Below are 57,671 nucleotides of genomic sequence, written 5' to 3' on the forward strand. Positions count from 1 at the left end.
CACAAAAAACTTTAGTACCGTTAGGGTAAATAGCTATACTCGTATCATTTACAAAAGGGACTTTAGAAGATATATAGTCTTTGGTTACTAAATCATTATTTTTGGAATCAATATTAACTACTTTTTCGTTGATAGACAAACTTAAAATGTTACTTTTATTCATTAAAGTTTTATTAATATCTATTGCAGATACTATATTATCTAGCTTAGTGTTTAGAGCAATATTTTGAGCCTTTAAAGAAGACAACTCTTTTAAAACGGCAGTTAAATCACAATTCGTAGAAGTAGAAGAAGAGGAGTCATCCCCTTCCACATAATCTTTACTGTATCCATCTTCAACATATTTTTTCATGTTTAAACCTTTATTTTAATTTTTAACATTATAGCTTAATAGAATTTCAATGTTTTATCAAAATCATCTAAAAATACAGCATTAAAATTGCTTATGGAAATGAACCAAGAAATACTTTTAATACCGCTGACATCTTTATTAGTTTTGAAATAAAGAACTCTGTTAGATAAATCAAAAGTCATAATGTGTTCTTTAGAATCAGCAGAAACGGAACCATCTTTTTTTACAGAAACAGTAAAGTTATCAGAACTCAAATGAAAAGGAACATTATCTTTTTTAACTGTAGAATATTCATGCATGTTTATGGAAACTAAAAAAGAATAATTATATTCAGGGACATTAGGAATTGGAAGAGCGAAGACAATAACTTCATTAAAACTTTGATGTTCACCCACTATTTCGATTGAGCGACCAGAGACCTTTTTAGAACCATCAGTATTAACGATTTAAAGTAAAATTTTTTAGGCTGAAAAGTGCTTGAAACTACTGTATAGTAATGGTTAAAAAGGTTTTATTTACAATGAGCTGTAAAAAAATGCAAAAATCTGTCCACACTGTACATCAAAAAAGACTAAAAAAAATGGTGAATTAGGTGGAATTCAGAGATATAAATGCTCAAGTTGTAATAGTTATTTTTCATCAAAAAGACGACCAGATAAATTACAAGAAATTATTTTTAAAAAGTATATTTATAAGAGACAAACACTAAGTGATTTAGCAGAGGAATATAAGAAAAGTTCTCGATGGATTCAGAAGCAAATATTTGAATATGAACCAAATATAAAATATCATAAACCTAGAGCGATAGTTCTTATCTGTGATGCTACTTTTTATGGCAAACGCAAAGATAAACTTGGAACGCTAGTTTTTAAAGATGACATTACCAAAGAGATACTTTTATCCAAACATATTCAAAGTGAACTATCAGCTGACTATAAACTATTACTCAATCAACTTTTAGAGCTTGGCTATACAGTTCTATCAGTCACAATAGATGGCAAAAGAGGCTTACAAAAGGTTTTTAAAGACTTTCCACTACAAATGTGTCACTTCCATCAGGCAAAGACTGTGAGAAGATATATAACTAAAAGACCAAGACTACAAGCTGGAAAAGATTTGAAGAAAATCATGTATCGACTCACTCAAACTAATGAAAAAAAATTTACTAAAAAGCTTGATGAATGGTATGAAACATATAAAAATTTTATAGAAGAAAAAAGTATCAATAATGATACTGGTAAATCATATTACACTCATCAAAAAGTTAGAGCTGCATATAGAAGTTTAAGAGCTAATCTTTCATATCTTTTTACAAGAAATAAATATAAAAATTTCAAGATTCCAAACACAACAAATACTCTCGATGGTGGAACTTTTTCTCCATTGAAAATACTCATTAAAATCCACAGAGGATTAAGCAAAAGCTTGAAGTTAAAAATGGTTGATGATTATTTATTAAACTATAAGAAAAAATAATTATTCAGCCTAAAAAAATTTACTTTAAATCGAAATCTCATAGATTAAGGGAAGAACAGCCAGTAAAGTTTTATCAGCGACGCCGACTAAATCAGATTTTATATGCTCATATTCGGGCATACTTATTTTAATAGTTACAAGAAGTTCAGCTAATATCTTCTTTTTAGTTTTAGCTAAATGCTCATTGAATTTTAATATTTCAGTTTTTAAGGTTGGAGATATGAAATCGTTATCGACCATCGAGTCGGATAGACCTTTAATATGGACTTCTGTTTTTATTACTAGTTTGATGTAATTATTGTAAGACTTATAAAGTGCCTTTGTTTTTGAGTGACTAGAATTGAAAGAATCATCTTTTAAAATTGATATATAGTCAGCTATGTAGTAGCTATCTAGTTTGTCAGTTTTTGATTGATAATTTTTATATTTAATATAATGATGTAATTGTTTGGGATTGATTAAAATGTGCCTTACGCTATGTAAGTCTAAATACTTTTGGAGTGGATACATGTAGTTGCTTGTAGCTTCTAAACCTATACGAATGTCTTGTAAATTATTAATAGAATTAAGCAAAGAGAAAAAATTATAAAAACCTTCTAAATCATTAGAATAGGATTCGTACTTGCAACTTGAAAAATTGCCATTATAGATACAAATATCAAATTTACTTTTTGCAATATCAACGCCGACAAGCGTTATGTTATCTTTATTTAACATAATTAAATCCTTTAGTTTTATTAACTATTCTCTTATTCAGGTACAAGACCTATTATTCTTATACAGCATTACAAAACTTGACCTATACTAAATTTCAGTCATATAGACTAGATATAATTTCAGGTACTAAGAATATTTTAAGACAAATAACGAAAGAAAAAGTTAAAATTTAAAGAAATTATATAAATTTTAATTATTTGGATACCTTGTAGCTCCCTTATTTGCTTATTTGCATTATAAGAGATATAATTGCGAAATATTTAAGATAAAGGTTTTAGATGGATTTTAACAAAATAAGAAAGTTTTGTAGAGTTTTTCGTATTTTTTTAGGCTCTGCTTTGATTGTTACTGGTGTAATTACAGGGAGCGCTTGGTTTTTTCTTGGTGCTATTCCTCTTCTTGCTGGCATACTTAATTTTTGTCCACTTTGCATTATCTCTAAAAAGTGCGATTTACCAAATCAAGGAAGTAACTAATGTCACAAATCTCTTATAAAGATGCAGGTGTTGATATAGATGCTGGAAATAGTTTTGTAGAAAACATCAAACCTCTAGTAAAATCTACAAAAATTCCAGGTGTTTTGGGTGGCATCGGAAGTTTTGCTGGTGCATTTGAGCTTCCAAAAGGTTTTAAAGAACCTGTAATGCTAGCTGCTACTGATGGAGTTGGGACAAAACTAAAACTAGCAATAGATAGCGGTATTCATAATACTGTAGGAATTGATTTAGTTGCGATGTGTGTTAATGATTTACTATGTAATTTTGGTACTCCTTCTTTTTTCCTTGACTATTATGCGACTGGTAAACTAGATGTTAATGTAGCGACTAATGTTGTTGCAGGAATCGCAGAAGGTTGTATAAGAAGCGAATGTGCTTTGATTGGTGGAGAAACAGCAGAGATGCCAGGAATGTACTCTGAGGATGATTACGATTTAGCAGGTTTTGCTGTTGGAGTAGCTGAAAAAAGTGAAATGGATAGAGTTTCTTTAGTTCGTGCAGGACACAAACTCATTGCTCTTCCAAGTTCTGGACTTCATTCAAACGGTTTTTCTCTTGCTAGAAAAGTTCTTTTTGATAAAATGAAACTAGACTTCAACGAAGACTTTAATGGTAAACCTCTTATCGAGACTCTTCTTGAGCCAACAAACATCTATGTAAAAATGTTCAAAGAGTTAAAAAATGAGATAGTTGGAATGGCTCATATTACTGGTGGTGGAATCGTTGAAAATCTTCCTCGTGTTTTACCAGAAGGCTTAATGGCAGAAGTTAAAAAAGATTCCATAAAAGTTCTTCCAATTTTTGATTTAATTGGACAACATGTAGATGCTGATGAAATGTTTAGAGCATTTAATATGGGTGTTGGTATGATACTTGTGGTTGAAGATAAAAATGTTGATACTATTTTAAGTAAAACTGATGGTTATCTAATCGGTGAAGTTAAAAAGGGTAAACGCGAAGCTATAATGATTTAATACAAAGCCTCGAACAAAAGTTCGAGGTTATAGAATACCTAATACTACTTAAAAGGCTTTCTTAAGTCTTTTACTATAGCACCTGGCACAGAACCAATGGTCATAAACTCTCCCATAGTTAAAAGTGGATAACTCAAAGCTAGATAGTATTTAGCTTCTAAGGAACTAGCTTTCCCATTCTCAATAGAAATACAATAAGGAAGAACAGTAGCATTTGCTCTACCTATCTTTTTAACGAATTTTTTTGTTCTTTTTCCTAAATCGTAACCCAAAAGTGTAGTACGATCAGAAAGTTTAAGTTCAAATATAAGAAGTTTCCCTTTTTTATAGGTTTTTGCTTTTGCTAGTAACTCTTCATTTGCTCCAAGTCCTAATTCATCTGCATCTTTATAATATGGCATACCCATCATAAAATGAAACTCGCTCAAATTATCAAATTTCAGTTTGTCTTTTGAACCTTTAAGTCCTGCGAATTCTTTATTTATAGCTTCTTTTTGAGCATTAAAAACAGCATGATTATATTGTGCTTGCATAAATGCTTTTCCAAAATAAACAGGATTTGTAAAACTAATAGTTTTTTCTTTTTTATCTACAAAAAGACGAAGTACTGCCACATGAGCACGACCTGGTTTTGCCGCTTCAGCCTTTAATGCTTCATTTGTAAAAACTATTGTCGTACCTTTTTTTACAGGTTTATAAGTTGCTAGAACTTCAAAACCAGCATTTTTAAGTTTACTCTGGGCTTCTTTAACATCTATGAAAGAGCCTTGAAGATAAGCACTAATTTCTTTACCTTCTAGTCCGGTTTTTGGTGCCTCTGGTCCAGATGCACTACATCCAGTTAAAATAAAAAGCGATACTACTACTAAACTTGCAAGTAGTTTTTTCATATCTCTTTAGCTCCCAAGCTTTTCATAATTTGGATAATTTCAGCATCTAAATCATCAACTGATTTACCCATTACTTTATCTTTTATATTTAAAGCAGCAACCCATGTTCTTAGCATTGGCATACCAATTATTAACTTGTTTGAATCTTTTTCTATATACATATACATAGAACAAGGAGCAAAAGCACCAGCATCTGGGCGACCTTTATTAAACATGTTATAAGAATATGTGAAATGACATAAAGAATAAACAAAATATGCATCATATTTATCAAACTCTAAATCAGCATCATCATATGCTTCTTTAAAGTTCTTAAATCCAGCAATAATATACTCTTTTTCTTCAAATGCTTCTTCAAAACCTTCTTGAAATTCATCAAGATAATCTTCCAAATCAGCTGGTCTATCAAAAGTTATCTCAAATTTCATCATTTTCTTTGCAGGTAATGCACTGTATTGACTTATCTCTACTTTTCCACCAATCTCTTTTTGCACTAACTCATCAAGTGCAGGGAACATCGCTTCAAACTCACTTCTAATAGCCTTATCTTTAACCCCTACAATATCAAGCATCAAACTTGGAACAATATGTCCAACATAAGTTTTATTTTCATTTTTGTTTTTATATACATGCAGGTTAAATGGTGAAAATCCACCTAATTCTGGAGCTTTTAAAAGTAACGAACGAAGCGCTTCATCATTGGCGATAGAGAAAAAACCAAGATTATCTAAACGCTCTACCCACTTGGAATCAAATTGAGGGTTTGGCTTACCATTTGCTAAAACTTTTTTACCATACTTTACTTTGTAAGCGTCGTTTATTCTAGCATGAGGGTCAGATAAGATAAAACCAATACTTTCAATCTTCTCATTTACTAGAGTATTATATTGTTTTTCTGCATTTTTCTCTACTACATTAAATCTTACTGCCTCTGCACCAAATGCAATAGTTGCAGCGATACTAAGCGCAAGTGTTGTTTTTAAAAGTTTTATTAACATTTTTTTTCCTTGAGTGGGAGTTAGCGATACTTATCACAAAGCTATCACTTTATTATTATGATAATTGTATCATAATTCATATAAAATTTTAAAATGTGTAGTTAAGACCAAGACTAAGAGCTGTTTGTGAGTGTTTAGTCTCTACATCAAATGTACCACCACCATCAGCACCAGCAAATTTTTCTGAAACTTCAGGAGCATAAGTATAGGCTAAATCAATTGAAGTTGTTTTATTTACATTATATGTACCACCAAGAGTTATGTGAGACTCTACAATAGCAGGAAAACCAAGTAGATTAAGTGCATTTTTAGAGTATCCGCCAGGTTTAGTAACATCTTGCTCTGATATTGGACTTGCTGAATAGTTATAACCAATACGAGCTGCCCAATTCGTTGTTGCATACTCATAACCAATAGAAATTACACTTTGATCATCCCAAGCAAAATCTTCATAACCAGATGCACTTGACCATTTAATTTGTTTGTAATCTAAAGCTACTGTATGTTCTTTCGTATTGTAACTAACACCAATACCAAGTTCAGCAGGTGTAGATAATTTATCATTAAGAGTTAAACCAAAGTCAGAACCTGCACTTGTGAGTTGACCTTTATATTCCATTTCAATTTCAGACTTATAAATAGCACCAATAGTAACACTTGAAATTTCATAAGATAGGCCTAAGTTATACCCAAACTGTAAATCTTGTGACACACCTGAATGTCTATTTGATGGACTATTATAATCAATATCTAATGAACCATATTGAAGTAATGGCGTTAAGCCTACACTAAAATTATTCGTTGTGTATGCTAATGGTACACCAAATTGCATTAGCTGTAAATTTGTAACCATATTATACGTTCCTGCAGCTGTATCATCTCGATAATCAACACCCATGCCAGCAGTTCCCCACATACCTATACCCCAATAAAAGTTATCATTAGCTTTGTTAGCAATAGACACAGAAGGAATTACATTCATATCTGCAGTACTTTTATCAGTATTTCCACGCATACTTCTTTCAACATTTGGCATAAAGATAGTGCCACCAAAAGAAATCTCAGTACCTTTTACTGAAGTAATTAAAGCAGCATTTGTTAAACCAGACTCAGCACCGTGAGTAACACCAATAGCCGTACCACCCATACCACGAGCTTTAGCGCCAGTACCTATTAAGTTTGAACCATTTGTAGCAAATACTGATGTTGCACCTAAAGTTAATGTAGCTACCACTGCTAATTTAATTGTTCTTTTCATTTTCTCTCCTATCGAGTAAATATAAATTATTAAGATAAATTATTATCTTGATTGGAGTCATTATATGAGAGGTTATTTTAATTATTTATTAAACTTTATTATTAAATAACATATTTATATTGTAACTTTTTTAGAAATTGATACTAAACTGAGTTAATAGTTAGTAAATTGTACTTTTTAAACTCTAAATATAGCAAATAAGCTAAAATAAGTAGTAAATTGAATAAAAATATTTAATTTAGTGATAAATTTTAAAAAATATATTTTGTGATAATAATTTCACATTGTGTATAATTGTAACAATATTATCACAATTAAATCATACATTTTTCAAATATATACGAAAGAAGTTTCTAAAAGAAGTAAACAGAGCATATTTCATAGAAAGATTAAAAAGTGTGAATATGGATAAAGTGAATAATATCTGGGAAATAAATAAAGATTTTATATAAGATGATAGTAAAGTAAAAAAAAGAGTTAAGAAATGATCAACTAGGCAGCGACCTACATTTCCACAGATGCAATCTGCAGTATTATCAGCGATGAGAGGCTTAGCTTCTGGGTTCGGAATGGGACCAGGCGTTTCCCTCTCTCTATAGCCACCTAGACAATCACATATAAAGATACCTAAGTATATTTATATGTGACTGTACGAGTCATTATTATGAGTGAGTACTCATTAAATATTAATTGTCGTGTGTTCTATGCCATTTCTAAGCATAGAATATAAAGTCAACGAACTAAATAACTATTTGTATTACGCTTTTGGAGCTTAATACACTAAACAAGGTAGTGAACGAATTGCACTCTAATTAAAGAGTATGTAAAAAAAAGACAAACGATCTATTAGTACTGGTCAGCTAAACAGATTACTCTGCGTACACATCCAGCCTATCAAGCAGTTAGTCTTACTGCGATCTTCAGGGAGAGTTCATCTTAGAGTTGGCTTCCCGCTTAGATGCTTTCAGCGGTTATCTCATCCGTACGTAGCTACCCAGCGATGCTCTTGGCAGAACAACTGGTGCACCAGTGGTACGTCCAACCCGGTCCTCTCGTACTAGGGTCAGCTCTCTTCAACTCTCCTACGCCCACGGAAGATAGGGACCGAACTGTCTCACGACGTTCTGAACCCAGCTCGCGTACCGCTTTAAATGGCGAACAGCCATACCCTTGGGACCTGCTCCAGCCCCAGGATGCGATGAGCCGACATCGAGGTGCCAAACCTCCCCGTCGATGTGAGCTCTTGGGGGAGATCAGCCTGTTATCCCCGGCGTACCTTTTATCCTTTGAGCGATGGCCCTTCCACACAGAACCACCGGATCACTATGACCGTCTTTCGACTCTGCTCGACTTGTATGTCTTACAGTCAGGCTAGCTTATGCCATTATACTCTACGAGGGATTTCCAACCCCTCTGAGCTAACCTTTGTAAGCCTCCGTTACTCTTTAGGAGGCGACCGCCCCAGTCAAACTACCCACCAGACATTGTCCTCGCACGAGATAATCGTACCGAGTTAGCTATCAGAATATTCAAGGGTGGTATCTCAAGATTGCCTCATCTAAAACTGGCGTCCTAGAATCAATGGCTCCCACCTATCCTGCACATGAATATCCCAATAGCAGTGTCAAGCTATAGTAAAGGTGCACGGGGTCTTTCCGTCTTTCCGCGGGTAGGAGGAATTTTCACCTCCACTACAATTTCACTGGATCCATTGTTGAGACAGCTCCCATCTCGTTACGCCATTCATGCAGGTCGGTATTTAACCGACAAGGAATTTCGCTACCTTAGGACCGTTATAGTTACGGCCGCCGTTTACTTGTGCTTCAATTCATGCCTTCGCAAAGCTAAGCAATCCTTTTAACATTCAAGCACCGGGCAGGCGTCACACCCTATACATCCTCTTACGAGTTAGCAGAGTGCTGTGTTTTTGGTAAACAGTCGGGAGGGACACTTTGCTGCGACCATGAGAAGCTTTTGGGAGTAAATCCCATAACCTCTCTGGCACACCTTATACCGAAGATACGGTGCTAGTTTGCAGAGTTCCTTAACAATGGTTCTTCCACGCGCCTTAGAATACTCATCTCACCCACCTGTGTTGGTTTACGGTACGGGCAACATTACATCTCGTTTAGAGGCTTTTCTCGGCACGACAGTATCAACGATTCAGTTCGCTCTCCGAAGAGATTGAACTGCCTGTAAGATCTCGGTTTCATGAAGAGCGGATTTGCCTACTCTTCAACCTACTTCCTTCGAGCCACACTTCCATCGGTGACCTCGTTTAACTCTATGCGTCCCCCCATCACTCAAATGATGTAATGTCGGTATAGGAATATTAACCTATTTGCCATCGTCTACCCCTTTCGGACTCGACTTAGGTCCCGACTAACCCTACGATGACGAGCATCGCGTAGGAAACCTTGGGTTTACGGCGAAGGGAATTCTCATCCCTTTTCTCGCTACTCATGCCTGCATGCTCACTTCCATCCGCTCCAGCACTCCTTACCGGTGTACCTTCAGCGCTGAATGGAACGCTCTCCTACCACTTGGTAGTTATACCAAATCTAAAGCTTCGGTGTTTATCTTAGCCCCGTTATATTTTCGGCGCAGAATCGCTAGACCAGTGAGCTGTTACGCTTTCTTTAAAGGGTGGCTGCTTCTAAGCCAACCTCCTGGTTGTCACAGCAACTCTACATCCTTTTCCACTTAGATAAAACTTTGGGACCTTAGCTGTTAGTCTGGGTTGTTCCCCTCTCGACATAGGATTTTATCACCCTACGCCTGACTCCCGAGGTTACACATACAGTATTCGGAGTTTGATAGGGTTTGGTACCGCGGTAAGCAGCCCTAGCCCTGTCAGTGCTCTACCCCTGTATGCTAATGCTCGAGGCTATACCTAAATATATTTCGGAGAGAACCAGCTATCACTAAGTTTGATTGGCCTTTCACCCCTATCCACAAGTCATCCCAAGAATTTTCAACTTCTACGGGTTCGGTCCTCCACTGGCTCTTACACCAGCTTCAACCTGCTCATGGATAGATCACTTAGTTTCGGGTCTGCAGCATCTAACTATGTCGCCCTATTAAGACTCGCTTTCGCTACGGCTCCCCGTTAGGTTAACCTTGCTAGATACCACAACTCGCAGGCTCATTATGCAAAAGGCAGTCCGTCACACTTGTATTACAAAAGTAATTCAATAGTGCTCCGAATGATTGTAAGCCATAGGTTTCAGGTTCTATTTCACTCCGCTCACCGCGGTCCTTTTCACCTTTCCCTCACGGTACTTGTTCGCTATCGGTCTAGTAGTAGTATTTAGGGTTGGAGGGTGGTCCCCCCATATTCAGTCAAGATAACACGTGTCCCGACCTACTCGTTCCTTAGTCTAGTACCATATAAATGTTTTCGCTTACGGGAGTATCACCCTCTATGCTCACTCTTTCCAAAGTGTTCTGCTAACATCTATATTATCACTAAGTGCCCTATTCCCATTTCGCTCGCCGCTACTTTGGGAATCTCGTTTGATTTCTATTCCTTCAGGTACTGAGATGTTTCACTTCCCTGAGTTCGCCTCTATATAAATATAGATAACATGAATCGCTCCATGCTGGGTCGCCCCATTCAGAAATCCCCGGATCAAAGCTCTTTGGCAGCTCCCCGAGGCTTTTCGCAGCCTAATACGTCTTTCATCGCCTCTACTAGCCAAGGCATCCACCTATGGCCCTTAATATCTTTTTTATTATTCTAATTTGCGTTCACTACCTTGGTTAATGTACTAATACCATTACTGATATTTTAACTAATCAAGTTAGTAATTTGTTTATTGTAGTTATTTAGTTTATAATTAATAATTTACTTATCTTATAATTTAATATACGATATGTTTCTTATTATTATATGTTGACTTTAACAATTATAATTTAATGAACAAGACTAATATAAATAGAAGTCTAATAAAAAAGCTAAATCTCTTTAGTTCTTTTATTAGGTTTCTTATTTTTGTGTCTTACTTGTTTTTCGAAGTAGTTGTATTTGAAAAGGTGGCGAAGAATACTTTAGTATCTGAGTCAACTTTTCAAATGCAAATGCTCGAAAAATGGTGGGCCTACCAGGACTTGAACCTGGGACCTCACCCTTATCAGGGGTGCACTCTAACCAGCTGAGCTATAGGCCCTAAAGTGTATATTTCATTTCAAATGAATTCTGATCACTGAAAACTAAGCAAGTAATAAACATTAATAACAACTGTGAGATTTTCTTTTTGTATGAAGTAATCAAACGAATGATTCTTCTTTACTCTAGAAAGGAGGTGATCCAACCGCAGGTTCTCCTACGGTTACCTTGTTACGACTTCACCCCAGTCGCTAATTCCACCGTAAGTGGTAGCCTCCCGAAGGTTAGCTTCCCAATTTCGGGTGAAATCAACTCCCATGGTGTGACGGGCGGTGAGTACAAGACCCGGGAACGTATTCACCGTAGCATTGCTGATCTACGATTACTAGTGATTCCAGCTTCATGGAGTCGAGTTGCAGACTCCAATCCGAACTGAGAGACGCTTTAAGAGATTAGCTCCACCTCGCGGTATCGCAACTCTCTGTACGCCCCATTGTAGCACGTGTGTAGCCCTAGCCGTAAGGGCCATGATGACTTGACGTCGTCCTCACCTTCCTCCTTCTTGCGAAGGCAGTCTCCTTAGAGTGCCCAGCTTAACCTGCTGGCAACTAAGGACGAGGGTTGCGCTCGTTGCGGGACTTAACCCAACATCTCACGACACGAGCTGACGACAGCCGTGCAGCACCTGTTTTCATGCTCCCCGAAGGGCACCTCTGTATCTCTACTGAGTTCAATCAATGTCAAGGCTAGGTAAGGTTCTTCGCGTATCTTCGAATTAAACCACATGCTCCACCACTTGTGCGGGTCCCCGTCTATTCCTTTGAGTTTTAATCTTGCGACCGTACTCCCCAGGCGGAACACTTAATCTGTTAAGTGCATCACCGAGATGACAAGCATCCCGACGACTAGTGTTCATCGTTTAGGGCGTGGACTACCGGGGTATCTAATCCCGTTTGCTCCCCACGCTTTCACGCCTTAGCGTCAGTAATGTTCCAGGAGATCGCCTTCGCTTTCGGTATTCCTAGTGATATCTACGGATTTTACCCCTACACCACTAATTCCATCTCCCCCTCCCATACTCTAGGTTAGTAGTTTCAAATGCAGTTCTACAGTTAAGCTGTAGGATTTCACATCTGACTTACCAACCCGCCTACGCGTCCTTTACGCCCAGTGATTCCGAGTAACGCTTGCACCCTCCGTATTACCGCGGCTGCTGGCACGGAGTTAGCCGGTGCTTATTCATATGCTACCGTCATTTTCTTGACATATAAAAGGAGTTTACACACCGAAATGCGTCATCCTCCACGCGGCGTTGCTGCATCAGGGTTTCCCCCATTGTGCAATATTCCTCACTGCTGCCTCCCGTAGGAGTCTGGTCCGTGTCTCAGTACCAGTGTGGCGGATCATCCTCTCAAACCCGCTACCCGTCATTGCCTTGGTAGTCTCTTACACTACCAACTAACTGATGGGATATAGTCTCATCTCGAAGCGAAAAAACGTTTACCAACTCTACTTATGTAGAGAAGGATTATTTGGTATTAATCATCGTTTCCAATGGCTATCCCAATCTTCGAGGCAGATTAACTATATATTACTCACCCGTGCGCCACTCGTCAGCAGAAAAGCAAGCTCTTCTCTGTTACCGTTCGACTTGCATGTGTTAAGCACGCCGCCAGCGTTCACTCTGAGCCAGGATCAAACTCTCCATAATTATTGGTCTCCTTGAAAAGGAACAAGTCCCTTCTCAATTCCTCTCACTGAAGCTAGAAACTAACAAGTAGTTTCAGATTTAGTTTAAGTAGATTCCAAATCATGTAAAGTATGTATTGCTACATATTACTGATCTTTTGCCCAAGAATTAAAATTCATTGGCTTATTGTTTTATAGTCTAAACTAACTACTGCTTAAAGTATTAGTTACGACTTTTTGTTGTATGTTCTATGCCATTTCGAGCATAGAATAATAGTATCTATTACTATTTGGGAACCAAACATAACCTAAGTTATATCTGGTAACTAATAGAATAGACGGTTGTTGTTATATTAGTTATTTCTAAGTAATACTTCCAACTTAATAGTTATTATTAAGTCTATTACTTGCTTAGTTTTCAATGATCTCAAACATCTTTTGGTTAACTCCTATCGAAGTCTCCCGTGAGCCTAAACATTAGGTCTCTGTGTTTGTGGATGGGAATTATAGACAAAGCAACCTTCAATGTCAATAGTATTTAGAAGAAATATGAAGATTTACATTAGAGTGTTTATTTTCAGTATTAATTATTAAACTTGTTCCTAAGTTCTTATATATAGTATAGAGAAATTTTGTTTGTTGCTATGCATTAACTCTTTATATATAAAATTCTCTTAACAAAATAATTTCTTAGGAGGAAAATATGGGACTATATGACCGTGATTACGCTAGAAGCGATTCATCTACTTATGAAAATGTCGCAAAAAGCGACACACAAATTATCTCTTTTGTAAAAGAAACATATAAGCTCTTCGCAGCTTCTATGATGGCCGGAGCAGTTGGTGCTTATGTTGGTGTTCCTATGGCAGGAGCAATTGCAGCATGGTTTTTACCACTGTTTTTATTAGAGATCGGACTATTAATCGGTCTTCACTTTGTAAAACATAAGCCAGGGATTAACCTTGTAGTTATGTTTGCTTTTGTATTTATGACAGGTTTAATGCTAGCTCCTTTGCTTGCTCGTACTCTTGGCATGAGTGGCGGTGGTGCAATTATTGGTAATGCCTTTGCTATGACATCAGTAGTTTTCGGAGCAATGAGTTTTTATGCTATTAAAACTACCAAAGACTTTACATCTTATGGTAAACCTTTAATGATCGCTCTTTTTGTTGTTATTGGCTTTTCTGTCATAAACATATTCTTGGGTAATCCAATGTTAAGCGTTATCATATCTGGAGCTGTTGTATTTTTATTTAGCATCTTGGTAGTTTATGATACTCAAAATATTATGAGAGGTGCTTATGAAACTCCAATAGACGGAGCAATTGCACTTTATTTAGACTTTTTAAATATCTTTACTGCATTATTGCACTTATTTGGAATATTTGGTGGCGATGACTAAAAATCAACTTTCACCCGAACTTTTTCGGGTGTGTGATGCAAACTTGAATCGCTTAAAAGAAGGTATTCGCGTTGTAGAAGATATAATGCGTTATCGTGACAATAACAAAACTCTCTCAAAAAAACTCAAAGAACTTAGACATAAAGCAAGAATTCAAGAGACTACAGAACTTTTGACTAACAGAGATAGCATTAATGATGTTCTTCGTCCATCTACAAAAAGTGAGCAAACCAGAACAGACATAAAGAGTATAATTCTTGCAAACTTTAAAAGAGCTCAGGAATCTTCCCGTGTTTTAGAAGAACTTTTTAAACTTAATAATATCGCTTATAGTGAAAATTTTAAATATATAAGATACGAACTTTATACTCTTGAAAAAGAAATAATACTTAACGAGAGTGAATAAAAACAACTTCAAATTCTAAATAATTTAGAGGATATTCATTTAAAAGTTTTTTCGTTTGTTTATAATCTAGTACTTTTCTTGCACCACTTACTCCACTATTTTTTATATACTTAAACATCTCTCTTGTTGAGTGAAACTCTAATTTATACTTAACAACTTCAAAACTTGCGTCAAAGTATTTTTTTTGAAGTTTATTTATTGTACCTACACTTCTTAAAAGTGGTTTTATAGATGCTGTTTCACTTAAAGTTTTAAAAGTATTTTGCGTAAAAACAGCTAAAGCTACTGGTGCATTCAACTCTTTTATATTTTTAAACACCATCTCAAGGTCATCTGCCCACTGCAAAGCAGATGCTGAAAAAATATAATCATAACTATATGTTGATAAGTTTTCAAAAAGTGTTTTATCGTTAAAGTCACCATAGATGCATTCACAATTTTTTGCTTTTGGATGTAGTTCAAGCATGCCAGCCGCGAAATCTACACCTGTAAAATGTTTATACTTCCATGTAAGGCTGTCATGTAAACTACCACTACCACAACCTAAATCTAAAATATTTCTAGGTTTTCCTTTAACATTTTTGAGTAGTTTTTTTATGACTTTTTTTTGGATTATATTATAGCTACCGTACTCCGTAGCATGTTTTGAAAATTCTGAGCTTACCTTCATCTTTTGTTACTAACTAAAGAAACTATAAAAATAACTAAAATAGACAACACGATAGTAGCCCCAGAAGGAAGTGAGAAGTAAAAAGAAAGAGTCATACCAGAGATAACACTAAGTAGAGCAAAAACTAAAGAGATAAGAATTGTCTTTACAAAACCCTGTCTAAACTGAAGTGCTGAAACAGTAGGTATAACCATCAATGCCCCAATAAGTAAACTCCCAACAACCCTAATAGAAAGAGCAATAATAACAGCAACAATACTCACAAGTAAAAAGTTTAATAATTTGACTTTTATTCCGCTTGTTTGCGCTACTTCTTCATCATAAGCAATAAAATAAAACTCTTTTGAAAAGGCAAGTAGAACTCCTAAACACAGTACTCCAAATATTGCTATTGTCCAAACATCTTGTGTACTTACAGATAGAATGGAGCCAAAAAGATAAGAAAATAGTGAGTTGTTAAAAGCACCGCCTAAAGAAACTATGATTACTGCTATTGCCAAAGAACCAGATAGCATTATGGCTAAAACAGCATCTGAGTACAAAGAAAACTGACCTCTTAAATACTCGATAAGCCATGCCGATAAAATAGATACAATCACAGCCATCCAAATAGGGTTCAAGCCTGCAACCAAGCCAACAGCAACACCAACAAGAGCTGCGTGAGCAAGAGTTTCACTTATCATAGAGTAGCGTCTAAGTACAATAAAAGTTCCACTAACAGAAGCAAGAACGGCAATAATCATACCTGCCAAAAAAGCTCTTTGCATAAAATCGTAGGAAAGCATTTCACTCATCTTAATGCCCATGCTTATGGTTGTGAAGTAAATGAGCATCTATACCGTAAAGCTCACTCATCTCTTCACAACTCAAAGCTTCTTTTGGGTTATTGCAGATTGTTGCTTTTTGATTAATCGTAAAGAGCCTAGCTATATCATCTGCTATCACGCCTATATCGTGGGTAATAAATAATATTGTTATTTTTTCATTTGTATTTAATTCTTGTAAAAGGGCATAAAACCTTTTTTGTGAAGGAACATCCACCCCTGTATTTGGCTCATCTAAAATCAAAATTTCTGGTCTGGATGCTAATGCTCTAGCTATCATAACTCTTTGTCTTTGCCCGCCAGAGAGTGTTCCAATCATCTTATCTTTTAACTCGCTAACATCCATTTTTTGCATTGCATCTAGGACGATTAATTCATCTTCTTTATTAAAACTTTTAAAAAAACCTTTTTGCGAGATTCTTCCCATCTTAACAACATCTTGCACAGTAGCAGGAAACGAGGCATCTACATGAGTCGCTCTTTGAGGAACATAACCTATCTTCCCCCACTCTTTAAACTTTTTGATTTTTTTTCCAAAGATTCTAACCTCGCCACTAGTGGGAGCATCTAAGCCTAAAAGAATTCTAATTAGTGTTGTTTTTCCGCCACCATTTGGTCCAATGATTGCAATATACTCTGCGCTATAAATCTCCAAAGAGATGTTTGAAAGTATCTCTTGACCTTTTATTTTAAAAGTAAGATTTTTTACATCAAAGATAGGAAGTGAAAACTTCATTCACATTCCAAAGCTTTTGAGATTTTTTCTAAATTTTCTAGCATTATGGTTTCATAAGAGAGTTTTTTATCAGCTTCATCACGCGTGATATTTCCTAAAGGTTGAAGAACATCAACGCTAACTTGTGCCTCGTTCGCTATGCTTTTTATAGCCTTATCACTTACAAAACTCTCAAAAAATACGGTTGATATGTTATGCTCTTTTATGTGCTCTATAAGTCTAACCATACTCTTAGCACTTGGCTGAGCATCTGGAGAAAGACCACTTAGTGCTTCAATACCAAAACCATAGTTTTTACTTAAATACGAAAATGCATTATGATTTACTATGATTGTGTCTTTTTTACAATTTTCAAGTGTTGTTTTATACTTAGCATCTAGACTTTTTAACATTTTTATATAATTATCTCGATTTGTCTCAAACAGCTCTTTATCTTTTGGAGATAATTTTATAAACTCTTTACAAATAAGCTTCGTTGCAATAATCATGTTTTGTATATCTAACCAATAATGTGGGTCAGATGCTTCATCTTCATGGTGAGCATGATGAGAGTGTTCATCAATATCTAGACTATTAAGCTTCACATATTTACTCATATCAACAACTCTCGACTTAAACTCAAAAGAGTGTGTCCAAGGTTCAAGTCCCGCTCCACTGTAAATAACTAAATCGCTCTGTAAAATCTTAGCCATTAATTTTGGCGTTGGTTCAAAACTATGAGCATCTACACCAAAAGGCAAAATCGTAATAATGTCAAAAGTCTCTTGTGAAATATGATTAGCAATATCATAGATACTAAAATTAGAAATAGCAATACTTTGTTTTTGACTTTGTTGTTCTAGCTCTTTATCTTTTTTTGAAACATACATCTGTAAAAGAAAAGTAGCAATAACTAAAATAAAAATAACATTTCTAAAATCTTTCATAATTGTCCAATATTTTTCTGAAATTATATCCAATTTTGTAATAATTAAATTATTTGGGTATAATTCGCAACTTTCAAACTGCATGGAAAATAAATCGCACTAGTGCGATGGGCTTCCTGCCAAAGGAAACCAAGCGTTAGCGTAATTAAAGGAATTTATAAATGACAACTAGTTTTTTACTTATTGTTCAGATAGTTTTAGTCGTAATACTAGTAATAGCTGTACTTTTACAAAAAAGCTCAAGCATAGGTCTTGGCGCATATAGTGGCTCTAATGAGTCTGTTTTTGGAGCTAAGGGACCGACTGCTTTTTTAGCAAAAGCTACATTTCTTATAGGTTTTTTGTTTGTTTCAAACACCATTGCTCTAGGGTACCTTTACTCAAGTAGTGCTCAGGCATCTGTTGTAGACAACATAGTTGAGACAACAAAAGTTGTAGCACCAAATGCGACTACTCCTATTGAAGCACCACTTGCTGCTCCTGTTGCCAAAGAAGCAACTCCAACGACAAATACAACAAAATAGTTGCGATTTCGCAACTATTTCTATCCTTTAAACTATTCTCGCTACAATATCATACTAATTTTTCAAACAACAAGGAAGATAAATGCTAAATGAAATACATGACGAATGTGAAACTAAAATGACATCAAGCATAGAGCATATGCAAAGAGATTTTAAAACACTTAGAACAGGAAAAGTTACAACTTCTGTTTTAGATAATGTAAAAATTGATTATTATGGAACTCCAACTTCTTTAGATCAAGTTGGTTCAGTAATCGCTGTAGATGCAACAACTATTGTAATTAATCCTTGGGAAAAGAATTTGTTATCACTTATAGAGTCGGCAATCTCTTCAGGTAATGTCGGAGCAAGTCCGAATAACGATGGAGATCAAATAAAACTATACTTTCCTGCTATGACAGTAGAGCAAAGAAAAGAGTCGGTTAAGCAAATGAAGGGAATGGGTGAGAATGCAAAAGTTTCTATTAGAAACGATAGAAAACACGCGAACGACCAAATAAAAAAACTTGAAAAAGATAAAGAAGTCACACAAGATGAATCAAAATCTGCTCAAGATTCTATACAAAAAACAACTGATAAATTTACTACAAAAATAGAAACTATTTTAAAAAATAAAGAAACAGAAATACTAAAAGTTTAATTCAGTTAAAGGTAAGCAAGATGGATGTTAAAAAAATATATATGGATGCAGATGCTCTTTTAGAAGGGCATTTTAAGCTTAGCAGTGGAAATCACTCACAGTTTTATCTACAATCTGCAAAAGTGTTAGAAGACCCAAAAACTGCAAAAACTTTAGCAGATGCACTATCTAAAGACATCAAAGAAAGTGGACTTAAGATAGATACAGTCTGCGCTCCTGCACTTGGTGGACTCATCGCAGGTTTTGCCCTAGCTCAGGCTCTTGGTGTTCGTTTTATATTTGCTGAGAGAGTTGATGGTGTTATGAATATTCGTCGTGGCTTTGAAGTAAGTAAGGGCGAAAAAGTTTTAATGTGTGAGGACATCATTACAACAGGTGGTTCTGCCATGGAAGCGGCTAAAGTTGTAAAAGAACTTGGTGGCGAAATAGTTGGTGTTGCAGCACTCGCTAATCGTGGTTTTTGTAAACGACAAAACAATAGCATCCAAACAAAACCTAACTGCAAACTTCCTCAAGACATACCATTTTTTGCTCTTGCTGATTTTACATTCGAAATGTACTCTCCAGATGCTTGTCCATTGTGCAAAGATGGAAGTAAAGCTATAAAACCAGGTTCTAGAGGCAATTAGCTAGTAGTCCGAAAAAGGAACAAGTCCCTTTTTCTTCTTACTTTATATTATATTTTAACTGACAAGTAAGCATTCTCTCAACTAAAACCCGTGCCACTTCTTTTTTTCCATCAACTATAATATCTACACCTAAATCTTTTAGTGTATTCTTATGCTCTAAAGAAGTAACTTTTACTATAAGGTTTATATCTTTAGTATGGTTTAAAACTGCTTCACAAACTGCTCTTTTTTTATCAATATTATCAAGTGTAACTATCACAGCAGCCGAACTTTCAGTATGAAGTGCCTCAAGCATTGAAAGTTTTGACATATCACCAAGGTAAGCTTCTAGTCCTCTATCTAATGCTTCTTGAACATGTTTTGGAGAGTTGTCTACAATAATATATGGAGCTTCTAACATGTCTAAATCCTTAGCAACAAACTTACCAACAACACTATATCCACACACTATAACATGGTTTTCTCGCGTGGAAAACTCTTTAACATCTAGTGACATATACTCTTCATGCGTAAAATAATCAACAATCGCATTGATGCGAGTTAGAAAAAATGGTGTTACCATCATAGAAAATATAACTACAAGAATAAATAGTGCGCCTAATTCTGGCTCCAATAAGTTACCAGAAAAAGCAACTGCAAATATTACAAAAGAAAACTCTCCAACTTGAGATAATGCCAATGCTGTTTTTAATGAAGTTGAATGCTCAGAAGTTATGCGAAGTAAAACATAAATGATAATAGTTTTTAAAACTAAAACTAAAGCAAAGATACCTACAATTAAGATGATATTGTTCATAAAGAAGACTACATCAATTTTCATACCAACAATAATGAAAAAAGTTCCTAAAAGTATATCTTTAAAAGGTGCGATATCAACCTCTACCTTATGATGATATTTTGTGTCAGCGATTATCATTCCAGCTACAAAAGCACCTAAAGAATAAGTAAAACCCATAGATGAAGCCAAAAGCGAAGCGCCTACAACTATAAACAAAACAGAACCCATAAACAGTTCATCAACCTCACTTGAAGCAGAAAACTTTAAGAGCCAAGTCATAACTCTTTTTCCAACTACAAAAAGCAAACCAATAACCACAACCGCACTCAACGCTGTATCTCTTAATATTATACCAATTGAGTGATCGCCACCTGTTGTTAAAAACCCAAATAAAATCAAGATGGGAATAACTGCTATGTCTTGAAAAATAAGTATTCCTGTTGCTCTTTGTCCGTAAGGAGAGTGAATCTCTTTTGAATTTTTAAGATAACTTAAAACTACTGCTGTTGAAGATAGAGCAAAAGCGAGAGCAAGGACTAGAGCAGAAATCTCTTTCATACCAAAGACATAATGGCTAATAGCATAAACAACAAGAGCAGTAAAACCTACCTGCATAAAGCCATTTAAAAATATTTCCTTTTTCATGCTTCCCATCTTCTCTAAGGATATCTCAAGACCAATAGTAAACATCAAAAAGACAATACCAAATTCGCCAACATACTCTAAGCTATGAGAGTCATTCAAATATCTCAAGTCAAAAGCATAAACTAAAATAGTACCTGTTATTATATATCCAATAATTGATGAAACGCCCATTCGTTTTAAAAATAGGTTTAAAACTGTTGAGACACCAAGTGCCATCACAATATAAAGAAGAGTCGAGTCCATCAAATACCTTATATTTTTTAAAAACATTATATACTAATTAAGTGTAACTATACATATTTTAAGAGATTCTATACTATACTTCGCGATTATTAAAATCTTGTTGGAGTGTTTTTTATGACTAAATTTATTTTTGTTACTGGTGGGGTATTAAGTTCTCTTGGTAAGGGAATTACGGCTGCTAGTGTTGGTACTTTACTTAAACACTCAGGTAAAAAAATCGGTATGCTAAAAATAGACCCCTATATAAATGTTGACCCTGGAACTATGAGTCCGCTAGAACATGGTGAAGTTTTTGTTACAAAAGATGGAGCAGAAACTGACCTTGACATAGGAAATTATGAGAGATTTCTTGATAGCTCTTATCTAAAATCATCTAACTTTACAACAGGACAAGTATATTCTAGCGTTATCGAGCGTGAGCGTGCTGGTGGTTATCTTGGTCAAACTATTCAAGTTGTTCCTCATATTGTTGGCGAGATTGTAAATCGCATAAAAAAAGCGGGGAAAGGTCATGAAATTCTTATTGTAGAACTTGGGGGGACTGTTGGAGACATAGAGGGCTTACCTTTTATGGAAGCAATCCGTCAAATGAAACATGATGATGAAGTTGCTGGAACTTTTTTTATCCATGTAACTCTTATACCTTACATAAAAGCAGCTGGAGAAATGAAGTCTAAGCCAACTCAACACTCTGTTCAAGAACTTCGTCGTATCGGAATTACTCCTCAAATGATTATCGCAAGAAGTGAACGACCTCTTCCAAAAACATTTAAAAAGAAACTTGCAATGAGTTGTGATGTTCCACAAGATAGCGTTATTGAAGCTTTAGATGCTGCTACAATCTACGATATTCCTGTTACATTTTTAAGACAACATATCTTAAAGCCTATTGCCAAAGAGTTATCCCTTGGCGAGTTAGACCCAGATATGGGAAAATGGGATACTTTAGTTAAAAAAATAGTTCAACCACAAAACAAAACTGTTGTGGGTTTTGTTGGAAAATATCTTGAACTTAAAGAAGCATATAAATCTTTGACAGAATCTTTAATCCACGCAGGTGCTCACCTAGATACTAGAGTTGAGATTAATTGGGTCGATAGTGAAGAGATAGAAGAAAGAGGAGCCCAAGAACTTTTAGGCGATTGTGATTCTGTTTTAGTTGCTGGTGGTTTTGGAAACCGCGGTATTGAAGGTAAAATCAAAGCGATACAATACGCAAGAGAAAACAAAGTTCCTTATCTTGGCATCTGCCTTGGAATGCAACTAACACTTGTCGAGTATGCTAGAAATGTTTTAGGTCTTGAAGGTGCTAATTCTATTGAGTTTGATAAAGACACTCCGCATCCAATGATTTATCTAATCGATAACTTCTTAGATCAAAGTGGAGGCACTCAACTTCGTACTCATAAATCTCCAATGGGTGGAACTCTTCGTCTTGGAGAGTACCCTTGTGATACAAAAGCTGGTTCAATCTTAAGAAATGCCTACAACGGAGAAAAAACTATCTTAGAGAGACATCGTCATAGATATGAAGCAAACCCTGCCTATCGTAAAGAGTTAGAAAAAGCAGGTATGCTTGTAACAGGAGAGTCTAATGGGCTAATAGAAACTGTTGAGATTAAAGATCATCCATGGTTTTTAGGTGTTCAGTTTCATCCAGAATTTACCTCTAGACTTCAAACTCCAAACCCTATTATACTAGACTTTGCAAAAGCTAGTTTAAACGCTCAATAATTAAGGAACCTCGAATTTATTCGAGGTTAACAAAACTTGAAAACACTAAATAAACAAGAACTTTTTGATACCCTTTCCTCTCGTTTTAAAGATGAAGAAAAAAAACTTTCACAAATTCCGAACCCTGCTCTACTTCAAGATGCTAGTAAATCAGCTACAAGAATTTCCAATGCTATTGCCAACAAAGAAAAAATCACTTTGGTTGGAGATTATGATGTTGATGGAGTAAGTTCAAGCGCAATAATGGTAGATTTTTTTAGACAAATTCCTTATCCTCTTGAAGTTATCATACCAAATCGATTTAAAGATGGATATGGAGTATCTCCTAGCGTTTTACAAAGAGTAGATGCTGAGTTAGTTATAACAGTTGACAATGGCATCTCCGCCATTGAGGCTGCAAAAATTTGTAAAGAAAAAAATATTGACCTCATCATAACAGACCATCATACTCCTTCAAAACTTTTACCAGATGCTTATGCTATTGTCGATCCTAAATTACAAACATGTGAGTATCCTTTTAAAGATATTTGTGGAGCGCAAGTCGCGTGGTTGCTTTTAGCACTTGTTAAAAAAGAGTTGCATCTAGACATTGATATGAAACAATTTTTAGATATTTTGGCAATTGCAATTATTGCAGATATTATGCCTCTTATTGATATAAATCGCACTCTTGTTAAAGTTGGTTTAAAAGTTTTAATGACCTCACCTCGCCCTTCTTCTATTATCATAAGAGATTTTTTAAACAAGTCATATATTTCTAGTGAAGATATTGCCTTTATGATTGCTCCTCGAATAAACTCTGCTGGAAGACTCGAAGATGCTTCAATAGCTTTAGAGTTTTTTACAGCAACAGATACAAACAAAGCCTACAAACAGTTTGAACTTTTAGGTAAACTAAATGACTTAAGAAAAGAAACAGAAGTCCAAACAACAAAAGAAGCAATTATCAAAGTAGATACAACTTCTAATATTATTGTTGTTGCACATGAAGGTTGGCATGAAGGTGTTGTTGGCATAGTTGCAGCAAGACTTGTTGATAAGTTTGCAAAACCTGCCATAGTCTTAAGTATAAAAGATGGAGTAGCAAAAGGAAGTGCTAGAAGCATTGGCGAAGTAAGCATCTATGAACTAATAAAAAAAAATGAACACTTGTTAACTAAGTTTGGCGGACATAAAATGGCAGCTGGATTAGGGCTTAATGAGCAAAACATAGATGCCTTTAGAGATGCGATAAACAAAAGTGCATCTAAACTAAGTCCTAATGATTTTTTACCTAAAGAAGATGCTCTTGGTATTTTATCTACCGATGAGATAGACTTAGAACTCTTAGACCTACTACAAAAGTTTGAACCTTACGGAGAAGCAAATCCTCGTCCTTCATTTTTACTCCAAGATGCTGAGGTGGTTAGTATAAAACTTATGGGAAGTGATAAATCACATTCAAGAATACAAATAAGACAATATCCACATCAGAGAAAAACTCTTGAACTCATTGCTTTTAGAAGAGTTTACGAGATGCCAGCAGATAGAAAAATAACTTGCAAATATTCAGTTACTAAAAATGAATTTAACAACAGAGTTTCTGTACAACTTCTTATAGATAAGATTTATTAAATAATGAACAAAAAAAAAGACCATGTTTATGTTTGGCCAATATATACTAGAATTATACATTGGCTTATTGCTCTATCTTTTACTTTTTCTTTTATTTTTTCACTCCAAGAAAACCTTTTAAATCTTCATGTTGGAATAGGAATTATTTTTGGCTTAATGCTATTATATAGAATATTATGGGGCTTTATCGGCCCTAGATATGCAAAATTTTTCACCTTTAAACTCTCTTTAGTAGAATTAAAATATTACTTTGTTCAAAAAGTTCAAAATCGTTTCAGAGAGATTCCCCCAGGACATAATCCTGCTTCAAGTTGGTTTACTATTATTGTAGTCTCACTTGGTACTCTTATCTCTATAACAGGACTTTTACTTTACGGTATCCAAGAAGGAAATGGTGTCCTTGGTTTTTTAAATAATCATTATTATAAATATATGTTTATACTCTTAGATATTCACACTTACTCTTCATACATCTTACTAGCATGGGCAATTATTCATGTATTGGGTGTTTTAACGGAACAGTTTTACCACAAAACTAATATGGTTTTTGCAATGATAACGGGATATAAAAAAGCAAAAGGGGAAGATTCTAAGACAGGAACAATAAAAAGAGGACTTACCTATGTGTTTCTTTTTGTATGTACTATGGTCTTTTTTGTATCCATTTACGACAGAAATAATATCTTTGTAGCAAATAAACACGAACCTTTACTTTATGAAAGAGACAATCCTATATACTTTAAGGAGTGTGGTGCTTGTCATAATCCATACCCACCATTTATGCTTCCTTCTTCTTCATGGCAAAAAATACAGCGTGGTCTTAAAAATCATTTTGGTAGAAAAATCACAGAACTCGAAAAAAAAGATGATAACAAAATCTCTTTGCAAAATCAAAAACTTATATTTGAGTATCTTAAAGCAAATAGTGCAAATAATAGCACAAGAGAGATTTCTATTAAAGTCATCAATTCTTCAAATGCTCAAAGTGGACGAATATCCTTTTCAAAAACAAGATACTGGAGAGATACACATAAAAATATTAAACATAGCGTCTTTAAATCTGATAAAATCAAGACAAAGTCAAACTGTTTTGCCTGTCATAAAGACTTTAATAAAGGGATGATTGAGGATATTGATATCATAAAGTAAAAAATATTTTACTAAGTATGTGATTAAGTATTAGTTGAAGTTATTTATAAGATAAATTTTATTATAATTTTAAATATGTGATTTTTTTGTGATAAAGTAAAACTTTATTAAATAAGAATTATTTTTAAAATATGAATAGGAGGTATCACTTATGAAAGTAGAGGTCTCAAGAAGAAAATTTCTTCAAGGCACTGTTAGTATGAGTATACTAGGTGCATCTGCCTTAAGTACAAATTTATTATCAAACAATCATTCGCCAAGCGTAGCACGAGGAACAATTTCATTTCAAAATACTAAAACAGGAACAGGAGAAAGTTATGATATAGCTACTCTTTGTGAAATGTGTGTAAATAAATGTGCTGCATTAGCAAGAGTTGAAAATGGCATCGTTACAAAACTAAATCCCAATCCAATGTTTCCAAAATCTAAAAATATGTTATGCGCTAGAGGAAATGCTGGCATCCAAGCACTTTATGACCCAGACCGATTAAAATTTCCAATGATACGCATCGGGGAAAAAGGTGAGGGTAAATTTAAAAGAGTTACATGGGATGAAGCTTACGAAGCTATCCTAAATGGAACAGATAAATTCACAGGTCTTTCACAAATACTAGAAGAAGAAGAAGATAACCGTTCATCTTTACTTTTTTGTGCAGGTGAAGGAATGGCAGAACACACTTTTAAACAATTTTATCAAGCCTTTGGTTCTGCTAACTGGCTAAATCATGCTTCTATATGTTTACAAACCGTTGCATCTGGTTATGGTGTAACTATTGGGGCTTATCCACAAGCTGACTTAGACAATGCAAAATATATTATTATGGCTGGAGCAAATAGAGCAGAAGCTATCATTACTCCTGATACTATGGATGCTTTTAAAAGAACTAAAGGTCGTGGAGCAAAGCTTATTTGCATCGACCCTAGATTTACAAATACTGCGGCAAAAGCAGACAAATGGTTAGCTATAAAACCTGGAACTGATTTAGCTTTTGTTTTAGCTTTAACTTATGTAACTATTACTGAAAAACTATTTAACAAACAATATGTAAAAGATAATTTTAAAGGTTGGGATGAATACAAAAATAGTGTTTTATCAAACAAATATACTCCTGAGTGGGCCGAGCCTCTTACGGGCATAAAAGCTAAAGATATTTACACCATCGCGAGAGAGTTTGCGGCAGCAGCTCCTCAAGCTATCTACTACCCAGGAAGAAGAAGTACCTTTGCTAAAAATGACTTTCAACTTCGCCGTGCAATGGCAATTTTTCAATCAATGCATGCAGGGATAGACACAAAAGGTGGTCTTATTTTTGGAACTGGCTTACCACTAAAACCACACGAAGGCTTACAACCTCTTTATGAAAAAGCAAAGGCAAGAGCAATTGTAAAAATTACAGATAAAGAAGGACATGTTGGATACAGTGACTGTGCTGTTGTTTCTGGAGGTGGTTCTTGGATTGGTTGGAGAAACAGATACTTAGAGAATGTTATGCCATATAAGGTTAGGGGTATGTTTTGCTATAAACATAACCCTATGATGAATATGCCAAATACCGCAAAAACAGCCGAGATGCTAAAGAGAATGGAGCTTGTTGTCACAATAGACACAATGCCAAGCGATACAGTGATGTATGCTGATGTTGTACTTCCTGAGTGTACTTATTTGGAAAGAACTGACCCTATTAAAACATTTGGCGGGATTGAGCCATCTTTTGCTCAAAGAAACAAAGTAATAGACCCTATGTTTGAAACAAAACCAGTTATCGATATCATGCGTGGCTTAACAACTAAAATATCTAAACCTCTTTTTGAAATCAGTAAAAAATACGATGAAGAGATTCAAGATGCCATAGAAGATGAAGGCGAAGAAGATACATATGCTGAGTTTGACTTAACACTTCCGTTTAAACATTCACAAGAAGAGTTAAATCATCATACTTTAGCTATGTATATTGGAGCCGCAGAGAAACTTCACAAAGATGGTGTTTTTTATCCTAAACAAGATAGATACTATAAACAACTCTCAGCAAATGAATTTCAATATTATCCTGAAGCAAAAAAATATTACCAAACAAATGGTGGTAAACCAAAAACTCCATCTGGAAAAGTTGAGTGTGTTATAGCTTCTTTTACAGCCAAAGGTATAGATGCTATGCCAATTTGGAGAGATGAATATGAATTTAGCGTTCCAGATGGAAAGTTTAAACTTCTAACAGGTCGTCATGCACAGTTTACTCAAAGCGGAACAGGAAATAACTCAATGTTAAGAGATTTAATGCCTGAAAACTTTATATGGATAAACAAACGCATTGCAAAAGAGCGAGGCATAAACTTTGCAGACATGATTGAAGTTAGTTCAAAAGTTGGAAAAACTCATCTCAAAGCATACCCAACTGAAAAAATTGCTCCAAATCAAGTCTTTTTTGTTCATGGCTTTGGTCATGAAAGTGAAGCTTTAACTTGGGCATATAAAAATGGTGGTAATGATAACATGGTTATCGAAGATATTACCGAACCTGTTTATGGCGCAGCGGCGATGCATGAAACTAATGTTGAAATAAGAAAGGTGTAACTTATGGCTAGATATGGAATGGCACTTGATTACAAAAACTGTATCAACTGCAAAGCATGCGAAGTAGCATGTAAAGAAGAAAATGGCATCTTAATGGGTGCGGATAAACACAGAATCTGGGTTGGTGTTGGAGAGATTAAAGGAGAGTATCCTTTACTAGATATTACTTCTAATGCTTTTCATCCAAGTCAATGTCAGCACTGTGAGGATGCCCCTTGTCAAGATGTATGTCCAACACAAGCGACATATACTGATAAAAATGGTGTAGTTAGAGTGGATGCTGAGAAATGTATTTTATGTACATACTGTATGAATGCTTGCCCTTATGACGCAAGGTATGTAGAAGACAGAGGCATGACGGTTGATAAATGTAACTTTTGTACTGAAACTAGGTTAGCAAGAGGTGAAACAACTACCGCTTGTCAAAATACCTGTCCAACAAAAGTAAGAGTGTTTGGAGACTTAGATGATCCAAATAGTGAAATAAGTGAAGTATTAAGAACAAGAGAGCATTATTCCCTCAAGCCTCATCTTGGTACAAATCCAAAACTGTTTTATCTAACATAAGGAGTATATGATGAAAATAAGCAATATTATTCCAATACGAGAAGATTTTTCAATTAAATCACTCTTTAGTTTTGAAAAAACTCCTACAAATATATTTTTAGCTATTTTTACAATAGCTTTATTGGCAGCTTTTGCCGTTGGTGTAACAATTTTTCTAACACAAGGGCATCACTCATATAATGTAACAAGAGAACACCCATGGGGACTTTTACTAGCTGTTTATGTCTTTTTTGTTGTTAGTTCAACGGGGCTTTGTATAGTTGGTTCACTCGGTGATGTTTTTGGCTTTAAAGATTATAAAATGATTTCAAAAAGAGCAATATTTGGCTCTATCGTTACTATTCTTTCAGGATTTGCTGTTATTATTTTTGAAATTGGTCATCCTATAACAATGGTTATATATAATGTAATAAGCCCAGGTTTAACTTCTGCTATCTGGTGGATGGGAACACTTTATGGGACATATCTTACTTTTATGATTGTTGAATTTTATTTCCTACTAAAAAATGACATGAAAAATGCAAAGATCTTTGGACTAATTGGTCTAATGGTTGGTTTAGCGGCTCACTCCAACTTAGGTGGAGTATTTGGTTTTTTAAATGCTAGAGCTATTTCAAATGGTGTTTTTTACCCTATATACTTTATTTTAACAGCATTTATTACAGGTATATTTTTAGCTTTTATCATGTATGGTTTCAAATACAAACTAGACTTTCCCCAAAAAGCTAAAAAGCTTTTAGAAGGTTTAGCAAAAATTCAAGGCTTACTTATTTCAATACTAATATTTTTAGTAATTTGGAAGATGCTAACAGACATTTATGGCGGAATGCCAACAAGAAGTGAAGTAGCAATTCATATACTAGGAAGCATAACTTTTCACCTCGAGGTACTGCTTGCTATGGTTATACCTTTACTGGTTGTTTTAAAAGATTTTGGTAAAAGTCCTGTACTTATGTTTTGGGCTTCAATGATAGGTATGGTTGGTATATTTTTTATGAGATATAACCTAGTTCACGACACTCAACTAAAGCCACTTATGATGCTTAAAAAAACAGAGTACCAACTCGCACCAACTTGGATAGAATACTTTCCTTCAGCTTCTGAGATGCTAATATCTGCTGGCGGACTTGGACTTTGTATTGCGATGTATTACTTTGGCACAAAGTTATTTAATCTCGATGAAGAGGTTCACTAATGGAGAAATTTATGAAAAATTATAAAACTGCCTTTGTGGCTGTTTTTTTACTTACACTAAGTGGATGTAGCGAACAAAAAGAAGAGCAAACAAAAACTATGCAAGCTCCTAAAGTCCAAGAAATAAAAGTTATAGAAGTAGCGCAAGTAAAACAAGAAATCGTCCAAAAACAATACACAATAGAAGAAATATATAACACTAAGTGTATAGAGTGTCACGCAACTGATGGTTCAGGTAATACAGAAAAACTTACCCCTACTATGATAGGTCAAAGTCTAGAAGAGATAACAGATTCATTAACGGACATAGAGGATGATAAAGGTCACATTGTTATGGAGCATAACAGAGAGAAAATAGTTGACGCTGGGATGGAATACGGTGCCAAAGATATGGCTACATATATGTACAATAGGTTCAATAAATAAAAAATTATTACTTTTTTGTTACATTTTCATTAATTGCATAAACTAATTTGATAATATATATAATTTTTATCAAATATAAGATAAAATGTGATAAATAAAAGGAGATTTAGAAATGAATAAAATCGTTAAAATTATACTTGCTACTATGGTTATGATTAGCATGAGTTCAGTTACACTAAGTGCTGATGTAGCTAAAGGGCAAAAACTATACCTTAAAAAATTAAAAAGTGCTTGTAGTATGAATGGTGCCAAAATGGCGACTCAACACTCTCAGGCTGAATGGAAAGCTATTGGTAATGATGCAGGTCTTGCTGCAGAACTTAAAAAAATATGTCCAAGTGTAAAAGATAAAGCTTTAAAAGGTAAATACCTTCCTCATTATTACGACTTCTTTTTTGAGTATGCTAACGATAGTGGAAATGTTCCATCTTGCTAATTAACTCTTGAGCCACATTAGTGGCTCAATTTTCCCTCTAATATAATCTGATATGCCTGTAACTAGTGACTGCCAACAAGCTCGCTCTGAGATAACATCTTTTGTAAGACTACATAATGATTCCTTTGCCTTTAGTACTAAATATCATGGTGCAAAAATTATTGACTCTCAAAATTGTGATATTAAACTTAGTTTTAAACATGCAAATCTAAACTGTAACACAACTGCAATCTGCTTCTCACCGAATTCAAAATTTATCGCCTTTACAACTAAGAGCCACCTATACATTGCAAACATGTATGATAAAAAGATACTTCAAAACATCGAGCTGGATAAAAATAGTATTAATATTTTAACTTTTGACCTCTCTTCACAATACATCATAGCTGGGAATACAGATGGTAGAGTTCTTCTTTTTAAGCATAATGCCTCTTCTCAACTTTCAAGACTATGTTCTTTTCCATATCAAAGACCAAAATCTAAAATAAAAAAGAACTTTATTAGTGCTTTTGCTTTTTACAAAAATTTATTAGCTGTTAGTGGTTATGGCGGGGCTATCTTTATCATCAACATTAGTTCTTTTGCAAATAAAATTGTACTAATTCATTCAACAGCAGCTAAAAGATCATTATGCTTTTTAAATGAAAATAATATTGTAAGTGCTGACAATGATGGGAATTTACAATTTATTTCCATAGCAGATAATAAAGTTATAAAAAACATTACTCTGCCTGTAAGAAAAATATCCCAAATTACTTTGATTCCTAAGAGTAAATACTTAATTATTAACGCAAATACAAACTTTATGATAATTGTGGACTACAAAGAGCATAAAATTATTCATAATAAGTATATAGAATTTAAAGATAACATATATAAGGTTTTTGCCATAGATGCATCTGCACTTATAGTTTGTTTAAAAAATAAAGAAATAAAATATGTTGAACTTCCAAGTGCCAAAAGATTAAGTTCTTTAATCCTTCATAATGATTTACCTGAGGCTCATAAGCTTGTCGATAGAGAACCTATGCTACTAAATACAAAAGAGCATAAAAACTTAGAAAAAATTTATGACATTGCATACAAAAATGCAGCTGAGGCACTTGTAAATCAACAGATTACAGTTGCAAAAGAGTTTATGCGTATTTATAAAGATGTTGATTCAAAAAGAGAGTCCATTGTACTTCTATTTAAATCTTTTGAACATTATAATAGATTTAAAACTTTATATGTTGAAAAAAATCATGCTCTTGGTTTTGCGATGAGTGTCAAATATCCAGCATTAAAACTAACAAAACAATATAAAAATATGGAACTAAGATGGAAAAAGACTTTTACTAATGCTCAAAGACACATACTATTAGGTAAGTCTGAGTATGCAAAAGCACTATTTCAAGACTATATTACAGTTGCATCTAAGCGTCCTATTATTGAACTTATTTTAAAGCACAACACCCTGTTTATAGAGTTTTTAAAAGCTCTAGAGAATCAGGACTTCAAAAAAGTACATAACATATGTATTAAAAATCCTCTATTCACTCAGATGCCAATATATAAAACATTGGCAAATGACATAGAAAAGTCAATAATTAGAATCGAAGCTTATATAAAAAATAATAATATTTCTTTAGCAAGGACTAGTCTATCAAAAATAGAAATGACTGCTGGATTTAAAGATAAAGTTGAACAACTCTACTCTATGTGTGATGATATGGTTCAACTTCAAGAGATGTATATAAATGGTGATTTTTATTCATGCTATGAGTTAGTGGACTTATATGCTCATTTACACTTTAGTGACCTTGGAGAACTTCTTCAAAAACACTACACTAAACTGATTGATAAGTGTGAAGTACACGCATTAAAGGGAAATATTCAAGGGATTAAAGCTGTTCTTGGAGAGCTAATAACTCTAGATGCTAGAAAAGAAAAAGTTGGTGATTTACTAAGAATAAGTTTTAAAATGCAAATTAAATACTTTTTATTTAACCATAAAACTAAAGCTGCAAAAAGTGTTATTTATACCTATATAGATATTTTCACAAAAGATGTTGAGATTATTAGTTTAATGAAAAAATATGAAAATCAAACACATGAAAAACTTGCCATTACACTTTCAAGTGAAGAAACACCATCTAGAGATGCTTGGCTAAACTCATCAATTATATTTGATTCATAGCCATAAGCGAGATTAAGTCTTTAGTTGTTTCTTCGTATGGCACTTGAGTATCTGAGAACTGTGACATAAATTTTTCCATATCCTCTTTTTTATTCATCGCTTCATCAAGCTCTGAGTCAGTTCCTTTTACATAAGCACCGATGCGAATAAGCATCTCATTCTCTTTTAATAGTGTGTATAATCTTCTATATTTCATAACTGCTTGTAGATGCTCTGTGCTTATAATATCATTCATTACTCTAGATGCTGATTGTAGTATATGAATAGGTGGATATATTCCAAAGTCAGTAAGTTCACGCGAGAGCACTATGTGTCCATCTAAAATAGAGCGAGATTGATCAGCAATAGGATCACTCATATCATCTCCCTCTATCAAAACTGTAAAAAAGGCCGTAATAGAGCCTTTTCCTTCCTCTTTTCCAGCTCTTTCCATAAGTTGAGGCAGAAGAGTTAAAGATGAAGGTGGATAACCTTTTGAAGTTGGTGGTTCACCAAGAGCTAGACCAATTTCTCTTTGAGCCATCGCAAATCTTGTAACAGAATCCATTATAAAAAGAACATCTAAGCCCTTATCTTTAAAATACTCAGCAACACTCATAGCAGCAAAAGCACCGTATTTTCTCATCAATGGAGAGTCGTCAGAAGTTGCAACAATAATTACAGTATTTTCTAAATTACCGCCTAAGTTTTTCGCTATAAACTCAGGAACTTCTCTACCTCTTTCTCCAATTAGTGCAACTACTTTTATGGGTGTTTGGGCACCTCTAACGATCATACCCATTAAAGTTGATTTACCAACTCCACTTCCTGCGAATATACCTAGCTTTTGTCCTTTCCCGCAAGTTAAAAGTCCATCAATGCTTTTAACACCTACGCTAAACACTTCATCTATCATACCTCTTTTCATTGCAGCAATAGGTGCTTTAATGATAGGGGAAAGAGACGAAGAATTTATATGTCCTTTTCCATCAATTGGTCTCATAAAAGGATCAACTACTCTTCCAAGTAAGGCGTCTCCAACAGAGATATTCATACCTGTTTGATCTAAGAACACTCTATCCCCAGAGCAAAACCCTTCCACAAAACTAAAAGGTGTTATATAAAAAGTAGAACCATCTATCTCTGTTACCATTCCCACAGTTTCTTGTGATGAAGTATTTGAAATAATTTTAACCAAATCACTAATGCTTACTTTTAAGCCTTTAGCCGTAATAATTGTTGCATTTATTTTTACCACCTCACCAAAAGATACAGAATATTTCTTTGATGAAATTTTATCTTTTAGTGATTTAAATGGCATTAATATCTTGTGCCTGTTGGGGAATTAATAAGAGAGAAAAACTCACTTCTTGTTCTTTGATCTTTTTTAAATAGACCTCTAAGGGCTGAAGAAGTTGTAATTGAATTGATTTTTTCAACTCCTCTCATCTCCATACACATATGTCTTGCAGCAATTACAACAGCGACACCCTTTGGTGCAATGGTATCCATAATCGCATCTGCAATTTGTTCTGTAAGTTGCTCTTGAATCTGCATACGACGAGCAAATACATCTACAACTCGTGGTATTTTTGATAGTCCAACTACTTTTCCATCAGGAATATAAGCTACATGAACTCGCCCAATTATTGGTAAAAGATGATGTTCACAAGTTGAATAGAACTCTATATCTTTAATTAAAACCATCTCATCATTTGAACTTGTAAATAGTGCTTTTTGTAGTATCTCTTTTGGATTTTCTTTATACCCACCATAAATAAACTCATAAGCTTTTCTAACTCTATGCGGAGTTTTTTCTAAACCCTCACGAGTTGGGTCTTCGCCTATATGAGTTATCATTGTATTTACAGCGTTTTCGAATTTTTCATTTAACTCTTCACTCAAAATATATGCCCTTTATTATATATATAAGAATTATACAACAATTCCATTACTATGTTTGAGGGGATTTTTTAACTTTGTAAGAAATTATGTAAAAGCTACTGCTTTTACATAACCATGATATGAGGAACGATTAATGGATATTTTTTCATTTTTCTAAAGATATGCTTTCTTACGATTTGACGAAGATCATTTTCTAATGCTCTAGAATTTTCAATTTGTCCATCTTTAACATGAAGTAAGAAGTTTTCTAATATATCTTCCATTTCCTTTGCAAAAGCTCTATCTTGTTTGTCTGCAACTATACCAAAAGTTGTAACCTTTGGTTTTGCTTGCATCTTACCGTGTTTTGCATCAACTTGTGCAACAAGCATAACGATTCCATCAGAAGCAAGTTTTTGACGGTCAAGAACAATATCATCATCTATTTGATGATTGTTTTGATTATCAATATATGTTTTACCTGTCTTAACAGTTTTAACTTTTCTCATATATTTTGAAGTAATTTCTATCTGATCACCATCTGTCATAATCATAATATTTCTCTCTGGAACACCACACATCATTCCTGTCTCTTTATGTGCTATTACATGATTATACTCACCATGAACAGGTAAAAAGAATTTAGGATTTACTAAACGAAGCATAAGCTTTTGTTCTGCTATAGAAGCATGACCAGAAACATGTATGTCTTTTTCTCTGGATATAGTAGCACCTGCGCGTTGAAGATGATTTAACATTCCTGAAATTGAACCTTCATTACCTGGTATTGCACGAGAAGATAGAACAATTAAATCAGTTGGTTTTATCTTAACATGCCTATGTTCACCAATTGACATTCTAAATAATGCTGAACTTGGCTCACCTTGAGAACCTGTTGTAACTATAAGAACTTCTTTATCATTAAGGTGTGAAACTTGATCAGCATCTACAAATGCATTTTTAGGAAGTTTTACATAATCATACTGCATCGCTATCTCAATATTACGCTCCATTGAACGCCCTATTACACAAATTTTACGACCATATTGTATACCATATTGTATAGCTTGAAATACACGGTGAATGTTTGAGCTAAAAGTAGAAAGTAAAACACGACCTTCAGCTTTAGCAAAAACTCTGTCTAAGGCTGGTCCAACACTTAACTCAGATGGAGTAGGTAAAGGATTGTAAGAGTTTGTAGAGTCACTCAACAAACATAAAACACCTTTTTCTCCATAATGAGCAAGTCTATGTAAATCTGCTGTATAACCATCTACTGGAGTATGGTCAATTTTAAAATCTCCTGTATGAATAATTGTTCCAGCATCTGTAGTAATTGCTAAAGAAGATGAATCTAAAATAGAGTGTGTCATGTGCATCCACTCTACTTTAAAGTCTTCACCTATCTCATAAATTTCTCTTTTTACAACTGGATTGAAATATTTTCTACATTCTTTTATATGATGTTCATCAAACTTATTTCCAATCATTGCAAGCGGAAGTGGAGTTGCATATATAGGAAACTGCATCTCTTTATAAAGATATGGCATCGCACCAATATGATCTTCATGGGCATGAGTAATTATTACAGCCTTGATTTTGTCTTTAATTTGACGAAGATAAGTAAAGTCTGGCACTAAAATGTCAACACCATGCATATCTTCATCTGGAAAACTCATTCCAATATCAACTAAAATAGCTTCTTTTTCTGTTTCGAAAACTGTTATATTTCCACCAATTTCACCAAGTCCACCTAATGGAGTAACTCGAATTTTTGCTTTAGAGTTTAAATCCAGTTTATAGTGTGGGTTCAACCTTTGTTTATGTGCTTCTTGATTCTTCACCACAAATGCTTTTAAGTTTTCATCAGTTGGTGCAGGTTGTCTGCGGTGACGATTTTTATTTTTATTTCTATTTGGATTGTTGTTGGGCTTATTCCCATTACTATTTGGCTTACGATTGTTATTACTGTTGTTGTTATTTGGTCTTCTGTTGTTATTGTTTGTATTTGGTTTACGGTCCGTTTGAGGTTTTGTTTGTGTAACCTCTTGTTGTTCTTCTGCCATCCAAACTCCTTTGTAATTATATTATTTTTTTATAGAGTTGGTGATAGTCATGTGTAGAGATTTGATGAGGGCGTATCGTTAGTGTTAGCTCAAGTTCATTTAGAGCTTTTTGAATATTTTCTTTTTTATAAACGGCAGATAAATTTTTCATAAGAGTTTTGCGAGGCTGCTTAAATGCAACTCTAAGCATGCCCTCAAAATTCTCATCACTTCTATCTTTCGTCTTTTGTATAAGAAAAACAGCAGAGTTTATTTTTGGCGGAGGTTCAAAAGCAGTTGGAGGCACTTGCACAACTATATGTGCACTTGCTACACTTTGAGCTATAACGCTCAAAGACCCAAATACTTTTTGTCCCTCTCGAGCGCAAAATTTTTCTGCCACTTCAAGCTGTACCATTACAAGTATATTTTTACACATTGGATCTGCGAGTGCTTTTAATATGATGTTTGTCGCAATGTAATAGGGCAAATTTGCCACCAAATCATACGGCTCATCAATTAAGCTACTCTGCCAAGCATTCAATACATCTCCACAGTTTATGTGAAGTTGCTTGGTATCAATCTCTTTTTTAAATGTACTTTGTAATAATTTACACAAATCGGTATCGACCTCAAAAGCTTCTACACTTTTGACATCTACTAAATATTTAGTTAAATCACCTAAGCCAGGTCCAATTTCTACGATTTTGTTGTCGTTTTTGGGCATCGCTTCGACGATCTTTCTTAGAACCATTTCATCTTTTAAAAAATTTTGTCCAAATTTCTTTTTAGCTACAATGCTATTCTTATTCATAAACATGATTCTATAATAATTTTGCTTATAGTTAGTTAATGTGAGACATTATGTTCATATCAAAATTAAATGTTTCATGTGAAACATAAAATACTTATGGTCTGTAACTTAAGAAGCAAAGTGTATAATTTCAATATATAATATAAGGTATGCTTTCATATGAACTATTTCGCTAAAAGAATTATTCCTTGTCTAGATGTAAAAGATGGGCGAGTTGTTAAAGGTGTTAACTTCGTTGGTTTAAAAGATGCTGGCGATCCTGTTGAAGTTGCTAGAAGATACAACCAAGAAGGCGCTGATGAAATTACATTTTTAGATATTATGGCTTCTAGTGATAATAAAGATACTATAGTAGACATGGTTGCAGAGGTTGCAAAAGAAGTTTTTATACCTTTAACCGTTGGTGGAGGAATTAGAAAACTTGAAGACATATATAAGCTTCTAAATGTTGGTTGCGATAAAGTTAGCGTCAATTCAGCCGCTATAAAGCGTCCAGAACTTATAGATGAAAGTGCTAAACGCTTTGGCTCACAATGCATTGTAACTGCAATAGATGTTAAAAGAGTAGGTGACAAGTACCATGTCTTTTTAAATGGCGGCAGAGTAGATACAGGACTAGATGCGGTAGAATGGGCTAAAGAAGTAGTGCTAAGAGGAAGTGGAGAAATACTTCTAACTTCAATGGATGCAGATGGTACAAAGGCAGGGTTTGAGTTAAATATAACAAAGCAAATTTCACAAGCTGTTAATGTTCCTGTTATCGCTAGTGGTGGAGCAGGTACTATGAAACATATAAAAGATGTCTTTGAGATAGGTGCAGATGCAGCTTTAGCCGCTAGTATATTTCACTATAAAGAGATAGATATTATGGATTTAAAGCATTATCTTCATGACAATAATATACCAGTGAGACTATAGATGATAATTTGCGCGGGTAATAACGAAACTTTTGATTTTGCAACTCCAATGGGAGTCGGCTTGATAGAAACCGCTATGAATTTAACAAGACTTTGTTTATTTGATAAACCAGAGTTTTTACTTTTTGTTGGTTCAGCTGGTAGTTATGGTAATCATAAGATCTTTGATATTGTAGAATCAAAAACTGCTTCAAATATTGAACTAGCATTTTTGAGTGCAGATGCTTATACTCCACTTGACAATTTTGTATCAACTAACATAGAAGAAAAAAAAGATGTTATTGTCAACTCATCTAATTATATTTCAACAAACAAAGAACTAACAAAAAAGTTTTTAAACTTTGGAGTAGAAATAGAAAATATGGAATTTTTCAGTGTTTTGAAAGTTGCAGAGGAGTTTGATATTCCTGCTGGTGGAGTTTTTTGTATTACAAACTATACCGATGAGAATGCGCATAAAGATTTTTTAGAAAATCATGAAAATGCAAAAGAACTTTTAAGTACACATGTAAAAAAAAGAATAAAGGAACTAACATCTTCGTAACTAACACAAAACCTTCTCTTCTTGATTTTACAAAAAAAGAGCTACTAACTTTAATCAAACCTAGTTTTAGAGTAAATCAAATATTTGGTTGGTTATATCATCAGTATGCACAAGATTTTAATGATATGAAAAATATACCAAAAGCTTTAAAAGAAGAGTTAGCAAAAAAGTATATTGTAAATCCTCTCACAATTATAAATAAAGAAGAGTCTAGCGATGGAACTAAAAAGTATCTTTTACAGATGCAAGATGGAAAAACCATGGAAGCTGTTTGGCTTAAGATGAAAGATACTCAACTTGATGAAAATGGTGAAGTCGTAGCAGAAGCTAAATATACTATCTGTGTTTCAACACAAGTTGGTTGTAAAGTTGGCTGTTCGTTTTGTTTAACTGCAAAAGGTGGTTTTACTAGAGATTTAACCGTTGGAGAGATTGTAGCTCAAGTTGTAACTCTAAAAAGACACAATAACCACAAACATAACAGAAAAATAAATATAGTTTATATGGGGATGGGTGAACCACTAGACAACTTAAATAACCTTGCAAAAGCGATAGAAATTTTTAAAGAAGATGATGGTCTCTGTATAGGTGGAAAAAGACAAACTGTTTCAACAAGCGGACTTAGCAATAAGATAGACCAACTTGGGAAGATGGATTTAGGTGTTCACATAGCCATATCTCTTCATGCTGTTGACGATAAGCTTAGAAGCGAACTAATTCCTATGAATAAAGCACATAACATAAGTTCTATCATACAAGCAGTTAAACGCTTTCCAATAGACACAAGAAAACGGGTAATGTTTGAATACCTAGTTATTAAAGGCAAGAACGACGACATAGGCTCTGCTAAGAAGCTCATAAAGCTTTTAAGTGGTATAAAGGCCAAAGTAAACCTTATCTACTTCAATCCTTACCCAGGGACTACTTATGACAGACCACAGAAGGAAGATATGGTGGCTTTTGCGGACTACTTAATCAAGCATGGGCTTTTATGTACCATTAGAGACTCTAAGGGAATAGATATAAGTGCGGCTTGTGGTCAACTAAAAGAACAAGGTGAATTGAGCATTGCTCAAGAGAGAGTCCACCTGGGTGGAAAAACTCAAAAGGATATATCATGAGTTATTTAGACATTGTTCAAGTAGTGTTTTTAGTTGTTGTTTTCGCTGTTGGAGTGGTTAGTTTTGTAAAAGCCGCTACAAGTGACGATAAAAAAGAAGACTAATAAACTTACTGTAATCTTCTTATGATAAAATAGCAATATAAAATTAATCGGAGGCATAAAATTATGGCTGAAAAGAAAAAAACAAATACTGATAGAATTAAAAGAATATATGATCTTTGTCAACTTCACTTTGGTGATGTTCGTTTTGTTGGAATTAAGTATCATAAAAAAATTGGTTGGATTGCAAAAGCACAATTCGATGATGATTTTGAAAATTTAACGGCAGATGGAGAGTCAAGTGTTCAAGCGCTTCGTAATCTTAAAAATCGTGTTAAAAAAATTATAAAAAGATACAACGCAGTATAAATTGAATCCTCTGAACAATTGCATATTCTCAACTAAACAAAAGATGAGCTGTTGCAAGGCGAAGTTGCGTAGGAGCTACTAGTAGCTTCAAGTGACTTCAACAAAGTAAGAGATTATCTTTTGTTTAGCCCTACGGGAGGATTTTTAAAAAGCAATCTTGCACATAATTTTTCATCATCTTAACTTAAGCTAAAACTCAAAAAAACTTATACACATTCTTACCTTTTAAAAACTATTTAAGAAAATGTAATTGTTCGGAGGGTTCAATAAAAAAGAGTAAACGACCAACACACCAGGGAGGTCGTTTATGAATGTAATAATACCCTACTTTTCTTATAAACCCTAACTATCTACTAAAACTTTAAAAAAATCTATGAAAAATTTCTTAATATGTGTTATTCACACATTGTTCTAAGTTGTGAATATCTTTTTGTTTTAGACAATATAAATTTACTTTTGCTTTTGCTTTTTACATAATTATTTTATATAAAATTTTACTTAAATTTAAAATCTTATACCTTGCTTAAATCCACAAAATAGGGCTTCAGAGACTTTTTGACTTTATTAACAGAATTTTTGTTTGAATGTCTTTTAATAATCGATAAATGTTATTCACATTCGTTTGTACTATTAAGACAAAGTTCATCAAAATCTACTTTACTTTGCACATGGTACATACTATCATACAGCTCGAACTCCAATTCATTTGCATGAAGAAGTAGTCTTGAGGCTCCACTAAGTTCTATTCTTTTTTTAGCATCTAGCTCTTTATCTAAAAATCTAATTATATTTTCTTCTTTTTGTCCATAAATTGGATCACCTACAATTGAATGTTTCACATGAAACAAATGAACTCTTATTTGGTGCTGTCTTCCTGTATATGGAATACACTCAACCAAAGTCATGTCTTTATCAGCAAAATATTTTAAAGGGTGGACATCAGTCTTAGATGCTTTTCCATCTTTATGAACTTTTACTACCATTCTAACTATTGCACTTTCATCTTCTCTTCTAAGCAGTGGTTCTTCAATTGATAAATATTCTTTTACTTCTCCATGAACAAGAGCAAGATATTTTTTTTTCATTTCTCTCTCTTCAAAAATCATCTTGATATCTCTCTCGCTCTGTTTATTTCTAGCACATAAAACAAGTCCGCTTGTTTCTTGATCTATACGATGGGCAATATTAGAATCTCTTCCAAATTGATATTTTAATTCATCTATTAAAGAGTAGGGTGTTCTTCTATTTTGCGGATGGATTAAAACTCCACTTGGCTTATCAAATACAACAAACTCTTCTTCGACCTTTGTTGGTTTTAGTCCTCTTGTAATTGGCTCAAAATATATAAATTCAAACTCTCCTTCTATTTCTCCAGCTGTTCTTGTCATTGGAATATCGTTAACAAATAGGCGACCTTTTGCTATTAATCGCTGTGCTTCTTTTTGTGTATAGTCTAATTCTTTTATCAAATACAAAAATGCTTTCTTTTTTTCTTGTGCAAACATTTTCTTGCGTACAAATGGCAAAATTTAAATCCTTTTTAATCAAATATTTACTAAAGATTATGTAGAATGAATCACTTTAATTATGCAAATAATAGCATAAAACAACAAGATAAATATTATAAGGTTTGTAATAATGATTGACAGATACTCAAGAGAAGAGATGAGTAAAAATTGGACGCAACATGCAAGATATGCCGCATGGCTAGAAGTTGAAAAAGCAGCTGTAAAAGCTTGGGCAAAACTTGGAAAGATTCCTCAGGATGACGCAGATAAAATCGTAAAGAATGCAACATTTTCTGTAGAGCGTATAGAAGAGATTGAAGCAGTTACCAAACATGACCTTATCGCATTTAACACAAGCGTTTCAGAATCACTTGGTGATGAGTCAAGATGGTTCCACTATGGTATGACATCTTCAGATGCAGTTGATACTGGTGTAGCATTACAAATGAGAGATTCTTTAACTATAATAATTGACGATGTTAAGATGCTAATGGAATCAATCGAAAAACGCGCACAAGAACATAAGATGACTTTAATGGTTGGTCGAAGTCATGGTATCCATGGTGAGCCAATTACATTTGGTCTTACTTTAGCAGTTTGGTACGATGAAGTAGCTCGTCACCTTAAAAACCTTGAAGAGACTATGGAAGTTATATCTGTAGGTCAAATATCAGGAGCTATGGGCAACTTTGCTCATGCACCACTTGAACTTGAAGAGTTGGCGATGGCAGAACTAGGTCTTAAGCCTGAACCATGCTCAAATCAAGTTGTTCACCGTGACAGATATGCTAGACTTGCGACAACTTTAGCACTGCTTGCTTCTTCAGTAGAGAAGTTTGCAGTTCAAGTAAGACACCTTCAAAGAACGGAAGTATATGAAGCTGAAGAGTTTTTTGCGAAAGGGCAAAAAGGTTCTTCAGCGATGCCACATAAGCGTAACCCAATCCTTACTGAAAATATTACAGGACTTGCTCGTATGATTAGAGCATATGCTATGCCTGCAATGGAAAATGTTGCTTTATGGCATGAAAGAGATATCTCACACTCTTCAACTGAGCGTTTCTGGTTACCAGATGCATTTATTACGATGAACTTTATGCTTCACCGTATGAACAATGTTATTGCCAACCTAACAATATTCCCAAAAAATATGATGAAAAACTTGAACCTTACTGGTGGACTTGTATTTTCTCAGCGTGTACTTTTAGAGCTTCCTCTTCAAGGTGTGTCTCGTGAGGATGCATATAGAATTGTTCAGCGTAATGCTATGAAAGTTTGGGAAGAGATTCAGCAAGGCAAAGCTACTACAGATGAAAATGGTGAGTCTTTATATCTAAACCATTTATTAGCAGATGAAGAATTAAGAAACTCATTAAGTGAAAAACAAATTCGTGATTGTTTTAACTACGAGTACTACACTAAAAATGTAGATGCGATTTTTAACAGAGTATTCAAATAATCAGGGGAACAAATGATTACAATTATAAAAAGAAATGGTAGAACAGAACCACTTGATATTAGTAAGATTCAAAAATATACTTCTGCTGCAATTAAAGGCTTGTCTAATGTAAGCCAAAGTGAGCTTGAAGTAGATGCACAAATTTTATTTAGAGATGGAATAACATCTAAAGAGATTCAAGAAACTCTTATCAAAACTGCTGTTGATAAGATAGATATAGATTCTCCTAACTGGACTTTTGTGGCATCTAGACTTTTTATGTTTAACTTATACCATCAAGTAAATGGATTTTCAGGATACTGCTCACTTGAAAAGTATTTTAAAAGAGGCGAAAAGGAAGGTAGACTTCTTCAAGGTCTTGGCGATTCGTATGACCTCCAAAGATTGGACAAACACATCAAGCCTGATAGAGATATGCTTTTTAACTATCTTGGCGTTAAAACACTTTATGATAGATATATCATCAAAGATCAAGCTTCTTGCCCAATAGAGCTTCCGCAACACATGTTTATGGCTATATCTATGTTCTTAGCACAACGCGAAGATGATAAACACGAATGGGCTATCAAATTTTACAATATGATAAGTCAGTTTGAAGTTATGCTTGCAACTCCAACACTTTCAAACGCACGAACAACTAGACATCAACTTTCATCTTGCTATATAGGTTCTACTCCTGATAATATTGAAGGTATTTTTGATTCTTACCAAGAGATGGCTATGCTTTCTAAGTTTGGTGGAGGTATTGGTTGGGACTGGACTGGTATTCGTTCTATGGGTTCATTTATTGATGGACACAAAAATGCTGCTGGTGGAACTGTTCCCTTTTTAAAGATTACAAATGACATCGCTATCGCTGTTGACCAACTAGGAACTAGAAAGGGTGCAATCGCCGTCTATATGGAACCATGGCACATAGATATAAATGACTTTTTAGACCTAAAGAAAAACTCTGGTGAAGAGCGTCGTCGTGCGCATGACCTTTTTCCTGCAATGTGGTTAAATGATTTATTTATGCAACGCGTACAAGAAGATGCTATTTGGACTCTTTTTGATCCTTATGATGTTAGAGAACTAGCAACACTTTACGGAGATGAATTTAACAAACGCTATATAGAGTTAGAAGAAGATGAAAGCATTATAAAAGAGAAAATCAAAGCTAAAAACTTATGGAAAAAGATACTAACATCTTACTTTGAAACAGGATCTCCATTTTTATGTTTTAAAGATAATGCTAACAGAGCAAACCCAAATGGACACACTGGTGTTATACGAAGCTCAAACCTTTGTACCGAAATTTTTCAAAACACTAAACCAAACCATTATAAAATAAAGTTAATTTTCGAAGATGGAGAAAGCATCTCTTATGAAGAAGATGAGATTGTAAAAGTAGATAGTGGTATAGAAAAACCTGCGAGAAAAGTTACTGCACTTGACTCACTTGGTGGCCAAGCTATTTATGTTGTAGAAAAAGAAAAAATCAATGGAGATACTGCTGTATGTAACTTGGCATCTGTAAATCTTTCTCGTATAAATACCAAAGAAGACATAAACAGAATAGTTCCAATAGCAATTAGATGTTTGGATAATGTTATAGATTTAAATTTTTACCCAGTTGAAAAAGTAAAAAGAACTAACATGAAAAGTCGTTCGATTGGTCTTGGTGTTATGGGTGAAGCTCAGATGCTAGCAGAACAAGGTATAACATGGGGAAGTCAAGAACATTTCGACAAGGTAGATGAAGTTATGGAAGCTGTTAGTTTTAACGCTATCTCAGCTTCATGTGATTTAGCTAAAGAAAAAGGTAGTTATCCTGAGTTTGATGGTTCACATTGGAGTAAAGGCATTATGCCAATGGACCATGCTAATGCCCAAGTTTTAAACCTTGTTGATAGGGGTGGACTTTTTGCATCTAGCTATGAGTGGGATGAGTTACGCTCAAAGGTTAAAAATCAAGGTATGAGAAATGGTTATCTAATGGCTATTGCACCTACAAGTTCCATCTCAATTTTAACAGGAACTACTCAAGCTATTGAGCCTGTATTTAAAAGAAAGTGGTTTGAAGAAAACTTAAGCGGACTTATTCCAGTTGTTGCTCCTAAACTCTCTCCTGAAACTTGGGCTTACTACACTCCTTCTTATGATCTAAATCAGACTCTTTTAATAAAAGCAGCGGCAATTAGACAAAAGTGGATTGATCAAGGTCAAAGCTTAAATATCTTTATATCTCTTGATAAAGCAAGCGGTAAATACCTCAATGAAATCTATATGCTTGCTTGGAAGCTAGGACTTAAATCAACTTACTATCTTCGTTCTCAATCACCAGAAGTTGCGAATGATGTGGAAGATAGAAGTATGGAATGTGTAGGATGCCAATAGAGTGAAACCTTTACTAAAAACTGAACTGCCAAATTTCTTAAAAAGATTTGGAAATTTTATAGATGGAGAAATTCGCTCTATTGATATAATTTCTCCAACGATTATAAAAGTTACTATGGCAGCACAAGATAGTGCTAGAGGTTTTGACTGGTTGAGTATAAATTTAGAGTTTTCTAACATAATAGATGCTAAACTTATAGAGAACTCGAAGCTATCACTTCTTGATACGAGTGAAGGTTTAGCACTCTTTTTTCAAGATGATTGTTTCGCTTTTAGTATAAGTAATTATACTAACTTAGAAAATGTAAAAAATTCTCTGTTTTACATAATATCTTCTAACATTAAATATGAAGAAGATTTATTCTAACAAACTAACACAAGGAAAGAAAATGCAAAAATATGAAGTTAAAGGAAATATTCATGGGTTTGATAATACTCTAAATATTGAAATTCACAAAGTCGATGAACTTTTTGCCACAATCCAAGATTGCGACAATAAAGAAATATCTTTTACCATTTTGAACCCATATACTCAGGGAGTACTCTTTTGATTTACCATCAGATGTAAAAGTTCTTTTAGAAATAAATGAAAAATCTAATGTTAGTGTTTACAATATTGTTGTTATTCAAAATCCTTTAGAAAATTCTACAATTAACTTTATTGCTCCTATAATAGTAAATAATGATAACAATAAAATTGCCCAAGCTATTTTAAATGAAAAAAATCATCCTAATTTTGGGATTACTGAAAGTATAAAATCATTTAAAAAAAATGAATAAAACTTAGTGTTAAATCTAGCTATCATTAACTATTCGTTTGCAGTACATTAACAATCTGTAAATAATTTAGTAATAAACTGTCATAAACATCCAGAAGGACAAAAAGTGAAAAAGTTATTACTAATCTGTTTAGTTGCTATAAGTCTACTTCAAGCAAAAAATAGCGTTGAGTTTAAATTTGCAAAAAAAGATTTTCAAAGAAAAAACCCCACAAATCAGAACTATATACTTTCATATAATAATATTTTAAAAGATGCTAGAACAAGCGTTGTAAGTATATCAACCCAAAGAACAATAAAAAGTGGAGGAGCATACGGAAATCCCTTTTTAAGAAGAGAAAACACAATGCCTCAAGCTACAATGGGAAGTGGAGTTATCCTAACAAAAGATGGTTATATAGTTACCAATTACCATGTAGTAAATGGAGCAGATAAAATAAAAGTAAGTATAGCCGCAAATAAAAAAGAATATGAAGCAAAACTTATAGGTACAGATGCAAAAAGTGATATAGCAATTATAAAGATAGATGCTAAAGGCTTAAATGCTGTGACTATTTATAATTCAGATAAAGTAAAAGTTGGCGATATTGTGTTTGCTATAGGTAATCCTTTTGGTGTTGGAGAGACTATAACACAGGGGATTGTTTCTGCAACTCAAAGGAGTGAAGTTGGTATAGTTGAGTATGAAGATTTTATACAAACGGATGCATCTATAAACCCTGGAAATTCTGGTGGAGCTCTTATAAACTCTGCTGGTCACCTCATAGGAATCAACTCTGCAATTATTTCTAAAACTGGGAATAATGTGGGCATAGGTTTAGCAATAAGCTCAAACATGGTAACATCAATAGCGACTCAGCTAATAAATAAAGGAAAGTACACTCGTGCTTATTTGGGTGTTGGCATTTCTAATGTTAGTGAAGATATGAGTAGTTTTTATAACAACAAATTTGGAGCTCTTATTATAAGTATAGAAACCGATACTCCGGCTGCAAAAGCTGGTTTAAAAAGAGGTGACTTAATAATCTCTGTTGATGGGAAAAAAATTCAAAGTGGAAATGAACTTAAAAATATTATAGGTTCTTATCCACCATCACAAGTTGTAAATATAAAGTTTTTACGTAACAAAGAGATCGACATAGTAAATGTAAAACTAGGTTCTCTTGATAAAAAAGTATCGAGCGATAGTTTAGATTATAAAGGATTAAGTGTTATAACATTGGACTCACAGCTTCAAAAACTACTAAAAATAAATGCTAACATAAACGGAGGTGTTTTAGTTAAAGAGGTAAAAGAAGGAAGTCAAGCTCAAAGAACAGGTGTTATAAAAGATGATATTATTATTCAAATAGAAAGTTATGAAATCAATACTATTGATGATTTTAAGTCTGCTACTTCAAGTCAAAAGAGAAAAAGAATTTATATATTTAGAAGAGGAAGTATATTTGCGATAGTATTGTAAATATACCACCCTTGAAGGAAATATAGATAAATACTCTTGCTACAAAACCAATTTCGTATAATTTTTGGTTATAATGTATTTAAATTTTTAAATATAAAGGACAAAGATGAGTAAGGACACAGTTACCATAACGAATAATAGAGATAATAAGAGTTATGAATTTCCAATATTAGACGCTAGTGTAGGACCATCAGTAGTTAATATTTCTACATTTTATAAAGAAACAGGAATGTTTACTTATGATGAAGGTTACACGTCTACAGCATCCTGTCAATCTAAGATAACATATATTGATGGCGGAGCTGGTAAGCTTATGTATCGAGGTTATGATATTGCATATTTAGCAAAAGAAAAAACATTTTTAGACACAGCTTACCTTCTTTTACACGATGATTTACCTTCCGAAGATGAATTAAAAGCTTTTGAAGAAGAAATTACAAAACGCTCTTTCGTTAATGAAGGAGTTAAAAAATTATTTGATTCTTTTCCAGACAAAGCGCACCCTATGGCTATTTTGTCTGCTGGTGTTTCTGCTCTTTCTACATTTTATTTTGACCATTTAGAAATAGACGATAAAGATGAATACAAAGAGATGTCAAATAGAATCGTTGCTAAAATTCCTACTTTAGCTGCTTTTTCATATAGATACTCAAATGGTTTACCAATAATTTATCCAGATATGAATAAAGGTTTTACTGAAAACTTCTTAAATATGCTTAGAGCTTATCCTCATAGTTATGTTGATTTAAAGCCTATCGAAATCAAAGCATTAGATACTATCTTTACTTTACATGCTGACCATGAGCAAAATGCCTCTACAACTGCTGTAAGAAACCTAGCATCTACTATGGCACATCCATACGCAGCTATTTCTGCTGGTATTGGTGCATTATGGGGAAGAAGTCATGGTGGAGCAAATGAGAGTGTTATTCGTCAACTAGAAATGATTGGTACTGTTGATAGGGTGGATGAGTTTATAGCAAAAGCTAAAGACAAAAACGATCCTTTTAGACTAATGGGCTTTGGTCACCGTGTTTATAAAAGCTTTGACCCTCGTGCAACAGTTCTTAAAGAGATTAGAAATGAGCTTATGTCTGAACTTGGAATTAGTAGTGAACTTGTTGCAGTGGCAGAAAAAATAGAAAAAATCGCTTTATGTGATGAATATTTTGTTAAACGCGGTCTTTATCCAAATATTGACTTCTATTCAGGTCTAATCCTTCAAGCACTTAAAATTCCAAAAGAGATGTTTGCGGTTATCTTCGTAATCGGTAGAACTCCAGGTTGGATTGCTCAGTGGAGTGAACTAAGTAAACAAAAAACTGTTAAAATTGCTCGTCCTCGTCAGTTATATACAGGACCAACAGAAAAAACACCAGAGTATTAAAACTCTGGGTTCACACCTATTTACTCCCAGTCTAGTAGTCTTTGTTGCCCTTCAAGACTGCGTATATGTGTAACATCTTGACTCACTTCTATAACACCTTTATACTCACCTTCATCGTTACGGATAGCAAAGTAACGAATGTGAATAAACTTACCTTTAAAGGTAATCCAGAACTCTGCTTCATCTCGGTTTCCAGCTTTGAACTCTCGTAAAATCATCAACACTTGGTCAACTGATTTTGGAGGATGACAAAACTTAACTTCACGACCAATAATTCCTGCACTTCTTGGGAAGACTCTATCTTCTCCACGATTATAAAATACAACAAAGTCATTTTCATCAACATAAGTAATATCAACAGGCATAAACTTTAAAAGCCAGTTAATTTGTTCTGGAAGCATATGACCTTGTTCTAAATCTATTCGCCCATCAAGCGAAAATGGAAGTTTTCTTTTTTTTGTATCTTGAGATGGATGAATATATTCATCTGCTGAATGAGGAGGGTAGAGTGCTGGTGCTTCATCAAACATCCAACCAATCTCTTCATCTCCGTCTCGCATCTCCTTCCAGTCATCTTCTTGTATAAGTTGCATAGCGTTTGGTAAAAGTCTTTGTTCTTCAACTTGCATAATATGCTCTAAGTTTGAAAAAAGGTTTTGTAAAACCATACTTAGAGCTTGTATATCATCTGTATCTGCTAAGATTCTTGCTTGTTTAACAATAGCACGAATATCATCATGAAATGCCCACATATTTTGTGAAGGCGATGTCCAACCATACTGCTCTAAATAAGGGAAAAGTTGGTTTTCTTTTCTTGCAAAGTGTTTTTCAACCCTACAAAGTCGAGCAAATTTTTCTTTAAATTCTTTATTGTCATTTTGTATATCGATAGAATTAATACTTGCTATCAAGCCTCTAATAAGTTGATTTTCTTCTAAATATACACGGCACGGATGCCCGTCTGCTAAATCTGCAAAGTGATTCATTGTTTATTTTCCTATTATAATAATACGAAATTATACACTTTTTATACTATCTCTTTTTTGATTTATAACAAGATAAGCTTTAATTTTTAAGAATTTGTAGAAGTGCTTGTGTCGGCTAAACTCTACATAACAGATTTAAAGTATTACATCATTTATCCTGTTTTATTTTTTCTTATGCTAACTCTTTGGGAGTGTGTTATTGCTACTGCCATAGCATCTGATATATCAAGTGGTTTTATCTCTTTTTTTATATTTAAAAGTCTTTTAACCATAAAAGCAACTTGTTCCTTTGCTGCTTTTGCTTTTCCTGTAAGGGCTTTTTTTACTTGCAAAGCTGTATATTCATAAAACTCTCCATGAACTTGTAAAAGTTTTAACATTATTGCTCCACGAAATTGAGCTAACTTTATAGTCGTTGCTGGATTATGTGCATAAAATATATCTTCCATCGCAACTTCATCTATTTTATGTTTAGAAAAAATCAAATCCAAGCCTTCTGCCATTTGAGGAATTTGAAATTGTAAATCTTCAGCTTTCATCTTTATAAGACCCGCTTCAATAAGAGAAATTTTGTTTTTTTCTAAAGATATAAGTGCATAACCCATATTTCTTGTTCCTGGGTCAATTCCAAGTATTGTCATTTATATTTAATCCTATATTTTACTTTCATTATTATATACAAAAAAAGTTATTCACACTATATATTTTTAGTTATTCACATAAAAATAATCTTCTTAACCCCATTTTATAGATAATTAAAGTATTATTCACATATAACAAATAAATAAAGGTTTTATGTGAATATAGGTCAAGAAGTTTTAGAATTACTAAAAGAAGAGATAACCCAACAGTCATATGACAGATATATAAAACAACTAACATACGATACTAAAAAGTCTTCTAGTGATTTAGCTATTTTTTATGCACCAAATGCACTTATTTGTAACTGGATAAAAAGTAAATATAAAGAAAAATTAGAACATCTTTTTGAAGTTAAAATTGGCTCTAAAGTAAGTGTCAAAATAACTTTAAAGACCTCAACTGAGAGAAAAATAAAAAAGATAACAGAACAAAAAATTCAACACTCTTTACTAAATCCATCACATATTTTTGATAACTTTATGGTTGGTGGTTCAAACCAATTTGCTTATACTGCTGTGAAAAGTGTTAGTGAAAAATCTGGTAAAAATTACAATCCTCTTTTTATATATGGTGGAGTAGGTCTTGGCAAAACTCACCTTATGCAGGCAGCAGGTAATGTCTTACAAAATCAAGGTAAAAATGTCATTTATACTACTAGTGAACAATTTTTAAATGATTTTTTAAGACATGTTAGAAATCAAACAATGGAAAATTTTAAAGATAAATATCGTAAATGTGATGTTCTTTTAATAGATGATATTCAATTTTTAAGTAATAAAGATGTTATACAAGAAGAATTCTTTCATACATTTGAAGCTCTTAAAAATGAAAACAAACAAATCATACTAACAGCTGATAAACATCCTAAAAAGATAGGTGGTTTAGAAAAAAGACTTCAAAGTAGATTTGAGTGGGGATTGGTTGCTGATATACAATCACCAGAACTAGAAACAAAAATACTTATAATTAAGAAAAAATGTGAAATAAATAAAGTTGTTTTAACAAACGATATTATTAATTATATAGCAACAGTAATAGAAAGTAATGTTCGTGAAATTGAAGGAATATTATCTAAACTTCATGCTTATTCACAACTCATGCATATAGATATTGATTTAGAATTTACAAAAAACATATTAAAAGACCAACTTTTAGAAAAACAAAAAGATTTAACACTAGATATTATTACAAAGATTGTTTCTAAAGATTTAAATATAAAACCAACAGAAATTCGCTCAAAAGGCAGAAGTAAAAATCTTGTTTATGCTAGAAGAATTGCCATATACCTTTGTCGTGATTTAACTCAAAGCACTATGCCTCAACTAGCACTTTATTTTGGTATGAAAGATCACACAGCCATTAGTCACACTCTTAGAAAAATAAATTTACTTATTAAAGATGATGAAGATTTTAAAGTTAAGATAGATGAATTAACAAATAAAGTAACAAATGTGTAAAAAAAAGATATAATCTTATAAGTGAATAGATGTGAATGAAAAGAGAATAGTTCATCACATCATAAATGCTTTCGTAGTGGGGAAAAAAAGCTCATTTTCACATAATCACATATACCTACTACTACCTACTAAAATTATATATATTATATAGGGATTAATATGAAGATAACTGTTTCAAAATCTATAATTGAAAACATACTTGTTTATGCTCAACCATTTTTAGAAAAAAAAGATACTTCTCAAATAACTTCTCATGTTTTCATAGATGTAAATAACTCAAATTTAACAATTAAAGCAACTGATCATGAGATTGGTTTTGAAGTAAAAACTAATAAAATAAATATAATTTCAAACGGTAGTATAACTGCTAATGGTAAAAAGCTTTTAGATATTATAAGAATTTTAAAAGATGGAGAAATAAACTTAGAAGTGAAAAATGAAACTCTTTTTATTTCTCAAGCACACTCAAACTTTAAACTACCAACTTTTTCTTTTAACGACTTTCCTGAGTTCCCAACTGCAAATAATAAAGGTCGAATTACAATAGACTCACACTCTCTAATAGACTCACTAAAAAAAATAACTCCTGCCATTGATACCAACAATCCTAAATTTGAATTAAATGGTGCATTAATTGATATAAAACAAGATAATATAAACTTCGCATCTACTGATACTAGAAGATTAGCTATTGTAAATATTACAAATCAAAATGAAAAAGAACTTTCTATAATTATTCCTAAAAAAGCAATTGTTGAAATTCAAAAACTTTTCTTTGATAATATAGAACTTTTTTATGATGATACAAATCTTATAATCCACTCTCAGCAATATACATTTTTTACAAAATTAATTAATGGAAAATTTCCTGAATATTCAAGAATAATTCCTAAAGAGATATCAAATACTTTAGTTTTACCAAAAGCTATAATGATTGACTCTATAAAACAAATAACTACAATTTCTTTAGATGTTAAAATCACTTTTTTCCAAAATTCTATTAAATTTGAATCCTTAAGCGATGACAATATAGAAGCAAAAACAGAAATAAATTACAATACAGGTTTTGATGAACCTTTTGTTATAGCTATAAACTCAAAATATCTTTTAGATTTTTTAAATTCTATAAACTCTTCTGAGTTTAGTATAGGATTAAATGAAGGAAATCTCCCATTTATACTATCAGATAATAATTTTAAAACTGTTGTTATGCCAATAGTCATCTAAATAACTATCTTTTAGTTTCGATTTTATCGAGACTAAAATAATTTTTTAAAACAATAAAAAATTAAATTCTTACAAATATTTACTTTATATATATTCTTTTTAGCAAAATTTAGATAAAATGGTTTCAATAATGCCAAAATGGCTAGATGGAGAAGTTAATGGAAAATTACGGTGCTAGTAATATTAAAGTTCTTAAGGGATTAGAAGCTGTTAGAAAAAGACCAGGTATGTATATTGGTGATACTGGACATCGTGGTCTTCATCATCTTGTTTATGAAGTAGTCGACAACTCTATTGATGAAGCAATGGCAGGTCATTGTGATACTATCACTATTGCACTTACAAAAGATGGAACTTGTAAAGTAAGTGATAATGGACGTGGTATTCCTACTGACTTGCATCCAACAGAAGGAATATCGGCAGCGACTGTTGTTTTAACAGTTTTACATGCTGGCGGTAAGTTTGATAAAGATACATATAAAGTATCTGGTGGTCTACATGGAGTTGGTGTTTCTGTTGTAAATGCACTTTCTGGCGATTTGAAGATGACTATTTACAGAGAAAAAGAGGTATTTGAGCAAAACTTTAAGGCTGGTATTCCTCAAGAAGTTTTAGCAGTTGTAGGAAAAACCCGTAAAACTGGTACAACTATTGAGTTTGCACCAGACCCTAGTATCTTTACTGAAACCATAACTTTTGAGTATGAATTTCTTTCAAAAAGATTTAAAGAATTAGCATATCTAAATCCATTTATAACTATTATATTTAGCGATGAAAGAACAAATACTACTGAAACATATCACTTTGAAGGTGGTATAGCTCAGTATGTAACAGATATGAATAAAAAAACTCAAGTAGCTTCAGTTTACTCATTTGCAGCCAAAATTGAAGATATAGAGTTTGATATAGCACTTTTATATAATGATGGATATGAAGAAAAACTTGCTTCATTTGTAAACAATATTAGAACACCAAATGGAGGAACACATGAGGCAGGATTTCGTGCTGGTTTAACTCGTGTTATTTCTAATTATAACTCTAAAAATGGAGCGGTAAAAGAAAAAGATGTAAAAATATCTGGTGATGATGTAAGAGAAGGTCTCATTGCTATAGTTTCTTGTCGTGTTCCTGAACCTCAGTTTGAAGGACAAACTAAAGGTAAACTAGGAAACACTTATGTAAGACCTTTGGTACAAAGACAGACTTATGAACTACTAAGTAAGTACTTTGAAGAAAATCCAATCGAAGCAAAAGCTATAGTTTCTAAAGCACTAGCCGCTGCAAGAGGTCGAGAAGCCGCAAAAAAAGCAAGAGAGTTGACCCGTAGAAAAGATGTTATGAGTGTTGGAACTCTTCCTGGTAAGTTAGCTGACTGCCAAAGTAAAGATGCTTCTATTTGTGAGCTTTATCTGGTGGAAGGGGATTCTGCTGGTGGTTCTGCTAAGATGGGAAGAGATAGAGTTTTTCAGGCGATTTTACCACTTAAAGGTAAGATTTTAAATGTTGAAAAAGCAAGATTAGAGAAAATTCTAAAATCTGATGAAATTACAAATATGATAACAGCAATGGGTTGTGGAATAGGTGAAGAATATAAAGAAGAAAAACTTCGTTATCATAAAGTCATCATTATGACGGATGCCGATGTCGATGGAAGCCATATACAAACTCTACTTTTAACATTTTTCTTTAGACATTTTAGAGATATTGTAGAAAAAGGTTATTTATATCTTGCTCAACCACCACTTTATCGTTATAAAAAAGGTAAAAAAGAGATTTACTTTAAAGATGATAGAGAGATGAATGATTATCTCATTGGAAATGGTATAGAGTCTTTAGATGTTGACGGAGTAGGGCACAATGACCTAGTTTCATACTTTAAGATGGTTGACCATTATAGAGGTTCTTTAGTTGCACTAGAGCGTAGATATGCTCTTGTTGGTTTGATAAGACACTTTATAGAAAATCCAGATATTATAGGTCTAAACATAGATGCTATGTATAAAGAAGTCCAAAGATTTTTAACAGAAAATGAAAATAATATTTTGACAAAAAATATAACTGAAGATTCTATTCACATTTTTGTTCAAACAAAAGATGGAATGGAAGAGTTGCTTATAAATGATGACTTGTTTTCTGCTCCACACTTTAATGAAGCTTCTTTTGTTTTCAAAAAAATCCAAGAATGGGATTTAGAATTTGAAGAAGATATACTACAAGTTTTAGAAAATATAAATGATTACGCTAAAAAAGGTGCATATATTCAACGCTACAAAGGTCTAGGTGAGATGAATCCTGATCAGCTTTGGGAAACAACAATGACACCAGAAAACCGTGTTTTACTTCAAGTAAATATTGAAGATGCTGAAGTTGCCTCTGATGCATTTACTTTGTTTATGGGTGATGAAGTTGAACCTCGTCGTAATTATATAGAAACACATGCTAAAGATGTTAAACATCTAGATGTATAGAGATGCTACTCCCTCAAACAAAAGAAAGAGAATATCGCTTTAAACTAGCACTAAGAATGGGTCTTCCCATTTTTGGTTTAGTTATGCTCCTTGTTACCACTACTTTTTTATCAAACGATCAAAGCTTAAATCCAGTTTATTTAATAGAGTTTATTCTTCTTATAGCGTTTAATATCTATTTTATTTTTTATATAATTTATAATAGTTTTGATGTTAGAATAACCGAATTAGTTACAAAAACATTCACAAAAGAATACCTCTTTAAATATCTAAAAAAAGAGATTAAAAAAAATGACAATTACACTCTTTTACTTATTAGCATTGATAATCTTCATGATATAAATGACAAATATGGTATTAAAAATGGAGATAAAGTTCTAAATATCACAGCAAGATGGATAGGGAATTATTTTAAAGAAAAAGGTTTAGATAATTTTCCGATGGGACATATAAAAGGTGGAGATTTTGTTATAGGACTTAGACATAAAAGTTCAAAACATTTTACGATGCTAGAGTTGTTTTGTCTTAAAAGTGATGATTTTATGGTTGATGATATAGAGGTTAAGATAAGTGTTTCAATGACAGATACTCTTTATTCAAGACAATTAGATTATCTAATTGAGAATCTTTTTGAACTACAAGCAGCAAATAAAGAGCAAAAAATTATAAAAGAAAACACTCAAGAGATAGACCCAAATAAACTAGAGTCTTTTGTTATAGCAGCTCTTAAAAACCGCTCTTTTATTGTAATGAGCCAGAATATTTTTGAAAATAACAATAGTAATATACAAGAGTGTTTTGTAAAGTTAAAGACATCAGATGAAAAAATTATTCATCAAAAAACATATATGAAAATATTTGATAAATTAGGCTTGATGGCAGACTTTGATTTTATGATACTAGAAGAAAACATAGTAAGATACAAAGAAAATAATGATAAAGTTCTTGCC

At 33.5% G+C, this 57,671-nt stretch carries 50 protein-coding genes, 1 tRNA gene and 3 rRNA genes (2 of these 54 running past the window's edge); 32 read left to right on the forward strand and 22 right to left on the reverse strand.

All coding sequences use genetic code 11. The features are described 5' to 3' along the window. Together MOV42_RS13660 and MOV42_RS13665 are read right to left on the reverse strand one after the other, a co-directional pair. Positions 1 to 352, reverse strand: partial view of a hypothetical protein gene (locus MOV42_RS13660; RefSeq protein WP_324171721.1) — the 5' portion only. The gene continues 197 nt to the left of window position 1, outside the view; 352 of the gene's 549 nt are visible here — the first part of the coding sequence; its start codon is at positions 350 to 352; its stop codon lies beyond the left edge, outside the window. 35 nt (positions 353 to 387) lie between these two features. After that, on the reverse strand, positions 388 to 747 hold the full coding sequence (locus MOV42_RS13665; RefSeq protein ID WP_324171722.1) for a hypothetical protein: 360 nt from the start codon (positions 745 to 747) through the stop codon (positions 388 to 390). Positions 748 to 895: 148 nt separating this feature from the next. On the opposite strand from MOV42_RS13665, the gene MOV42_RS14065 reads away from it, so the two are divergent. After that, positions 896 to 1,828: an IS256 family transposase, variant Zn-binding type gene (locus MOV42_RS14065; RefSeq protein ID WP_416385452.1), complete on the forward strand. Its 933-nt coding sequence runs from the start codon at positions 896 to 898 to the stop codon at positions 1,826 to 1,828. 24 nt (positions 1,829 to 1,852) lie between these two features. Here MOV42_RS14065 and MOV42_RS13675 read toward each other — a convergent pair whose 3' ends face one another. Next, positions 1,853 to 2,545 (reverse strand): IS110 family transposase, encoded by a 693-nt coding sequence (locus MOV42_RS13675; protein WP_324171723.1) that lies wholly within the window; start codon positions 2,543 to 2,545, stop codon positions 1,853 to 1,855. A 278-nt stretch (positions 2,546 to 2,823) separates the two neighbouring features. Between MOV42_RS13675 and MOV42_RS13680 the strand changes: the two genes are divergently transcribed. Then, a complete protein-coding gene (locus MOV42_RS13680; protein WP_324171724.1) occupies positions 2,824 to 3,021 on the forward strand; it encodes a DUF2892 domain-containing protein in 198 nt (65 codons plus the stop codon). After that, positions 3,021 to 4,016, forward strand: coding sequence for a phosphoribosylformylglycinamidine cyclo-ligase (gene purM / locus MOV42_RS13685; protein ID WP_324171725.1), 996 nt, complete (start codon positions 3,021 to 3,023; stop codon positions 4,014 to 4,016). The genes MOV42_RS13680 and purM overlap by 1 nt, the downstream gene beginning before the upstream one ends. A 44-nt stretch (positions 4,017 to 4,060) precedes the next feature. Here purM and MOV42_RS13690 read toward each other — a convergent pair whose 3' ends face one another. From MOV42_RS13690 to MOV42_RS13720, 7 genes are all read right to left on the reverse strand, one after another. Beyond that, positions 4,061 to 4,906 (reverse strand): hypothetical protein, encoded by an 846-nt coding sequence (locus MOV42_RS13690; RefSeq protein ID WP_324171726.1) that lies wholly within the window; start codon positions 4,904 to 4,906, stop codon positions 4,061 to 4,063. Next, positions 4,903 to 5,904 (reverse strand): hypothetical protein, encoded by a 1,002-nt coding sequence (locus tag MOV42_RS13695; RefSeq protein WP_324171727.1) that lies wholly within the window; start codon positions 5,902 to 5,904, stop codon positions 4,903 to 4,905. Before MOV42_RS13695 ends, MOV42_RS13690 begins: the two co-directional genes overlap by 4 nt. Positions 5,905 to 5,992: 88 nt before the next feature. After that, complete coding sequence (locus tag MOV42_RS13700) at positions 5,993 to 7,162, reverse strand: OmpP1/FadL family transporter (RefSeq protein ID WP_324171728.1); 1,170 nt, start codon at positions 7,160 to 7,162, stop codon at positions 5,993 to 5,995. 491 nt (positions 7,163 to 7,653) lie between these two features. Further along, positions 7,654 to 7,769, reverse strand: a 5S ribosomal RNA gene (gene rrf / locus MOV42_RS13705). A gap of 218 nt (positions 7,770 to 7,987) precedes the next feature. Next, a 23S ribosomal RNA gene (locus tag MOV42_RS13710) occupies positions 7,988 to 10,895 on the reverse strand. Positions 10,896 to 11,254: 359 nt separating this feature from the next. Then, positions 11,255 to 11,331, reverse strand: a tRNA-Ile gene (locus tag MOV42_RS13715). Positions 11,332 to 11,459: 128 nt separating this feature from the next. After that, positions 11,460 to 12,981 (reverse strand): 16S ribosomal RNA (locus MOV42_RS13720). Together the 16S, 23S and 5S rRNA genes with 1 tRNA gene alongside form the textbook arrangement of a ribosomal RNA operon. A gap of 681 nt (positions 12,982 to 13,662) precedes the next feature. Here MOV42_RS13720 and MOV42_RS13725 point away from each other — a divergent pair. Together MOV42_RS13725 and MOV42_RS13730 are read left to right on the forward strand one after the other, a co-directional pair. Further along, positions 13,663 to 14,361: a Bax inhibitor-1/YccA family protein gene (locus tag MOV42_RS13725; RefSeq protein ID WP_324171729.1), complete on the forward strand. Its 699-nt coding sequence runs from the start codon at positions 13,663 to 13,665 to the stop codon at positions 14,359 to 14,361. Continuing rightward, positions 14,354 to 14,767, forward strand: coding sequence for a thiamine-phosphate pyrophosphorylase (locus tag MOV42_RS13730; protein ID WP_324171730.1), 414 nt, complete (start codon positions 14,354 to 14,356; stop codon positions 14,765 to 14,767). Before MOV42_RS13725 ends, MOV42_RS13730 begins: the two co-directional genes overlap by 8 nt. On the opposite strand, the gene MOV42_RS13735 is transcribed toward MOV42_RS13730, so the two are convergent. Genes MOV42_RS13735 through MOV42_RS13750 form a run of 4 tightly spaced genes read right to left on the reverse strand, consistent with a single transcriptional unit; the run spans position 14,751 to position 17,923 of the window. After that, positions 14,751 to 15,437, reverse strand: coding sequence for a methyltransferase domain-containing protein (locus tag MOV42_RS13735; RefSeq protein WP_324171731.1), 687 nt, complete (start codon positions 15,435 to 15,437; stop codon positions 14,751 to 14,753). The genes MOV42_RS13730 and MOV42_RS13735 overlap by 17 nt on opposite strands. Next, entirely contained in the window at positions 15,434 to 16,231 is a 798-nt protein-coding gene (locus tag MOV42_RS13740; protein ID WP_324171732.1) for a metal ABC transporter permease, read from the reverse strand. Before MOV42_RS13740 ends, MOV42_RS13735 begins: the two co-directional genes overlap by 4 nt. Position 16,232: 1 nt before the next feature. Beyond that, a complete protein-coding gene (locus MOV42_RS13745) occupies positions 16,233 to 16,997 on the reverse strand; it encodes a metal ABC transporter ATP-binding protein (protein WP_324171733.1) in 765 nt (254 codons plus the stop codon). After that, positions 16,994 to 17,923 carry a metal ABC transporter substrate-binding protein gene (locus MOV42_RS13750; protein WP_324171734.1) on the reverse strand — a complete coding sequence of 310 codons (930 nt, stop codon included), beginning with the start codon at positions 17,921 to 17,923 and terminating at the stop codon, positions 16,994 to 16,996. Before MOV42_RS13750 ends, MOV42_RS13745 begins: the two co-directional genes overlap by 4 nt. Before the next feature lie 161 nt (positions 17,924 to 18,084). On the opposite strand from MOV42_RS13750, the gene secG reads away from it, so the two are divergent. From secG to pyrE, 3 genes are all read left to right on the forward strand, one after another. Beyond that, positions 18,085 to 18,447, forward strand: a complete 363-nt coding sequence (gene secG / locus MOV42_RS13755) for a preprotein translocase subunit SecG (RefSeq protein ID WP_324171735.1) — start codon at positions 18,085 to 18,087, stop codon at positions 18,445 to 18,447. Between the two features lie 82 nt (positions 18,448 to 18,529). Then, the gene (gene frr / locus MOV42_RS13760) at positions 18,530 to 19,087 is read left to right on the forward strand and encodes a ribosome recycling factor (RefSeq protein ID WP_324171736.1); all 558 of its coding nucleotides are present in this window, start codon (positions 18,530 to 18,532) and stop codon (positions 19,085 to 19,087) included. 20 nt (positions 19,088 to 19,107) lie between these two features. After that, a complete protein-coding gene (gene pyrE, locus MOV42_RS13765; RefSeq protein WP_324171737.1) occupies positions 19,108 to 19,716 on the forward strand; it encodes an orotate phosphoribosyltransferase in 609 nt (202 codons plus the stop codon). A 37-nt stretch (positions 19,717 to 19,753) separates the two neighbouring features. On the opposite strand, the gene MOV42_RS13770 is transcribed toward pyrE, so the two are convergent. Next, positions 19,754 to 21,382 carry a cation:proton antiporter gene (locus tag MOV42_RS13770; RefSeq protein ID WP_324171738.1) on the reverse strand — a complete coding sequence of 543 codons (1,629 nt, stop codon included), beginning with the start codon at positions 21,380 to 21,382 and terminating at the stop codon, positions 19,754 to 19,756. A gap of 114 nt (positions 21,383 to 21,496) precedes the next feature. Between MOV42_RS13770 and MOV42_RS13775 the strand changes: the two genes are divergently transcribed. The 9 genes from MOV42_RS13775 (at position 21,497) to MOV42_RS13815 (ending at position 33,253) form a co-directional block, all read left to right on the forward strand. Further along, the gene (locus MOV42_RS13775; RefSeq protein ID WP_324171739.1) at positions 21,497 to 23,116 is read left to right on the forward strand and encodes a CTP synthase; all 1,620 of its coding nucleotides are present in this window, start codon (positions 21,497 to 21,499) and stop codon (positions 23,114 to 23,116) included. A 36-nt stretch (positions 23,117 to 23,152) separates the two neighbouring features. Then, positions 23,153 to 24,730 carry a single-stranded-DNA-specific exonuclease RecJ gene (gene recJ, locus MOV42_RS13780; protein ID WP_324171740.1) on the forward strand — a complete coding sequence of 526 codons (1,578 nt, stop codon included), beginning with the start codon at positions 23,153 to 23,155 and terminating at the stop codon, positions 24,728 to 24,730. A 3-nt stretch (positions 24,731 to 24,733) separates the two neighbouring features. Next, positions 24,734 to 25,879 carry a cytochrome b/b6 domain-containing protein gene (locus tag MOV42_RS13785; RefSeq protein ID WP_324171741.1) on the forward strand — a complete coding sequence of 382 codons (1,146 nt, stop codon included), beginning with the start codon at positions 24,734 to 24,736 and terminating at the stop codon, positions 25,877 to 25,879. A 151-nt stretch (positions 25,880 to 26,030) separates the two neighbouring features. Then, the gene (locus MOV42_RS13790; RefSeq protein WP_324171742.1) at positions 26,031 to 28,451 is read left to right on the forward strand and encodes a molybdopterin-dependent oxidoreductase; all 2,421 of its coding nucleotides are present in this window, start codon (positions 26,031 to 26,033) and stop codon (positions 28,449 to 28,451) included. 3 nt (positions 28,452 to 28,454) lie between these two features. Next, complete coding sequence (locus MOV42_RS13795) at positions 28,455 to 29,018, forward strand: 4Fe-4S dicluster domain-containing protein (RefSeq protein ID WP_324171743.1); 564 nt, start codon at positions 28,455 to 28,457, stop codon at positions 29,016 to 29,018. Positions 29,019 to 29,028: 10 nt separating this feature from the next. Beyond that, positions 29,029 to 30,213 (forward strand): NrfD/PsrC family molybdoenzyme membrane anchor subunit, encoded by a 1,185-nt coding sequence (nrfD, locus tag MOV42_RS13800; RefSeq protein ID WP_324171744.1) that lies wholly within the window; start codon positions 29,029 to 29,031, stop codon positions 30,211 to 30,213. Positions 30,214 to 30,224: 11 nt separating this feature from the next. Further along, complete coding sequence (locus MOV42_RS13805; RefSeq protein ID WP_324171745.1) at positions 30,225 to 30,638, forward strand: cytochrome c; 414 nt, start codon at positions 30,225 to 30,227, stop codon at positions 30,636 to 30,638. A 112-nt stretch (positions 30,639 to 30,750) separates the two neighbouring features. After that, a complete protein-coding gene (locus tag MOV42_RS13810; protein WP_324171746.1) occupies positions 30,751 to 31,074 on the forward strand; it encodes a cytochrome C in 324 nt (107 codons plus the stop codon). Positions 31,075 to 31,126: 52 nt separating this feature from the next. Then, positions 31,127 to 33,253 (forward strand): hypothetical protein, encoded by a 2,127-nt coding sequence (locus MOV42_RS13815; protein ID WP_324171747.1) that lies wholly within the window; start codon positions 31,127 to 31,129, stop codon positions 33,251 to 33,253. On the opposite strand, the gene fliI is transcribed toward MOV42_RS13815, so the two are convergent. The 4 genes from fliI to rsmA all read right to left on the reverse strand — a co-directional run bounded on the left by fliI (position 33,237) and on the right by rsmA (position 37,975). Beyond that, on the reverse strand, positions 33,237 to 34,553 hold the full coding sequence (gene fliI, locus MOV42_RS13820; protein ID WP_324171748.1) for a flagellar protein export ATPase FliI: 1,317 nt from the start codon (positions 34,551 to 34,553) through the stop codon (positions 33,237 to 33,239). The genes MOV42_RS13815 and fliI overlap by 17 nt on opposite strands. Then, the gene (gene folE / locus MOV42_RS13825) at positions 34,553 to 35,137 is read right to left on the reverse strand and encodes a GTP cyclohydrolase I FolE (protein WP_324171749.1); all 585 of its coding nucleotides are present in this window, start codon (positions 35,135 to 35,137) and stop codon (positions 34,553 to 34,555) included. Before folE ends, fliI begins: the two co-directional genes overlap by 1 nt. A gap of 104 nt (positions 35,138 to 35,241) precedes the next feature. Beyond that, on the reverse strand, positions 35,242 to 37,182 hold the full coding sequence (locus MOV42_RS13830) for a ribonuclease J (protein WP_324171750.1): 1,941 nt from the start codon (positions 37,180 to 37,182) through the stop codon (positions 35,242 to 35,244). A gap of 16 nt (positions 37,183 to 37,198) precedes the next feature. Continuing rightward, positions 37,199 to 37,975 carry a 16S rRNA (adenine(1518)-N(6)/adenine(1519)-N(6))-dimethyltransferase RsmA gene (gene rsmA, locus MOV42_RS13835; RefSeq protein ID WP_324171751.1) on the reverse strand — a complete coding sequence of 259 codons (777 nt, stop codon included), beginning with the start codon at positions 37,973 to 37,975 and terminating at the stop codon, positions 37,199 to 37,201. Between the two features lie 159 nt (positions 37,976 to 38,134). Between rsmA and hisF the strand changes: the two genes are divergently transcribed. From hisF to MOV42_RS13855, 4 genes are all read left to right on the forward strand, one after another. Beyond that, complete coding sequence (gene hisF, locus MOV42_RS13840; protein ID WP_324171752.1) at positions 38,135 to 38,893, forward strand: imidazole glycerol phosphate synthase subunit HisF; 759 nt, start codon at positions 38,135 to 38,137, stop codon at positions 38,891 to 38,893. Then, positions 38,894 to 39,436 carry a purine-nucleoside phosphorylase gene (locus tag MOV42_RS13845; protein ID WP_324171753.1) on the forward strand — a complete coding sequence of 181 codons (543 nt, stop codon included), beginning with the start codon at positions 38,894 to 38,896 and terminating at the stop codon, positions 39,434 to 39,436. It abuts the gene before it with no gap. Further along, positions 39,427 to 40,557 carry a 23S rRNA (adenine(2503)-C(2))-methyltransferase RlmN gene (rlmN, locus tag MOV42_RS13850; RefSeq protein ID WP_324173035.1) on the forward strand — a complete coding sequence of 377 codons (1,131 nt, stop codon included), beginning with the start codon at positions 39,427 to 39,429 and terminating at the stop codon, positions 40,555 to 40,557. Before MOV42_RS13845 ends, rlmN begins: the two co-directional genes overlap by 10 nt. A 167-nt stretch (positions 40,558 to 40,724) precedes the next feature. Continuing rightward, positions 40,725 to 40,967 carry a hypothetical protein gene (locus MOV42_RS13855; RefSeq protein WP_324171754.1) on the forward strand — a complete coding sequence of 81 codons (243 nt, stop codon included), beginning with the start codon at positions 40,725 to 40,727 and terminating at the stop codon, positions 40,965 to 40,967. 608 nt (positions 40,968 to 41,575) lie between these two features. On the opposite strand, the gene MOV42_RS13860 is transcribed toward MOV42_RS13855, so the two are convergent. Further along, a complete protein-coding gene (locus tag MOV42_RS13860; RefSeq protein ID WP_324171755.1) occupies positions 41,576 to 42,493 on the reverse strand; it encodes an RluA family pseudouridine synthase in 918 nt (305 codons plus the stop codon). 112 nt (positions 42,494 to 42,605) lie between these two features. On the opposite strand from MOV42_RS13860, the gene purB reads away from it, so the two are divergent. From purB to MOV42_RS13895, 7 genes are all read left to right on the forward strand, one after another. Further along, a complete protein-coding gene (gene purB, locus MOV42_RS13865) occupies positions 42,606 to 43,934 on the forward strand; it encodes an adenylosuccinate lyase (protein WP_324171756.1) in 1,329 nt (442 codons plus the stop codon). Between the two features lie 12 nt (positions 43,935 to 43,946). Further along, a complete protein-coding gene (locus tag MOV42_RS13870; protein WP_324171757.1) occupies positions 43,947 to 46,313 on the forward strand; it encodes a ribonucleoside-diphosphate reductase subunit alpha in 2,367 nt (788 codons plus the stop codon). A gap of 1 nt (position 46,314) precedes the next feature. Beyond that, positions 46,315 to 46,680: a hypothetical protein gene (locus MOV42_RS13875; protein ID WP_324171758.1), complete on the forward strand. Its 366-nt coding sequence runs from the start codon at positions 46,315 to 46,317 to the stop codon at positions 46,678 to 46,680. Positions 46,681 to 46,702: 22 nt separating this feature from the next. Continuing rightward, positions 46,703 to 46,864: a hypothetical protein gene (locus MOV42_RS13880; protein WP_324171759.1), complete on the forward strand. Its 162-nt coding sequence runs from the start codon at positions 46,703 to 46,705 to the stop codon at positions 46,862 to 46,864. 31 nt (positions 46,865 to 46,895) lie between these two features. After that, positions 46,896 to 47,093: a flagellar assembly protein FliW gene (gene fliW / locus MOV42_RS13885; protein ID WP_324173036.1), complete on the forward strand. Its 198-nt coding sequence runs from the start codon at positions 46,896 to 46,898 to the stop codon at positions 47,091 to 47,093. Positions 47,094 to 47,198: 105 nt separating this feature from the next. Next, positions 47,199 to 48,554, forward strand: a complete 1,356-nt coding sequence (locus MOV42_RS13890) for a trypsin-like peptidase domain-containing protein (protein WP_324171760.1) — start codon at positions 47,199 to 47,201, stop codon at positions 48,552 to 48,554. A gap of 106 nt (positions 48,555 to 48,660) precedes the next feature. Then, positions 48,661 to 49,941: a citrate synthase gene (locus MOV42_RS13895; protein ID WP_324171761.1), complete on the forward strand. Its 1,281-nt coding sequence runs from the start codon at positions 48,661 to 48,663 to the stop codon at positions 49,939 to 49,941. Positions 49,942 to 49,961: 20 nt separating this feature from the next. On the opposite strand, the gene MOV42_RS13900 is transcribed toward MOV42_RS13895, so the two are convergent. Next, the gene (locus MOV42_RS13900; protein ID WP_324171762.1) at positions 49,962 to 50,927 is read right to left on the reverse strand and encodes a DUF438 domain-containing protein; all 966 of its coding nucleotides are present in this window, start codon (positions 50,925 to 50,927) and stop codon (positions 49,962 to 49,964) included. 152 nt (positions 50,928 to 51,079) lie between these two features. Beyond that, positions 51,080 to 51,568 carry a crossover junction endodeoxyribonuclease RuvC gene (gene ruvC, locus MOV42_RS13905; protein WP_324171763.1) on the reverse strand — a complete coding sequence of 163 codons (489 nt, stop codon included), beginning with the start codon at positions 51,566 to 51,568 and terminating at the stop codon, positions 51,080 to 51,082. A gap of 156 nt (positions 51,569 to 51,724) precedes the next feature. Here ruvC and dnaA point away from each other — a divergent pair, with 156 nt between their 5' ends. The 4 genes from dnaA to MOV42_RS13925 form a co-directional block, all read left to right on the forward strand. Continuing rightward, positions 51,725 to 53,026: a chromosomal replication initiator protein DnaA gene (gene dnaA / locus MOV42_RS13910; protein WP_324171764.1), complete on the forward strand. Its 1,302-nt coding sequence runs from the start codon at positions 51,725 to 51,727 to the stop codon at positions 53,024 to 53,026. Positions 53,027 to 53,185: 159 nt separating this feature from the next. Continuing rightward, on the forward strand, positions 53,186 to 54,253 hold the full coding sequence (gene dnaN, locus MOV42_RS13915) for a DNA polymerase III subunit beta (protein ID WP_324171765.1): 1,068 nt from the start codon (positions 53,186 to 53,188) through the stop codon (positions 54,251 to 54,253). A 158-nt stretch (positions 54,254 to 54,411) separates the two neighbouring features. Next, positions 54,412 to 56,721: a DNA topoisomerase (ATP-hydrolyzing) subunit B gene (gene gyrB, locus MOV42_RS13920; RefSeq protein ID WP_324173037.1), complete on the forward strand. Its 2,310-nt coding sequence runs from the start codon at positions 54,412 to 54,414 to the stop codon at positions 56,719 to 56,721. Positions 56,722 to 56,723: 2 nt separating this feature from the next. Further along, positions 56,724 to 57,671: the 5' portion of a GGDEF domain-containing protein gene (locus MOV42_RS13925; protein WP_324171766.1), read on the forward strand. Its footprint extends 468 nt past the window's final position; 948 of the gene's 1,416 nt are visible here — the first part of the coding sequence; its start codon is at positions 56,724 to 56,726; the stop codon falls past the right edge of the window.

Origin of the sequence: Sulfurimonas sp., from assembly GCF_029027405.1 — a bacterium.
In the GTDB taxonomy this organism is placed as follows: Bacteria; Campylobacterota; Campylobacteria; order Campylobacterales; family Sulfurimonadaceae; genus Sulfurimonas.

Bases quoted from the DNA above. Each gene is read 5' to 3' on its own strand.
- dnaN (WP_324171765.1), top strand. From the start codon at position 53,186: ATGAAGATAACTGTTTCAAAATCTATAATTGAAAACATACTTGTTTAT.
- MOV42_RS13735 (WP_324171731.1), bottom strand. From the start codon at position 15,437: ATGAAGGTAAGCTCAGAATTTTCAAAACATGCTACGGAGTACGGTAGC.
- MOV42_RS13815 (WP_324171747.1), top strand. From the start codon at position 31,127: ATGCCTGTAACTAGTGACTGCCAACAAGCTCGCTCTGAGATAACATCT.
- MOV42_RS13750 (WP_324171734.1), bottom strand. From the start codon at position 17,923: ATGAAAGATTTTAGAAATGTTATTTTTATTTTAGTTATTGCTACTTTT.
- MOV42_RS13895 (WP_324171761.1), top strand. From the start codon at position 48,661: ATGAGTAAGGACACAGTTACCATAACGAATAATAGAGATAATAAGAGT.
- MOV42_RS13730 (WP_324171730.1), top strand. From the start codon at position 14,354: ATGACTAAAAATCAACTTTCACCCGAACTTTTTCGGGTGTGTGATGCA.
- MOV42_RS13680 (WP_324171724.1), top strand. From the start codon at position 2,824: ATGGATTTTAACAAAATAAGAAAGTTTTGTAGAGTTTTTCGTATTTTT.
- MOV42_RS13770 (WP_324171738.1), bottom strand. From the start codon at position 21,382: ATGGACTCGACTCTTCTTTATATTGTGATGGCACTTGGTGTCTCAACA.
- fliI (WP_324171748.1), bottom strand. From the start codon at position 34,553: ATGCCATTTAAATCACTAAAAGATAAAATTTCATCAAAGAAATATTCT.
- nrfD (WP_324171744.1), top strand. From the start codon at position 29,029: ATGAAAATAAGCAATATTATTCCAATACGAGAAGATTTTTCAATTAAA.
- frr (WP_324171736.1), top strand. From the start codon at position 18,530: ATGCTAAATGAAATACATGACGAATGTGAAACTAAAATGACATCAAGC.
- MOV42_RS13900 (WP_324171762.1), bottom strand. From the start codon at position 50,927: ATGAATCACTTTGCAGATTTAGCAGACGGGCATCCGTGCCGTGTATAT.
- pyrE (WP_324171737.1), top strand. From the start codon at position 19,108: ATGGATGTTAAAAAAATATATATGGATGCAGATGCTCTTTTAGAAGGG.
- MOV42_RS13805 (WP_324171745.1), top strand. From the start codon at position 30,225: ATGAAAAATTATAAAACTGCCTTTGTGGCTGTTTTTTTACTTACACTA.
- rsmA (WP_324171751.1), bottom strand. From the start codon at position 37,975: ATGAATAAGAATAGCATTGTAGCTAAAAAGAAATTTGGACAAAATTTT.
- MOV42_RS13830 (WP_324171750.1), bottom strand. From the start codon at position 37,182: ATGGCAGAAGAACAACAAGAGGTTACACAAACAAAACCTCAAACGGAC.
- MOV42_RS13700 (WP_324171728.1), bottom strand. From the start codon at position 7,162: ATGAAAAGAACAATTAAATTAGCAGTGGTAGCTACATTAACTTTAGGT.
- MOV42_RS13785 (WP_324171741.1), top strand. From the start codon at position 24,734: ATGAACAAAAAAAAAGACCATGTTTATGTTTGGCCAATATATACTAGA.
- hisF (WP_324171752.1), top strand. From the start codon at position 38,135: ATGAACTATTTCGCTAAAAGAATTATTCCTTGTCTAGATGTAAAAGAT.
- MOV42_RS13690 (WP_324171726.1), bottom strand. From the start codon at position 4,906: ATGAAAAAACTACTTGCAAGTTTAGTAGTAGTATCGCTTTTTATTTTA.
- MOV42_RS13740 (WP_324171732.1), bottom strand. From the start codon at position 16,231: ATGAGTGAAATGCTTTCCTACGATTTTATGCAAAGAGCTTTTTTGGCA.
- MOV42_RS13855 (WP_324171754.1), top strand. From the start codon at position 40,725: ATGGCTGAAAAGAAAAAAACAAATACTGATAGAATTAAAAGAATATAT.
- MOV42_RS13725 (WP_324171729.1), top strand. From the start codon at position 13,663: ATGGGACTATATGACCGTGATTACGCTAGAAGCGATTCATCTACTTAT.
- MOV42_RS13880 (WP_324171759.1), top strand. From the start codon at position 46,703: ATGCAAAAATATGAAGTTAAAGGAAATATTCATGGGTTTGATAATACT.
- MOV42_RS13845 (WP_324171753.1), top strand. From the start codon at position 38,894: ATGATAATTTGCGCGGGTAATAACGAAACTTTTGATTTTGCAACTCCA.
- MOV42_RS13775 (WP_324171739.1), top strand. From the start codon at position 21,497: ATGACTAAATTTATTTTTGTTACTGGTGGGGTATTAAGTTCTCTTGGT.
- MOV42_RS13745 (WP_324171733.1), bottom strand. From the start codon at position 16,997: ATGAAGTTTTCACTTCCTATCTTTGATGTAAAAAATCTTACTTTTAAA.
- MOV42_RS13810 (WP_324171746.1), top strand. From the start codon at position 30,751: ATGAATAAAATCGTTAAAATTATACTTGCTACTATGGTTATGATTAGC.
- MOV42_RS13790 (WP_324171742.1), top strand. From the start codon at position 26,031: ATGAAAGTAGAGGTCTCAAGAAGAAAATTTCTTCAAGGCACTGTTAGT.
- MOV42_RS13695 (WP_324171727.1), bottom strand. From the start codon at position 5,904: ATGTTAATAAAACTTTTAAAAACAACACTTGCGCTTAGTATCGCTGCA.
- secG (WP_324171735.1), top strand. From the start codon at position 18,085: ATGACAACTAGTTTTTTACTTATTGTTCAGATAGTTTTAGTCGTAATA.
- purB (WP_324171756.1), top strand. From the start codon at position 42,606: ATGATTGACAGATACTCAAGAGAAGAGATGAGTAAAAATTGGACGCAA.
- purM (WP_324171725.1), top strand. From the start codon at position 3,021: ATGTCACAAATCTCTTATAAAGATGCAGGTGTTGATATAGATGCTGGA.
- MOV42_RS13795 (WP_324171743.1), top strand. From the start codon at position 28,455: ATGGCTAGATATGGAATGGCACTTGATTACAAAAACTGTATCAACTGC.
- MOV42_RS13870 (WP_324171757.1), top strand. From the start codon at position 43,947: ATGATTACAATTATAAAAAGAAATGGTAGAACAGAACCACTTGATATT.
- MOV42_RS13675 (WP_324171723.1), bottom strand. From the start codon at position 2,545: ATGTTAAATAAAGATAACATAACGCTTGTCGGCGTTGATATTGCAAAA.
- gyrB (WP_324173037.1), top strand. From the start codon at position 54,412: ATGGAAAATTACGGTGCTAGTAATATTAAAGTTCTTAAGGGATTAGAA.
- ruvC (WP_324171763.1), bottom strand. From the start codon at position 51,568: ATGACAATACTTGGAATTGACCCAGGAACAAGAAATATGGGTTATGCA.